Source organism: uncultured Enterococcus sp. (assembly GCF_913775425.1).
GTDB lineage: Bacteria > Bacillota > Bacilli > Lactobacillales > Enterococcaceae > Enterococcus_G.
The window spans coordinates 1-57,671 of record NZ_CAJYIS010000011.1; the positions used below are offsets into that span (position 1 = coordinate 1).

Sequence of the window (57,671 nt, forward strand, 5' to 3'; positions counted from 1 at the left end):
CCTTTTTTTAATGGGGTATAGCCAAGCGGTAAGGCAAGGGACTTTGACTCCCTCATGCGTTGGTTCGAATCCAGCTACCCCAGTTCCTTAATTGGAAACTTAATATGGCGGTATAGCCAAGTGGTAAGGCAGAGGTCTGCAAAACCTTCATCACCGGTTCAAATCCGGTTACCGCCTTAGTACATTATAATTTAATATACTATTTATGCCGGCGTGGCGGAATTGGCAGACGCGCTGGACTCAAAATCCAGTGCCCGTTGAGGGCGTGCCGGTTCGACCCCGGCCGCCGGTATTAACTAAGATGTCTTTCATCTTAGTTTTTTATTTGGGTAATAAGTAATATGGCGATCGTGGCGAAGTGGTTAACGCACCGGATTGTGGCTCCGGCACTCGTGGGTTCGATTCCCATCGTTCGCCCTTTTTTTAATGGGGTATAGCCAAGCGGTAAGGCAAGGGACTTTGACTCCCTCATGCGTTGGTTCGAATCCAGCTACCCCAGTTTATGGGATTGACTTTTGACATGTTTTCAGACATAATACATCCATTAGGGGAGTAGCACACACTATGTGTTATTAGATCAACAGCAAGTCAGAAATGACTGGTCTAATAAATTAAAGGCGAGACCTAAGTATACGTATATCGTATACTTAGGTCTTTTTTTTATTTTTATATTAGGAGGCAGAACATGGAGAAAGCAGTACGAAATAAGCTAAGCTTTGCAGGAGTATTAGTGGCGATGGGGGTCGTATATGGGGATATTGGGACGAGTCCATTATATGTTATGAAAGCAATCGTAGTTGAAAATGGGGGTATCGCATCTTTAAATCGTGAGTTTATTTTAGGAGCAGTTTCGTTGATTTTTTGGACATTAACGATTTTAACAACAATTAAATATGTCTGGTTAGCCTTAAAAGCGGATAACCATGGAGAGGGTGGGATTTTTGCATTATTTTCCTTGGTGCGAACATCAAAAAAATGGTTGATCATCCCTGCTATGATCGGAGGAGCTGCGTTATTAGCAGATGGTGTCTTAACGCCTGCTGTTACCGTCACAACCGCAGTTGAAGGCTTACGTGATCTACCATTATTTATCGATATTTTTGGGCAAAATCAACAAGTCATCATTGGGATTACATTAATCATTTTGCTCGTTTTATTTTCGATTCAACGTTTTGGAACGGATTTTGTAGGAAAAGCTTTTGGCCCAATTATGTTTTTGTGGTTCACTTTTCTTGGCGGAATCGGATTCGTGTACTTTATCCAAGATGTATCTGTCTTACGTGCGTTAAACCCAATCTATGCAGTACGTATCTTATTTAGTGAACAAAATAAATTAGGACTATTTATTTTGGGAAATATTTTTTTAGCAACAACGGGTGCTGAAGCGCTCTATTCTGATATGGGACACGTGGGGAAAAAGAATATTCATATTAGCTGGCCTTACGTAAAAATTTGTTTGCTTTTGAATTATTTTGGACAAGCGGCATTTTTATTAAATTTGATCGATAAGCAAGCATCGGTATCTGAGCACTTCAATCCCTTCTTTGCATTATTGCCAACGAATATTCTTTGGATCGGGATCTTATTTGCTACTATCGCAGCGATTATTGCATCGCAAGCATTATTATCTGGATCATTTACATTAGTGTCTGAGGCAATCAAATTAAAATTATTTCCAAGGTTAAAGTTATATTATCCAGGGAAAAATATTGGTCAAGTATATATTCCCGTTATCAATTTCGTTTTATGGTTGGCATGTTCGTTCGTGGTTATTGGCTTTCAAACATCAACGAAAATGGAAGCAGCATATGGACTGTCGATTACTGTGACGATGCTTACTACGACGATTCTCTTGTATTTTTATTTAATCAAAAGTGCGTATAATCGCTATCTCGCGCTTAGCATTACAGTATTCTTTGGTGTAATTGAATTGATTTTCTTTATTTCAAGTGTCATGAAATTTTTCCATGGCGGATATGTAGCCGTCTTGATGGCCTTGATAATCGTAGGACTGATGGCTATTTGGCAACGTGGAAATACAATTGTTGCACGTGAAAGCGAAGAAATTGCGCTGAAACCTTTTATTCCACAACTTGCAGCTTTACGAGAAGATCAAACCATTGATCTGAGTCAAACGAATATTTTATTTATGGTTCCAAATATGAATCAAGATAAGATTGGTAAAGAGTATTTGTATTCCATCCTTGATAAATCGCCAAAGCGAGCCAAAGTGTATTGGTTTATCAACGTAGAAGTCACTGATGAACCTTATACGAAAGAATATGAAGTAGAATTGTTCGATACGGATTTTATTGTATTTGTCAAATTACATTTAGGTTTTAGAGTTGATCAAGAAATCAATTTGTACATTCGCGAAATCGTACAGCAACTTATGAAAGATGGACGGATCAAGCAACAACCACAACAGTATTCGATTCGACCTAATCGTATCGTAGGTGATTTTCAATTTATTTTGATTCAAGAATCGGTCGCGACACATACTAGTTTAAATAAATGGGATCGTCAAGTGATGCAATTGAAATTATGGATCAAAAAATTTACGGTTGCTCCAGAAAATTGGTTTGGTTTAGAATATAGCGAAGTAAAATATGAAACCGTCCCATTGATTTTAGGACAAAATCGACATGTAGAAATCACCGAACGTAAAAAAACAAGCGAGTAATCTCGCTTGTTTTTTTATATTTCTTTATAAGTACGTATAGTTTTCTCGATCGATTGGATACTGAATAGTTGTGGATCTGAAAATGTTTGATCTTGATCAGGTATTAGTTTATCTGTAAAGAATGTTTCGTATTCAGTTAAACTTAATGCATGTCGATTATCCAAAAAGTCTTCATGGCCTTCTTTATTCAGTTGCTCTTTATAGCCGGATACTAGTCGACCAGAGAAAAATTCCGCTACTGCTCCAGAACCATAGCTGAAAAATCCGATGCGGTCGTTTGCGCTTAAAGCCATACTTTGTTCTAATAATGAAATCACACTGAGGTATAAAGAGCCTGTATATAGATTTCCAATACGTCGACTATATGCAATACTTTCTTCATACCGAGCAAGTAGTCGCTCTTGAGTAACAGCTGTCTCTTTTTCTAGTTCGCTCATGATGGCTTTTTTCCCCATTTTAGTATAGGGAACATGAAACGTGATTGCTGCAAAATCTTCAAAGGACAATTGAGTTCGTTTTTTGTATTCTGTCCAAACTTTTTGGAACGACTCGATATACGTTTGATTGGATAAAGCACCTTCTACTAGTGGATATTCATGGCCTACGGGACGCCAAAAATCATAAATGTCTTGAGTTAAGGCAACTGTATCTTGTTGTAATTCTACAATACGTGGATTAGCTGCAATCAGTATCGCAACTGCACCTGCACCTTGTGTCGGTTCTCCAGCAGAATGTAATCCATAACGTGCATTGTCGCTAGCGATCACTAAAACTTTACTTTTTGGATTTGCTTGCACATGTGATAGTGCCATTTGGACACCTGCTGTTGCCCCGTAGCAAGCTTCTTTGATCTCGAATGAACGAGCAAAAGGTTGAATGTTCAGCATGCGATGTAATACTACAGCAGAGGCTTTTGACTCATCGATACTAGATTCAGTCCCTACAATGATCATGTCGATCGCTGTTTTATCTTCTTTAGATAACATGGGTAAAGCTGCATTCATAGCAAATGTAACAATATCTTGAGTTTTTGGTGCTACAGCCATTTGGCTTTGTCCGATGCCAATCAAAAATTTATTAGGGTCAACATTTCTAGCTTCTGCTAGAGTCGTCATGTCCATGAAATAAGATGGAACAAAAAAATTTAACTTATCTATACCTACGCGCATATCGTTCTCCTTTAAATCGTTATACTATAAAAATAGCATATTTTATGAAAAAAGTGGAACAAATGATAGAAATTTAAAGTTTGTTAAAAAATTAAGAAATCCTGGATATTCACGATTTTGTCAGGTGTTTTTTTTAGCAGAATCATGCTATATTTTTACATGGAGGTGGCGAAGTGGAAAAAATTGTGATTATTGAGGCTTTACGAACGCCAGTAGGAAAATATAAAGGAATGCTAAGTAAGTTTCAAGCAGTGGATTTAGGGGTTGAAGTAACAAAAGCAATCTTAAACAAACAACCATCATTAAAAGATAAAATCGATTACGTCGTCTTTGGGAATGTATTGCAAGCCGGCAATGGACAAAATCCAGCACGCCAAATTGCTTTGCGCGCGGATTTAGATGTTCGTGTACCTGCAGTAACCGTTAATGAAGTGTGTGGATCAGGACTAAAAGCGATCAGTCATGCACGCCAAATGCTGTTATTAAACGAAGCTGAGATCGTACTTGCTGGTGGAGTAGAGAGTATGACGAACGCGCCAACAATCGTGGATTATGATAAACAAACCGACACATATACACATCCCAAACAAGTCATGTTCCAAGATGGGCTAACGGATGCATTTTCAGGAAAAGCAATGGGAATGACTGCAGAAAACGTTTCTGAACGCTTTGCTGTCTCACGAGATGCTCAAGATCAATTTGCGTATCAGTCACAAAAAAAAGCTGCTCTAGCCCAAGAAAACGGTTGGTTTGATCAGGAATTGATTCCCTTAGATCAGGCTATCAAAGATGAAGGTGTTCGAGCACAAACAACACTGGAAAAGTTAGCAGAATTAAAAACCGTCTTTAAATCAGATGGAACTGTCACAGCAGGGAATGCTTCTACAATCAATGACGGTGCGAGCGCATTGTTGTTGTGTACGAAGAGTTATGCTTTAGAGCATGGGATCGAGTACCTTGCTGAGATCGATGATATCGTGGAAGTGGGAATCGAACCTGATATTATGGGGATTTCACCGATTACGGCGATTACCCGTTTACTTGAACGTAATCAAGTCACGATAGCAGATATTGATTTATTTGAAATCAATGAGGCATTTGCGGCTTCGTCGATCGTCGTGCAAGATACGTTGAAATTAGATACGAAAAAAGTCAATATTGCCGGTGGTGGAATTTCTTTAGGTCATCCGATTGGGGCAACTGGTGCGCGAATCGTGACGACTTTAGTACATCAATTAAGACGTACGCATCAACAAGTCGGGATCGCTTCATTATGTGTAGGTGGTGGCTTAGGATTAGCCTTGCTTTTGCATATACCTGAGGAGACTCTAGATGAACAATAAGCCTTTTTATAAATTAACGACAAATGAACGAAGAGCACAGCTAGCACAGTTGAAGGATTTGACTCAAGTAGAACAAAACGAACTTGCCAACCAGAGTTTACCACAAGAACTAGCAAGTCATTTGATTGAAAACCAAGTCAGTGAATTTTCAGTGCCACTTGGAATCGTAAATGGATTGAATGTAGATGGAATCGTGCGTACATTAGCCTTAGCAACCGAAGAGCCTTCAGTCATCGCAGCATGTAATTATGGCGCAAAAATGGCGCAAAAAAGTGGAGTTCAAACAACGATGTCGACAAAATTTGTGCGTGGACAATTGATCTTTCCAGATGTTCAACACGCTGAAGCATTACGTGCATGTTTAGAGGAAAATAAAGAGCAAATGATCGCGTATGCGCATCAAGCGCAACCATCGATCGTTTTACGAGGTGGCGGGATCAAGCAAATTGAGATTCGCCAGTTGTCTGAAAACTATATCTCTTGTGATTTGATTGTCGATCCTAAAGAAGCGATGGGGGCAAATATGGTCAACACGATGCTTGAGGCAGTCAAAGCTTATCTCGTTACGCAAACAAAAGAAGAGATTTTGATGGGCATCTTAAGCAATTACGCAACTGAAGCAATCGTACGTGCGACAGTGACGTTACCGTTTCATGTATTGGCGAAAACGGCTCCCGGAGAACTTGTGGCGAAAAAAATTGTTCAAGCTTCACAAGCAGCACAAATCGATCCGTACCGTGCCGTGACGCATAATAAAGGGATCATGAATGGAATGGAAGCTTTTGTGTTAGCCACAGGAAATGACACGCGGGCTTTTTCAGCTGCTGTACATGCCTTTGCTGCAAAAAGTGGCCAATATAGAGGGTTATCTACTTGGGAAATACAAGAAGAGCAGTTAATTGGTACGATTGAGCTACCGGCATTACTTGGAGCTGTTGGTGGTGCGATCAGTTTATTGCCTAAAGCGAAACTAGTCCATAAGCTAGCTGATTTTCCAACAGCAACTGAATTGGCGTCACTAACAGCAGCAATTGGCTTAGTTCAAAATCTCGCTGCCTTACGCGCATTAGTCAGTGAAGGGATCCAACAAGGTCATATGTCTTTACAAGCTCGTGCGCTTGCGATGAGTGTGGGTGCAGTTGGTGCAGAAATCGATTATGTGACCAATTGTTTAATAAAAGACAAAATGAATCAAGAAACAGCAAATTTTTACCTAAAACAGTACCGTCAAACGAAATGAAAACTTTATTTCATTTCCCCAAGTAGCGAAAAAAAGAAAAATTAGAATAAATTCATTTTTTCAGTAGAAATCGCTTTATTTTTTTGTCAGAATAGCATAAACTAGAAATTGTACCATGATTTTATGAACTGTTGGTTAGGAGGACATACGTTATGACGGAATTTGAAAATAATCAAGTCGAAAATGCTAATGATTCAATGGAAGCTGCATTAAACAATGTAAAAGAAGTTAGTGTAGGCGATATTGTAACAGGTGAAGTATTAGCGATTGAAGACAAACAAGCAATTATTGGTATCGAAGGTGCTGGAGTTGAAGGGGTTGTTCCTGCAAAAGAACTTTCTACTTTACCAGTTGACGATATTCATGAAGTTGTAAAAGTCGGCGATGTGTTGGATCTAGTTGTTATTTCAACAATTGGAAAAGACAAAGAAAATGGTAGTTACTTACTATCAAAACGTCGTCTTGACGCGAAAAAAGTTTGGGCTGATATTGAGCAAGATTTCCAAGCGGGTAAAATTTTAGAAGCTCCAGTAACAAACATCGTTAAAGGTGGATTAGTAGTCGACGTCGGTGTACGTGGGTTCGTTCCTGCCTCAATGGTTGAAGATCATTTTGTAGACGATTTTGAAGAATATAAAGGTAAGACATTAACATTGAAGATCATCGAAATCGAACCTTCAGAAAACCGTTTGATCCTGTCTCATAAGGCAGTAGTTGAACAAGAAAAAGAAGGCAAAAAAGCCGAGTTATTGTCTTCGATCGCAGAAGGTGATCAATTAGAAGGAAAAATTGCGCGCTTAACGAATTTCGGTGCTTTTGTAGACTTAGGTGGAATCGATGGACTAGTCCATGTATCTGAAATCTCACACGCACATGTTGCGAAACCAAGTGACGTATTATCAGTAGGTGATGTAGTGAATGTAGCTGTATTATCTGTTGATCCAGCTTCTGAACGTATTTCGTTATCGATCAAAGATACACTGCCTGGACCTTGGGATACAGTAGCAGAAACAATTGAAACAGGCGCTGTTATTGAAGGAACAGTAAAACGTCTAACAAGCTTTGGTGCTTTTGTAGAAGTGTTACCAGGTGTTGAAGGACTTGTGCATATCTCACAAATTTCACACAAACATATTGCAACTCCACATGAAGTTCTTCATGAAGGTGATCGTGTACAAGTGAAAGTGTTAGAAGTCCACCCAGATGAACATCGTATTGCTCTAAGTATCAAAGCATTAGAAGAAAAACCAGAGCAAGAACAAGAAGTCGTTGAAGAAGAGTCATATGAACTTCCAGAAGAATCAACTGGCTTTACAATGAGCGATTTACTTGGCGATGCGTTAAAAGAAAATGAATAATCTCTGCTAGAATTTTATAAAAGTAGTCCTTGGAAGTCACTTCCATAGGACTACTTTTTTTCGTAAAAAGATCAAAAAAATGGCTATCTTTTCTTTACATCGTTTGTTATTATGGCAATTGGGTCGCTCTTAGCAAAAAAAATCAGAGATCCTTAGCTAAGAGTTTATTAAAGTCCCATTTAGATGGTAAGATAGAGATATAAGAATATATGGAATGAGGAGTTCAAATATGAAGAAAACAAGCTTAATCGTCTTTTCTTTACTCGCGACAGGGTTATTATTAAGCGGCTGCGCGAAATGGATTGACCGAGGGGAATCGATCACAGCCGTTGGATCATCTGCGTTACAACCGTTAGTGGAGTCTGCAGCCGATGAATACCAAACCAACCATCCGGGGGAATTTATTAATGTTCAAGGTGGTGGTAGCGGTACTGGATTAAGCCAAGTCCAATCTGGTGCGGTAGATATCGGAAATTCAGATTTATTCGCTGAGGAAAAATCAGGAATCGATGCTAGTAAATTAGTAGATCATCAAGTTGCTGTAGTTGGGATCACACCGATCGTCAATAAAAAAGTCGGTGTAGAAAGTGTCACAATGGATCAGTTGAAGCAAATCTTTACCGGTGAAATCACGAACTGGAAAGAAGTCGGGGGCGCGGATCAAGCAATTGTATTACTAAACCGTGCTTCAGGTAGTGGAACGCGTGCAACTTTTGAAAAATGGGTCTTAGATGGCGCTTCTGCAAAACAATCACAAGAACAAGATTCAAGCGGAATGGTACGTCAAATCGTATCGGATACACCTGGCGCGATCAGTTATGTGGCGTTTTCTTATGTGAATAAGGATGTTCAAAAATTAAAAATTGATAATATCGAACCAAATGATGATAATGTGAAAACAAACAAATGGATTATTTGGTCATATGAGCATATGTATACGTTAAAAGATCCAACTGAATTGACTACGCAATTTATCGACTATATTTTATCAGATAAAGTCCAAGAAGAAATCGTAGGAAAAATGGGTTATATCCCTGTAACGCAGATGGAAGTGAAACGTGATTGGCAAGGAAATATTATTAAATAGTCTTTACACAAAATTTACAATCTTAACTTGATCTTTACGTAAGCTTTAAAAGAAATTGAAATCAAAAGATTACACTAGTAAAGTGAAAAATAGTTTTGAGGAGGAACCCTCTTGGAAGATATAAAACATGAGTTAACAAAACGATCAAAACGTGCACGAATGGAACAATTTGGAAAAATCATCAGCTTTTTATGTATCGCACTGATTGTCGTAGTGGTACTATCGATTTTCTTTTTTGTTGCGAGTAAAGGGCTTGCGACGTTTTTCGTAGATAAGGTCAATGTGTTTGACTTTCTCTTTGGGACCAAGTGGAATCCTAGCGCTGTAGGTTCAGATGGCAAACCTTTAGTTGGTGCATTACCTATGATATTAGGATCATTTATTGTGACATTTTTATCGGCAATTTTAGCGACACCATTTGCAATTGGTGCAGCCATTTTTATGGTGGAAATCTCACCTAAACAAGGCCAAAAAATCTTACAACCAGTGATTGAGTTGTTAGTTGGAATTCCTTCGGTAGTTTATGGATTTATCGGACTTTCTGTTATCGTACCTGTAATTCGTTCTATTTTTGGAGGAACTGGTTTTGGGATTTTAGCGGGAACGTTTGTATTGTTTGTTATGATTTTACCTACTGTGACGACGATGACAGTCGATGCTTTGAAAGCTGTGCCACGTCATTACCGCGAGGCTTCTCTAGCGTTAGGTGCGACACGTTGGCAAACCATTTACAAAGTTGTTTTACGTGCGGCAGTACCTGGTATTTTAACAGCAGTCGTATTTGGGATGGCACGTGCATTTGGTGAAGCGTTAGCGATTCAAATGGTGATCGGGAACGCTGCATTGCTTCCAACCAGCTTGACTACACCAGCTTCAACGTTGACTTCGATCTTAACAATGGGGATTGGAAATACGATCATGGGAACATTAGAAAATAATGTACTGTGGTCATTAGCATTGATCTTATTGCTAATGTCATTACTCTTCAATATTGTGATTCGTTTAATTGGAAAAAAGGGGGCTATTAAATAATGTCAGCAAAACGTGCCGATAAGATTGCAACAGGGATCCTTTATGCGATTTCTGGCGTGATCGTACTGATTCTAGCTGCCTTGTTACTATATATCTTAGTGCGTGGTGTTCCACACATTTCATGGGAATTCTTAACGCAACCGTCTAAAGCCTATCAAGTAGGTGGTGGGATCGGGATTCAATTGTTTAACTCATTTTACCTATTGTTGATCACGATGATCATCAGCTTTCCGATTTCATTGGGTGCAGGTATTTATTTATCGGAGTACTCAAAGAAAAACTGGGTGACAGATGTCATTCGTACAGCAATTGAGATTTTAAGTTCATTACCTTCTGTAGTTGTAGGGTTATTTGGTTTCTTAGTGTTTGTTATTCAATTTCAATATGGATTTTCGATCTTGTCTGGAGCGTTAGCGTTGACCTTCTTTAACTTACCACTGTTGACGCGTAATGTGGAAGAGTCGTTAAAATCGGTCCACTTTACACAACGTGAAGCGGGATTGGCATTAGGACTTTCACGTTGGGAAACAGTCCTTCGTGTAGTCGTACCAGAAGCTACGCCAGGTATTTTAACTGGAGTGATCTTAAGTTCGGGACGTATCTTTGGTGAAGCTGCGGCGTTGATTTATACAGCCGGACAAAGTGCACCAGCACTTGACTTTACGAACTGGAATCCACTAAGTGTATCTAGTCCATTAAGTATTTTTAGACAAGCAGAAACCTTAGCGGTATATATTTGGAAAATCAATTCTGAAGGAACAAAACCAGATGGAGAGATTATCTCTGCTGGAGCCTCAGCTGTTTTGATCATCGCCGTGTTAGCCTTTAACTTTGGTGCACGCGCGCTTGGAAAACGTCTATATAAGAAAATGACGTCAGCTGCATAAGGAGAACGAGCATGAAACAATACAACTTAGATGATCGTCATATCATCACGTTAGAAGAAGAAAAAAATATTATCCTACAAACACATGATCTTCATGTTTACTATGGGAAAAATGAAGCGATCAAAGGTGTCGATTTGGCATTTGAAAAAAATAAAATTACAGCTTTGATCGGACCATCAGGATGTGGGAAATCGACTTATTTACGTAGTTTGAATCGCATGAATGATGAGATCGCCAATACTAAAATTACAGGTCAAATCATGTATAACGGTGTCGATGTGAATTCAAAAGAAGTCGATGTCTATGAGATGCGCAAACGAATCGGTATGGTATTCCAACGTCCGAATCCATTTAGTAAATCGATCTATGAAAACATCACGTTTGCTTTAAAACGCCATGGTGAGAAAGATAAGAAAAAACTAGATGAAATCGTCGAAACCAGTTTAAAACAAGCAGCATTATGGGATCAAGTCAAGGATTCATTAGACAAAAGTGCGCATGCGTTATCTGGTGGACAGCAACAACGCTTATGTATTGCCCGCGCAATTGCGATGAAACCAGATATTTTGCTATTAGACGAACCTGCTAGTGCACTCGATCCAATTTCAACTGGTACTGTCGAAGAAACGTTAGTCAATCTAAAGGATCAGTATTCGATTGTTATCGTAACGCATAACATGCAACAAGCGGCACGGATCAGTGACTATACTGCTTTCTTCTATTTAGGACATGCCATTGAATACGATAATACGCGTAAAATCTTCACGCGACCAAAAACACAAGCAACTGAAGATTATGTATCAGGACATTTTGGTTAGAAAGTAGAGGAAGCGATTATGGCAGAACCAATTATCACATCAAGAGATTTGCACTTATATTATGGTAAAAAAGAAGCACTTAAAGGAATCGATCTAGAGATTCATGAAAATGAAATTACGGCAATGATTGGACCATCAGGTTGTGGAAAATCAACTTTTTTACGTAGTTTAAATCGCATGAACGATCTCATCCCAAATGTGACGATTACCGGTAGTGTATTATATAACGGACAAGACATCTACAGTCCGAAAACAGATACTGTTGATCTACGTAAAGAAATCGGCATGGTGTTTCAGCAACCGAACCCATTCCCGTTTTCAATTTATGAAAACGTGATTTATGGATTGCGTTTAAAAGGTGTTACGGATAAACAAGAGCTTGATCGTGTTGTAGAAGAAAGTCTTAAAGCGGCTTCTGTATGGGAAGATGTGAAAGATAAATTACACAATAGCGCACTTTCTTTATCTGGTGGACAACAACAGCGGGTATGTATCGCACGGGTATTAGCAGTCGATCCAAAAATCATCTTATTAGATGAACCGACTAGTGCACTAGATCCAGTTTCATCTGGTAAGATCGAGAATACTTTGTTAGAATTAAAAGATAAATATACAATGATCATGGTGACACATAATATGTCCCAAGCTTCTCGAATTTCTGATAAGACAGCCTTTTTCTTAAATGGAGATTTAATCGAGTTTGATCGTACGAAAAAAATCTTTTTGGATCCAGCCAAAAAAGAAACCGATGATTATATTTCTGGAAGATTTGGGTAAAAGGAGGAAATGATATGTTACGTACGCAATTTGAAGAAGATTTATTGAATTTGCACAACCAGTTTTATGAAATGGGGATGCTTGTAAGCAATGCTATCCATAAATCGGTTCGCTCTTATGTCAAACATGATAAAGCATTGGCACAAGAAGTCATCGAACACGATGAAACAATCAATGGGATGGAGATTCGCTTAGAGAAAAAAAGCTTCGAAATGATTGCCCTACAACAACCTGTTACGACTGACCTAAGAATGATCATTACAGTCATGAAAGCAAGCTCTGATTTAGAACGTATGGGAGATCATGCCGTTTCGATCGCAAAATCAACGATCCGCGTAAAAGGTGAGACTCGTATTTTAGATATCGAAAAAGAGATTTCTGAAATGTCTGACTATGTGAAAAAAATGGTTGATAATGTATTAGTGGCTTATGTGAAAACCGATGAGAAAGATGCGCGTATGATTGCGCAAATGGACAAGCGGACCAATGATTACTACCACGATATTTACTATAAAACGATTGCGGCAATGAAAGCAAATCCTGAAACAGTAGTTAGTGGTACGGATTATTTATACGTTGCACAATATTTAGAGCGTATTGGTGATTATGTGACAAATATTTGTGAATGGATCGTATACTTAGCGACCGGAAAAATCAGTGAACTGAGTTCGAATCATCACGAACCAGTTTAAAAAAGCATCCCAATTTGGGATGCTTTTTTTTAACGATTGGCTAGTGGTGTTTTAGCAAATGCTTCAATCACTGGAATCACGTCTAATTTTAATTTGTATTTACGTTCTAACGCTGTTTCGATCGTAAAACTATTTTCCTCTGTTTTTGAGATCGTTGCTAATAAACGCTCTTCCTTAGCTGTCTTTTCTACAACTTCAATTTGTTGTGCAGTTTCTTTAACTGCAAATTTTGGAAAGGCACTAATTTTCTCACTAAAAGTGGCAAAAGCTGCCGCGTCAGTGGATTTATCATCCGTGACTTTAGCTGAAGTGGTTTCAGCTTTTGCTGGAGTAGCTTTTTTCTCAGGAGTTGATACTTGCTTACGTGCCGCATCTGGTGACCAGTAGCTAGCGATTTCTTCTACTAGATTTTCGCTAAAACGATCAAGCAATCCTTTTTCTTCATTTTGGATGCGTTTGACAACTGTTTTAAAATTATCATCTAAAGGTACTTTAATTTGTTGATCACGCTCTGTAGGATCAAGTAATTCAATCATCATATCATTTGGTTGCTTTGGATCGATAAATACGCGGATATTTAATTGGTATAATGCCGCTGCTTTTTCAATCATTGCATCAAATAATTGTTTTCTTGCTCCTTCAAAGGATGGTCTAAATTGTTTTTTTAATTTTGCTAATTGTTTCTTTTTCATAATGAGCCCCTTTCAATACTTATTGATTATAAGAAAAAAATATGCATTTGAACAGTTATTTCTAAAAAAATGATAAAACAATGAGAGTTATCATCCTAGTTCAGCAAAAGTCGCTACTCTAGGGATAATCATAATCGGTTCATCGCTTGTTCCATAGCAGACCAGTTGATGATTGACCGTTGTCGTCTTAACCGATGAATAGTGAGCCAAGATTTCCTTTTTGATTTGTTTGGCGCTCCATTGACGAATTGGGAAATGTTGGATTACGTCTTGATTGATCATAAAAATAAACTCGGGTTTTAACGCACGTTTGATTTCCGGCGTTAATTGGTTGATACGTTCTTCAATTGTCATAGCGTTCACCTCACAATTAGTTTACCAATCCCTTATGAAATGTCAAACATTGCAGTTGATGTTGGCGAAAGGAGTAAAATTTGATACACTGAGCGAGTAGCGATTGGAGGAGAGATATGGATATTTATTTAAAAGAAGCTGTAGTACATATTGTGGACCGTGAAACTGGAGATCCGATTCTTTCTTCACAACCATTAGATTTATCAAAAGAGTACATTCGCGAATATTTAGAAAAAAAAATCAAAAAAGCCAGTTCACCCCAAACCCTTGTGGGCACACTGGAACAAGACTCAAAAATAGGCAGTTTATTGACAAAACGCGCGGAGTATTCGTTTATCGAGCTTAGCCATCATGTTGTTGAAAAATGGTATCAAGCTTATCAAGAAAGCGAAGAAGCGCCAAGTTGCGACATCTTTTTTGTGCGATTTGAAAAAGATGCAAACGAGTATTATGCTTGGTTGAAGGTGGATTTTACAACAGGCTATACTCATTTTATTGATTCTGATGATACGGGATTTATCAATGAATTATTAGTCCATCGTGCGTTGCTTTCTGCGATAACGAAAAAAGCTGAAGAGAGCTTTGTCGTACAAGCAGATACGCTGCAATACGAGTTGTTAGAAAAAAAATATGCCTTCTCTGGTGAGAAGCGTACTTATTTTTCAAACCAAGTTATTGAAACGATTCCGCATTTATCATTTGAACAAAACATCAAAGTAATCCAAAAAACGGCTGAAAAAATCGGTGAAAAATTTGAGACACCTAAAGTAGAATTGGCCGCGACGATCCAAGAAGCTTTAGCGCAAACTTTTGAAGAAAATGAAACAATCGAACTTGATCAAATCGCAACTCAAGTGTTTAAAGAAAATATTACCGCACAACTAGCATTTAAAGAAGAAGTCGAAGAAAAAGGGGTCATTGATCAAGCGCCGATGATCGATGATGTCAAAGAACTCTCTGCGCGTAAATTTAGTAAACAAAAAATCAAACTTTCAAATGGCATTGAATTGATCATTCCAATGGAGATGTATCGCGATCCAGATTATGTTGAATTTATTCAACAAGCAGATGGTAGTTTGACGGTTACGCTAAAAGATATTCAAGAAATCACTGAAACGCACGACATGTAAATAAAGAGGGTGTGACGGACGGAAGTGGGCAGCTCCAAGAAATAAGCTACTTCTAGAACACCTAACCAATAAAAAAGGTTGTGACAATCATTGTCACAACCTTTTTTTTTATTGTTTAGGTGGTGCATTATCAATGATCAATAAGGTGATCATGACATATAAAATCCAGCTGTCGCGAGAGTATAAGGTGTAGCGTGGATGCCAAATCGAAGTAAATTTTGATTTATAATCACGCAGTCCTTGGAATGAATAAAATTCAGAACCAAATTCATAGACTAAAGCGGCGATGCGCTCTTGAATAAAGCTTTGACGGTACTTGCCTACATTGGATAGTGGAGCCATCCCTAAGTTAAAGTACTCGATTCCTTCTTGATTCAAGTAATCAAATAGATGAACAAAGAGAAAATCCATCGTACCAGAAGGTGCTTTTTCTTTATGGTGGCGCATCAAATCAATCGTAGCGGATTCTTTGGTATAAGTTGGGATAATATTGGCAAACGAAACAATCTCACCTTCTGCAGTTTTCACCACGGCAATTGGATTGCGTTGCAGATAAGTTTCATCAAAAAAGCCCAATGAGAAACCTTTTTCTTTACGACCATCTAGCCAACTGTCTGAAATTTCTTTAAACGTGGCCATTTGCTCTGCTGTAAAAGGCGGTTGTAGTACTTCAAACGTCACGCCTTCTTTAGCTAACTTATTCATTAATGAACGGATCCCACGATTTTTTTTACCAGCTAAACTAAACTCTGGTAAGTACACGAGTGCTTCTTCACCCATCTTGATAAAGTCATAACCAAATTCATGAAGAGTCAATACACTTGATTCATCGACTTCATAAAATACCGGTAAGTAGCATAAGCGGTCGCAAGTTTTGACGAAGGCTTCAATAGCAGCAGGAAAATCTTCTTGATTTCCTGAAGGATTTCCCATGACGACACATTTATTATTATACGTGCGCAATTGTAAGAAAACAGTAGGTTCTTCTTCAGGGTATAAAAAGAGTTCTTTATCTCCTAAAAAGACCAATTCACTATCGATATTTCCTCCATATGTCTGAAGAATGGTTTGAGCGACCTCTTTATTTAATGGTTGGCTGACTGATTTTTTTGCTCCTTTTAAGTAGCGCGTAAATAATGAAATAAACGCAACGACGATTAAAATGGCAATAAAACCTGAAAGCCAAATTTTTTCAGACGGAAAGAGTAAGAATTCTACAAATTTTGGACGATGTGGATGAGCATGATGTTTAAAAGCGGGTAAACTATAGACACCCAATACTACATATAATAAAGACAATAAACCAAAAATTACACCGTCGATAGTCATCCATTCCCAAGAATAAACCAGTTGTTCTCGGAATAATTCACTTTTAGAAGCGATAACCATCAATAATAGTAGGACTAGATAGGTTACGGTAACTAAACTAAAATCGGTGGTAAAGGCATAGATCGCCGTCAATACAAGTAAAACGATCGTTGGATAGTAAGCACGCTTCACCCTTGCTGCCATACCACGTCCCATGATGATCAACGAAAAACCTAAAATAATACTTGGAAATTCTGAGATCAAATGAAGTCCAAATGGATTAAACCGTTCAAGCCACTTCGTTTTGTAAAATACTTCTGGTACTGTGACTAGTAAGACCATCAACATCCCTGAAAAATAAAGCAATACAACGACGACTTTATGGAATAATTCTACAGCCAATTGGCGTGGGATTTCGTTGTAGCGACTGTCTAGCTTTAAAAATAAGTGACGTGAAAATAAGAGTAATCCAATAACAAATGGCAACAAATAATACGCGATTCGATAGATGACCAGCCACAAGACCACGATTTCTCTAGGAACACCTAAAGAAGAAAACCCTAAAATCATCATGACATCAAAACTACCCAATCCACCAGGAATCAAGGAAATGATCCCAATAACTGTCGCCGCGATGAATAAAGGAATACTATCTGCGATTGAAACGGGCACGTTTAAAAAATAGCCAATTAATGAAAATGTAACGATCATTCCAGTCCATTCAAAAAACGATGTCCCAACGAGTGCGCATTGTTCTTTAAAAGATAGTCCAGAAAGTAATCCTTCTTTTTTTCGTTGGGATAATAAAAAGACGATTGGGAAATAAATTGCTGCACCGAGCAACCAGATCCAATATTGTTTCACGTAGGCTGATCGATCGAAAAATTCGACTGCGATTAATGAAAGCAAACTATAAATCGATAATCCCGAAAGAACAAAAACAAAGATTTTCGTCAATGAACTGATCACTTTATTATTTCTAGAACCCTTACCATAAAATTCATTGCGTAACCCAATACTGACGATTCCCCCAAATCCAGCAATATTGTTGATGGTATTGATGATCCAACTTGTTTCGAAAATATAAAAGTTCGAGTATTCTAATTTTAATAATTTTTTCAATGTGAAATCATAACCTAACATAGGCGCAACAGATAGGAGTCCGACTAAAGCGATGACGCCTAACTGCCATAAAGGAATACGATCAAACATTTCATTCAATCGTTCCAAAGAAATCGTCTTGCTGATTGACAATAATTCAGCTACGACGATAATCAGTACCGCAAACACAAACAGTAATTTGAAAAATGTAATATGTTGTTTAAACCACCTAATCAATTTTTCCATTTTTTCACCTTATCCTCTCAAAAAATTTAATACTTCATGATTAAACAATGCGGGGGAGGTTCTTGCCAAACGATGTCCGTGATTGGCAACAAGCACAAAGCGGGAGTTTGGAATCGCTGAGGCGATCGCAAACGAATGCTCTACTTTGATGACATCTTTTTTGCCCACAATCACGAGTGTTTTTGCCGTGATATGGGCTAGATCTGTTTTCGTGATCTCTGTATCTTGAATCATGAGCCGAATAATAGGCGTCTTGGCCTTAAAATAAGGGATGAAACGTCCAAGTAGCCAAACACTAAAGTATTCGATATAAGTCAACCACTCGATGACTAAACGCATACCATGAACTTCGATATTGCCAGCATTGAGTACGAGTTTTGCCACACAATCTGGATACTCAGAGGCAAACGCCATGGCAATATTCGCACCATCACTAAAGCCTAATAAGTGGGCGCTTTTTAAGTGTTCTACTTCGAACAAACGTTTGACATCGTGAGCCATTAAACGATAGGAGATATGTTTGGCCACATTTGTTGATGCACCATGACCACGGCTATCAAGCACGATCACTTGGAAATACTTTGCAAAAGTAGGAACTTGACGTTCAAAGTACGCGCCGGTGTTTCCATTTCCATGCAACAAAATCAATGGAAAACCATGACCGTAAATACGATAAGCTAGCGTTGAACCATCTTCAAGAAGGAGTGTTTTTGATTGTTTCAAAGCATCACCTACTTTCCATCCTTACAATATAACAAGCAAATCGAGTGCCGTACACCTTTATTTGCGAACACTATTGTAAGATTAAAGCTTTAATTTTTATTAAAAACACCGATTTTTTTTTTACAACGATAGACAGATAACGCCCTAAAAGGTAGGCTATAAAGAGCGAAAGAAGAGGTTGATACAAATGTTAAAAAAACTGGATACACTTTTCTTTTTGAGCTTACGAATTTTTTGTGTCACGATTGTACTTGCGACTTGTTTTATGGTGTATCGCAATTATCAAATTTTAAAACAAGTTCATCAGTTTGATACTCAAGTTGAACAAGCCCTTGTAGAAAATGGGATCTCAGAATATAAAGATTTGGCATTGAGTATTATTTTTACTGAATCGAAAGGTAAAGGCGAAGATCCAATGCAAAGTTCAGAAAGCTATACGGGCGAGACAGGTCAAATTTCAACACCTACTCAGAGTATAACACAAGGCGTCGCGTTTTTGGCACAAGCGATTCAACGTTCAAAAGAACTCAAAACCGATATTTGGACTGCCGTTCAAGCATACAATTATGGGTTAGATTATATTGATTATGTAGCAAAAAATGGAGGGGAAAATACAGTAGAATTAGCTGAAAGCTATTCTAAAGATATTTTATCACCGCAACTAGGCAACCAAGAACGAGAACAATATCGTTACTATGCTTGGCGATCATTTTTATATAATGGGGGTTATTTGTATCATAATGGTGGGAATATGTTTTACGCAGATCTAGTGAAGACGAATCAATGGAAAATTAAATTGAGTAATTCATTATTTGATACTTAAAAAGGAGATTGAGGATGGAGCAGAAAAAAAGGCGTAATGATTGGGGTTTACGATTTATTAAAGGGATGTTTATTGGATCAGGATTTATTTTACCAGGAGTCAGTGGTGGTGCTTTAGCCGCGATTTTTGGAATCTATGAGCGGATTATTTCGTTTTTGGCGCATTTAACCCGTAACTTTAAAGAGAATGTCCTCTTTTTTATTCCGGTTGGGTTAGGCGGGATTACGGGTGTGTTTTTACTGTCGTTTTTGGTTAGTTTTTTATTAGGTGCATACGAAACGATCATTTTATGGTTTTTTGTTGGTTGTATTATCGGAACATTACCTTCTTTGTTTAAAGAAGCGAAAAAACATGGACGAACTTCGCGGGATTGGTTAGCCTTTGCTATCAGCTTTGTAATCGGCTTTTTATTTTTATGGCAAGGAGCTGCTTTATTTACCGAAGTCGATCAAAATTTGGGGACGTGGACGATTGCTGGAGGATTGATTGGTTTAGGCATGATCGTTCCTGGACTTAGCCCGTCAAACTTTTTAGTCTATATGGGCATGTATAAAGCGATGTCTGATGGGATCAAAACGCTAGACATAGCAGTAGTACTACCGATTGCAATCGGTGGGATTGTCACTGTATTGGTCTTCTCTAAGCTTGTGGATTTTATTTTGTCTCGCTGGTACGCGTTGTTCTTTCATGTGATTTTAGGGATCGTATTAGCATCTACGGTAATGATCATTCCAATCGACTACGCTGGAGTCAGTGCATTAGGCTATGTAAGTTGTGTCATCTTGCTTGGTTTAGGAATCGCATTAGGGGCATTTATGAGTCGTTTAGAAGAGCAATATAAGTAATCAAAACACTTGAAATCTTATGAGTTTATGATACAATAATAAAAGTAGAATACTGTCAAATTGGGAAAATCGCGCTAATGACCATTAGTGCGATTTTTTACCGATGTTTCATGCACCCTTTTAGGAGGTGAAAGCGATGAGTAAAATTCCTTCTGAGGTCATTGATGATATTCGAGAACGGACGAATATCGTGGAAGTTGTAGGACAATATGTCCAACTAAAAAAATCTGGACGTAACTACTCTGGATTATGTCCGTTTCATTCAGAAAAAACACCATCATTCACAGTGGCAGAAGACAAACAGATCTTCCATTGTTTTGGCTGTGGTAAAGGTGGAAATGTGTTTCGTTTTGTGCAAGAAATCGAAGGTCTATCGTTTGCAGAATCCGTCGTAAAAATCGCAGATTTAGAACAAATCGAACTGGACGTTCACTATCGAGATCAAGCACAGACGTCAACGAATACACAACATTCGCCCTTATATGCGTTACATGAAAAGGCGGCACAATTTTATCATCATATTTTAGTCAATACAGCAGTTGGCCAAGAAGCTTTGACTTATTTGTACAATCGCGGTATGACAGATGAATTGATCGAAGAATTTCAAATCGGGTTTGCTCCACCACAACGAGAATTTTTAGAACGAATCTTTGAAAAAGAAGCTTATGATAAAACGACGTATATAGAATCTGGTTTATTCATCGAACGTGATGATGGCTCACTTTTAGATCGGTTTTATCAACGAATCATGTTTCCGATTCGTAACGGCAATAAAAAAACGATTGCGTTTTCTGGACGTTGGTTTGAGTTGTCAGATGAAAAAAGCGAGCAAGCCAAGTATCTCAACTCACCAGAAACTCCAATTTTCAACAAGCGAAATGTGTTGTTTAATTTGGATAAAGCTAAAGCAGAGATTCGTAAACAAGGAACGGTGTATTTATTTGAAGGCTTTATGGATGTCATTGCCGCTTTTCGTGCTGGACTGACTTCTGGTGTAGCCTCGATGGGGACTAGTTTGACCAGCCAACAGATTCAACGATTAGAGCAGTTGGCTACGAATTTAGTTTTTTGTTACGATGGCGATCGCGCGGGTCAAGAAGCGACTGCAAGAGGACTTGATTTATTACAAGAACATAGCCGTTTGCATTTAAGTGTGGTGCAACTAGGCAATGGGATTGATCCAGATGAGTTCATACAACAACATGGCGCCAAAGCGTTTTTGCAATTAGTCGAACATGAGCAACAAACACCGTTCTCATTTACTGCTGATTTTTTGGCCAAACAGTATAATTTAAAAAACGAAAAAGAACGTGTCGCTTATTTAGAAATCGTCTTAAAAGAACTTGCTAAAGTCAATTCCTTGATTGAGCAAGATCAATATTTAACACAATTGGCTGAAAAATTTGATTTACAGCGTGCGACGTTAGAAAAACAAGTGCAGATGTACCAAAAAGAAGTACAGCCAATTCAATTTCAAACAAAACCAGTAAATGTGCCGTTACGACAGCAAAAAAAAACGTTGGCTCAACGAGTACAAGAGTTATTGTTGTACCGAATGATGCACGAAAGCAGTTATCGTACAAAATTTAAACAAACTACTGGAGTATTTTTAAATGAGCAATACCAGACTTTGTATGTATTGCTAGATACGTATTGTGCAACGCAAGAAGAGTTTGAAGTCGCTCGCTTCTTAGATTTTTTACAAGAGGAAGAATTGCGCACGCTTGTGTTGAATATCGTGGCACAAAATGTGTCGCAAGAAGGTTCCGACCTGGAATTTCAAGAGTTGATGAAACAGCTCGAACTAGCGCGTATTACACACGAGATTCAAGAAAAGACACTCGCACAAAAACGTGCGACGCAACTAGGCAATAACGAACAAGAGATAGCATTAGCAATGGAAATTATTGCATTGACGAAACAATTAAAGCAGATACAAGTATCGCACTGAAGGGGGCCTCTTTCATGGCAGAAGAAGCAAAAAAAACATATGAAAAAGCAGTAAACGACTTTATTCGAACAAATAAAGTCAAAGGACAAGTAGTTTATAGCGAATTGACCAATCAATTGGCAACACCGTTTGAATTAGATGCAGATGGCATGGATAAATTAATTCAAAAAGTGGAAGACGCAGGAATCAGTGTAGTAGATGAAAATGGTGAACCTTCTGTTCATGCATTAAAGGCAACTCAAAAACAAGTAAAACAAGAAACAAAGGAAGATCTCTCTGCACCAAACGGCGTTAAGATCAATGATCCTGTTCGGATGTACTTAAAAGAAATCGGCCGTGTACCATTGTTAACAGCAGCTGAAGAAGTCGAGTTAGCGTTAAAAATCGAAGAAGGCGATCAAGAAGCAAAACAACGTCTTGCTGAAGCGAACTTACGTCTCGTTGTAAGTATTGCAAAACGTTACGTTGGTCGTGGTATGCAATTCTTGGATTTAATTCAAGAAGGAAATATGGGTTTGATGAAAGCTGTTGAAAAATTCGATTACCGTAAAGGATTTAAATTTTCAACATATGCAACTTGGTGGATTCGCCAAGCGATCACACGTGCGATTGCTGACCAAGCACGTACCATCCGAATTCCAGTGCACATGGTTGAAACCATCAATAAATTGATTCGTATCCAACGTCAATTACTTCAAGATTTAGGGCGCGAACCAACACCTGAAGAAATTGGAGCGGAAATGGATCTAACAACTGAAAAAGTACGTGAAATCTTAAAAATCGCTCAAGAACCAGTATCATTGGAAACGCCGATCGGTGAGGAAGATGATTCACATCTAGGTGACTTTATTGAAGACCAAGATGCTACAAGTCCTGCTGAACATGCAGCATATGAATTACTAAAAGAACAATTAGAAGATGTGCTAGATACATTGACGGATCGTGAAGAAAATGTATTGCGTTTACGTTTTGGAATCGATGATGGCCGTACTCGTACGCTTGAAGAAGTTGGGAAAGTATTTGGTGTAACGCGTGAACGTATCCGCCAAATCGAAGCAAAAGCATTGAGAAAACTACGCCATCCTTCTCGTTCGAAACAATTAAAAGACTTTTTAGAATAAAGATACTGGCAGTGGCTTTTAGAAGCGTAAGCTTTTGAAAGTCACTGTTTTTCGTTTATAGAGTTTCGTTTACAGTCTTGTAACTTTGCTTTTTTTACGTTTTATTATAGTGTATGATAGAAGTACTGTGAATGAAAGAAAAGGAGTCGAGTGGTACTACATGAAAACTTGTCCAAATTGTGGTTTTGAACCACTTAACGGGGATTTAATTTGTCCCAATTGTAAAGCAGAAATAAAAGAGAATATCGCCAAAAAAATCAGTGAAGATCAAGTCGATCATCCTGAAACAAGTGAAGCGGTCGAAAACGACAATATAGAGTGGGCGGAATTAAAAGAAATTTCTTTAGGGGAAGTCATGGATCAATTTCATCATCTTTATGATGAAACGAGTGTGGAAGAGCCAACTGAAGTTTCAAAAACGGTCGATCGTCCAGAACGCGATTTAGCAGAGACACCTGTAACAGAGTTTGAAGATGATCCGATTTTAGCGGCTTATCTAAAAGCGTACAAAGAAGGACGTCATTTAGAAGCACAAGAAGAAATTAAAGCATTGATCCGCCAAAAAGAAACAGAACAAGCAAGTCAAGAAACGGATCACACCGAGGAACAAACAGATCCGTTACCAAACGATGCTGCGTTTGTTCAACCAGAAAGCGAGCCATCTGAAGATGAAGAAAAGGATACTATAGCAAACATTTCGGAATCTAAAGAACTTATGGAGCCAAAAGAGCCGACGGAAACAGAAGAGATAGCGGAAACAGAAGAAACAGAAGAAACAGAAGAAATAAAAACAGCGAATACTAAGGAAACAAAAGAGATAGCAGAACATGTAGATCTAGAAGCAAAAAGTCTGCCAATTGTAGCTAACGAAGTTATAGATCAAGATATGATTTTAGAAACGAGTGAAGCGTTGATCGATGAAGTCACATCGTCAACACCTACAAGTGAAGCGGAGCAAAAAGTTCAAAAGGCTGTAGATCTTTTAAACCAAGAAACGACTACGAAGGTCATTCCTGAAGCTGCTTCTGAAAGTTTTATCCCAGCTACTGATACCTTGGCGACCAATCATGAGCAAAATCAATCACCAAAAGAAGAACCAAAAGAAGAACCAAAAGAAGAACAGCCTCTAAAAACGAAGCGTGTAAAACGTTCGCGTAAAAAATGGTCGAAGAAACAAAAGCGTATTGTATGGTACACAGTAGCGGTGATCGCTATCATCAGTGTGAGTGGTGGTGTGTATTATGCACATCAACAAGAGCTTGAACGTCAAGCCCAAGCAGCGTTAGTCAAAAAAGAACAAACTGTTGCCACGATTAGCCAAGAGGTAAAAGCATTATCTACTTTGAAGACAGAGCCAATCATTAAAAGTACAACAACGAAACAACAATTACTGGATTATCAAAAACAATTGACAAACTATAAAGGAATCAAAGACGAAAAAGCAACCAATCAATTCTTGACTACACTATTGACACAATATGAACAAGAAACGACATTAAACGAGCAATTCGATTCACCAGTTTTAGTCGACGGTCAAGTAAATGAAAAAGCTTATGTTGTCGATACCCAAACGTTTTTAGCGGTGCCACTTAACGGTGATACGACTTTTGAAAAAGCGTATAATCAAGCCGTAGCGATCGGTCAAAAACAGGTGGAACAAGCGCAAACAGTGAAAGAAGCAGTAGCAAAACTCACTTCTGGACTTAAAGGTGAAGAACTGGCTACAAGTGTCACCAATACGACATATGCAGATACCTTAAAACAAGTCAATGCATTAAAGGATACGGCATTAAAAACCAAGCTTACAAATGAATTAAAACCAGTGAAAACTGCTTTAGATAAACGCGAAGCAGCGGCAAAAGCCGCTAAAGCGCAAGCGGAAAAAGAAAAAGCAGCGCAAGCAGCCGCGGCTGAACAACAAGCAAGTGAAGATGCGATGTTAGCTAAAATTACAGCCAATACGCAATATAGTCAAGCTAGTCAGGTGCTTTCGGCATCCACACCTGTAAATAAAGAAAATCGCCCCATTATTGCATCACGTCAAAGTGATATCGATAATAGTACAAGCGAAGCGTGGCAGTGGGCAGATGGCGTATATGACTCAGTGATCAATCAATGTATTGCAAGAGGGTATATCGTCTCAGGTGGGTTTTATTTGCAACGTGCGCGGATTGAAAATGGGCAAGGATATTATAATCTATATGCGACCACAAATGAATCTCGTTTATTAAGTGGAGTTGGAGAATCAGGGATACCGATGTATATCGCGACGATCAATGACAAAACTGGCTTCTTTAAAGGAAATGGAAATGGAACGAACTAAGATCTCTTAGTTCAAAAGGAGAACAACTATGAATGAATTATTAGCAAGTATCTTTACTGGCTTGATCATTGATGAAAATGATCAGGCGTATTATGTACAAAAAAATGGTGTGACGTTTCGTTTGTTAAAATCAGAAGGAGAACACAAATTAGGTGAAGCAGTAGAAGGATTTGGATATCAAAATCAAAGTCAAGACAATTGTTTTACCACTCAAATTCCTAAAAGTCGTAAAGGACACTTTGCCTTTGCGACGGTTAAAGATGTTCGTCGAGATCTAGGCGTATTTGTAGACATCGGCCTACCGGATAAAGATATCGCCGTATCCCTTGATGAATTGCCTACGATGCGTGAACTGTGGCCTAAAAAAGGGGACCGTTTGATGGTCCAATTAACAGTCGATGCTAAAAATCGTATTTGGGCTTCAATAGCAGAAGAAAAGATTTTTAGAGCATTATCTAAAAATGGAACGCCTGATTTGAAAAACAAAGATATTTCAGGAACTGTTTTTCGTTTGAAATTAATGGGAACGTATCTGTTGACCGACGATTTTTATATTGGATTTATCCATCCATCTGAGCGTTTTAATGAACCTCGTTTGGGTGAAGTCGTCAATGGTCGCGTCATTGGAATCCGTCCTGATGGTGTGTTGAATCTGTCGTTGAAACCACGTGCACATGAAGCTATCAGTGATGACGCTGCTATGATCCTAGCGTATCTGGAGCGGACACCGACACGTACGATGCCGTATACAGATAAATCTGATCCAGAAGCAATCAAGCAAATGTTTGGGATCAGTAAAGGGCAGTTCAAACGTGCAATCGGGCATCTATTAAAAGCGCGTTTGATCAAACAAGCAGATGGACAAACACAATTACTTGCACCAACTCCTCAAGAAGACTTGTCGAAAACTGAAAAGTAAATTATAATGATTCTAGTATAGAATCCTTTACCAATTGTGTAAATGAGAATAATGATAAAGTAGGTGCATGCTCGTGAACACTGTTTCTGCCTTGAAAAAAACGAAGCAGCAACTTCATGATTCCGGATTTAAATTGACTCCTCAACGAGAAGCGACGGTCTTGGTATTATTGGAAAATGAAAAAGAGCATCTTTCTGCTGAAGAAATTTACTTTTTTGTGAAGAAAAAAAGCCCAGAGATCGGCTTGGCTACGGTCTATCGCACATTAGAAATTTTAACAGAATTACATGTCGTCAATAAAGTAAGCTTTAATGATGGCGTTGCGCGTTATGATCTAAGAAAAGAAGGTGCGGAACATTTCCATCACCATCTGCTGTGTTTAGAGTGTGGCAATATTGAAGAAATTGAAGAAGACCTTTTGGGCAGTGTGGAAGAAGTTGTCGAAGATCGCTATCGTTTCATCGTAAAAGATCATCGATTGACGTTTCACGGGATTTGCCATGAGTGTCAAGAAAAGATCAAACAAGCAAAAGAGTAATCTTTTGCTTGTTTTATTTTGGTGAAAATCAGTATCGTTTAGCTAAAAAATTTGTTATGATAGACCAATGAAGATGGGAAGGATGTGAGACTATGAATGAGCAGATCGAAGAATACTTGCATTATTTGACAATCGAGCGAGGCTTGTCAAGTAATACTAGACAAAGTTATGCTCGTGATCTCACCCAATATATGACGTTTTTGACAAAGCGAAACATCAGCGATTGGCAACAAGTCGATCGTTATCTCGTGATCGATTTTTTAGAAACATTGCAACAAGCAGGTAAATCGACCGCGACCGTGACACGGATGATTTCAAGTTTGCGCCGGTTCCATCAATTTTTACGTCAAGAGCGTGTAACAGATCATGATCCAATGCAACATATCGAAACGCCAAAAAAAAAGCAAGCACTGCCAGATACATTGAGTCTTGAAGAAGTTGAGCGATTGATCCAAGCGCCTGATACTCAGACAACTTTAGGTATTCGCGATCGTGCGTTATTAGAAGTGATGTATGCAACTGGACTACGTGTCAGCGAAGTGATCAACTTGCGTCTAAGTGATATCCATTTAAATATGGCGCTACTTCAAACATTAGGTAAAGGTGATAAAGAACGGATCGTCCCTTTAGGTGATTTGGCAATCGAATGGATCGAACGTTATTTAGACGAGTCACGACCACTACTTGTCAAAAAAAATCCAGACGAGACGGTCTTATTCGTCAATCATCATGGCAAACAATTAAGTCGCCAAGGAGTATGGAAAAATCTAAAACAAATCGTACGCGATGCAGGGATTTTTAAAACGGTCACTCCACATACATTACGTCATAGTTTTGCTACACATCTACTTGAAAATGGTGCAGATCTTAGAACAGTTCAAGAATTACTAGGACATGCAGATATTTCGACCACACAGATCTATACACATATCACTAAAAAACGAATGACCGAAGTGTATAAACAATACTTTCCTCGTGCATAGGAGTACATAAAATGGAAGAAATGAAAGTCAAATTAGCAATTTTCGAGGGACCACTCGATTTATTGCTTCATTTATTAAGTGAATTGGAATTAGACATCTATGAGATTCCGATTTCTGAAATCACCGATCAATACTTAACGTATATTCACGCGATGAAACATCTTGAATTAGAAGTTGCAGGTGAATATTTGGTGATGGCAGCGACATTAATGGCGATGAAGAGCCGAATGTTATTGCCAACAGAAGAACTTGAAGAAGAATGGATCGATTTTGAAGAAGAAGATCCTCGAGAACAATTGATTGCGCAGTTGATCGAGTATAAAAAATACAAACAGGCTGCGCAACGACTGTCCTCGTTTGCACTTGAGCGCAGTGCCTTTTTTCATAGCGAACCACTCGAACTAGAAGCGTATCAAGAGATTCCCAGTGAACTTGCTGCAAATCAATTTAATACGATCGACTTGTTCTTAGCTTTTCATCAGTTATTAGAAAAGAAGAAAAAGCGTCAGAAAATCGAAGCTTCGATCGCAAAAGATGAAACGACCGTAGATGAAAAAATCGAATGGATCACCAAGCAATTACAGACTAATTTTGTATTTGGCTGTACGCTGGAGACATTATTAGTCACCGGGACAAAAGAAGAGCTTGTCACTACATTTATGGCGATGCTTGAATTGATGAAGTATCAAAAAATTAAAGTAGACCAACCTTCTCAGTATGAAGAAATCAAGATCTATCCAGGAGAAAACTTACATGAAGTCATATCAAGAGATTGAAGCATTACTCTTTATCGTAGGTCAAGAAGGCATTGGCTTAAATGAGCTAAGTACGATCTTACAACGATCAAAAGCAGTAGTGTATGAACAAATCCAGCAATTAAATCAGCGTTACGAACAAGATCCAGAGTGTGCCTTTTGTATTTTGGAAACAGGACAACAATTTAGTTTAGCGACCAAACCACTACTGGCTCCTTTATTAAAAGAATACGCGCGCTCTCCGCTTGCAGGACGTCTATCCCAAGCGGCATTAGAGACATTGGCGATTATCGCTTATAAACAACCTATCACGAGAGTCGAGATCGAAGCGATCCGCGGGGTTAAGGCCTCTGGATCACTGCAAAAATTAGTAGCACTACAATTAGTAGAAGAAAAAGGTCGCGTGGATGGACCGGGACGTGCGATTATGTACGGGACATCGACTTATTTCATGAATTATTTTGGGTTAAAAGATTTAAGCGAATTACCAGATTTAGATGTCATGACGGCCGATTTAGAAGAACCGATTCAAGATCTTTTTGAGCCGATTATCGATATAGAGGAGAACGAATAATGGAACGAGTACAAAAAGTAATTGCGCAAGCAGGGATTGCTTCACGCAGAAAAGCAGAACAATTGATTTTAGAAGGGCGTGTGGCGATCAACGGACAAGTCATTCGGGAATTAGGAACAAAAGTCAGTAAAAAAGATGAGGTTGCTGTAGACGGTGTGCCGATTAGTAGTGAGCAAGACGTGTACTTTATGTTTTACAAACCTCGAGGGGTTATCTCGGCAGTAAGTGATGATAAAAAACGTAAAGTCGTTACCGATTATTTCAGTGATGTTTCTGAACGTATCTATCCAGTAGGGCGTTTGGATTATGATACATCTGGTTTATTGTTGTTGACAAATGATGGTGATTTTGCGCAACGTTTAACACATCCCAAGCATGAAGTAGAAAAAAAATATGTAGCAAAAGTCAAAGGTGTAGCATTACCACAAGATCTAAAGCCTTTGACACGAGGGATTCGCTACAAGGGTGAAAAATATGCACCTGCTCGCTTTGATATTTTATCTACCGATCATCAAGCAAAGACGAGTATCGTACAATTGACGATTCATGAAGGAAAAAACCATCAAGTCAAGCACATGCTAGAAGCAGTTAAATTGCCTGTCCAAAAATTAAAACGGGAGCAGTATGGACCCTTGACGCTTGGAAATTTACGTCCAGGCGAATTTCGTGAGTTATCGAAAAAAGAGATCAATGCACTTTTAGAAAGTAGTAAATAACAAACGAATTACTTGAGAAGAGAAGCAAAGGCGTGTATAATAACCCTATCAAATAAAATTTAAGGTTCGTCTTCAGGGGCAGGGTGAAATTCCCGACCGGTGGTAATAGTCCACGAACTGCGATACACAACCGTGTGTTGTAGCCGATACGGTGTAATTCCGTTACCGACAGTACAGTCTGGATAAAGAAGATAGGGCGTATTTGTTTTGTCTAAATTAATCAAAACAAGTACCCTATTTTCGTATACGAAAATAGGGTACTTTTTCTTTTAGAAAAGATAAATAAGCTTCTGTGAAGATGTTTCCTAAACTATTAGGAGGATATTTGAATGAAGAACACGAAGGTACAAAAAATGGTGGCTATTTCACTATTTGCAGCAATGGGATTGGTTTTACAGTTTTTCGGATTTCCGGTGATTCCGGCATTTGGATTTATGAAAGTTGACTTTAGTGATATTCCGGTATTGCTGAGCATGTTTTTATATGGACCATTAGCAGGAATTTTAACAGCGTTGATCCGTTCAGCACTTCATCTTTTGATGACAGGGGCAGCCAATCCAACGAATATCGTTGGCGATGTAGCTAGCTTTATGGCAACATCAGCATTTGTATTGCCGATGTATTATTTCTTCCAACATCGTAAACAATTAGTCTTTCACAAAGCGTTTGGTGTGATTACAGGGATCTTAGCGATGACGACATTTATGAGCTTAGCGAATTATTTTGTCATTACACCGATTTATCTATATTTCTTTAATGCAAGTGCGACTAGCTTTTTAGGGATGTCACTGGCAAAATACGTAGCGATTGGTGTGGTACCATTTAATTTGATCAAAGCCTCGCTCGTGAGTATCGTTTTCTTAGCCTTATATGCTAAATTATTGCCATGGTTATCTAAAAAACAAATCGGTACGATCCATTATCGTCAATATTCAAAATAAAAAATAGGCGGTTTGCGAAAAGCAAACCGCCTATTTTTTCGTATCCACATTATTCGATTACAATTGCACGAACCGGGCATTTTTGATAAGCTTTTAAGACAGATGTAGATTCGTCTGTGGGAATGAACTGCTTTTTTGCATGTGGTTCTTCTTTGAACAATACGATCCCTTCTTCATCATAATCAAAGACTTGTGGTGCATAGACAGCGCACAAGCCGCATGCAATACAACGTTCTGGGATCAGTGTACATGTCGTATGAGACATTTTTATTCCTACTTTCTTGAGGTGATCACTTGACTGAATTTATTTTAGCGTTATTACAAAAAAAGAACAAGTTAAAACTGACGACATTATATCAAGTACTGATTGGAAAGAAAACGTCCTCAGTATTAAGTTATGCATTTTTTATGGAGCTACTGCCTTATTTAGGTTGTTTGCCACACCTAACAGAAAAACAATACAAACAAGAAATTGACGTATTAATCAAACAAAAGCAGTTAAGAATACAAGAAGGGGTGCTTTATTTAGAGGAACAAGGCACACTGTCTTTTCTTGAGACAGATGACTACCAACATATCAACTATTTTCGTTTTGGGCGAAAAGATGAGACCGCTTGGCGTTTGATTCAATATTTTATCCAACAGTTGACTCAAACAACCCCAATGCGAGATTTGGAGATGACACCATATTACCTTCATATCATTGAGCGAGCACTTTTAAAAGAAAAGAATCAGAAAAGACACGTTTTTGACGAGTTGCATCTGTTGTTTTCACGATTGCCCACAGAACAAAGTAATTTACTGGTCGGCACGTTATCTGGTGGAACACTCGTTGGCGAAACCTTTTATCAATTATTTCCTGAGGTCAATACGGTAAAAGGACAATTATATCGTGCAAGCGCGTGGCATTTTCTCTATCAAATGATTCTAACACATCCAAATTACATCCTTTATCAAATTGTAAAGCAACCTTTTTTTGAGACCTTGAATCAGAGTGTACTGACGACAAGAAAAATGTTTTTCACAACACCAACGATCGAATCGATTGCAAAAAAACGTGGACTAAAAGCGAGTACGATACGAGATCACTTGATCGAGTGGGCAATATTAGATGAACAGTTTCCCTTTGAGCATTTTGATTTCTCATTATTTGAACAGTCGTTTTTCACCAAAGAACATATATATTTAGTATCGTATAAAGAGGTACAAGAGCGCTTAGGAATTCCTGAGGTTGATTTTTTAACCTATCGCCTCTATCAAATTAAAAGAAAGCGTGAGACACTTGCAAAAATTAGAACAACGACTATATGACCATTTTGGGTTTTCGACCTTTCGTAAAGGACAAAAAGAAACGATTGCATCTTTGTTAAATGGAAACGATACACTGACACAATTGCCTACAGGAACAGGAAAAAGTGTATGTTATCAATTAACGGGGTTATTATTAGAAGGAATCGTCATTATTGTCACACCACTGATTTCCTTAATGGAGGATCAAGTTCAAAAATTACGCCAGCAAAAAATAGCGAATGTGACCTACTTAAACAGTCAATTGACGAAAGAAGAGCGTTATTATATTTTAACGCACTTAGCAGAATACAAATTTTTATTTTTAAGTCCTGAAATGTTGCACCAAGCGCGATTGTTACAAGCTCTAAAGCAATTGCCAATCGCATTATTTGTAGTAGATGAAGCGCATTGTATCTCACAATGGGGAATGGATTTTCGCCCCGAATATCGTCAATTGCAATCGATCAAAGTGACGCTAGGTCATCCACTTACACTAGCCTTGACAGCGAGTGCGACACCTGAAGTTCGCAATGAAATCATCGAGTTGCTTTTTCCTGAAAAATATCAAACGATCGTGTACTCCGTAGATCGCCCGAATATTCAACTGTTTGTACGCCAAACAGAAGACAAATTGACTACCTTAAAAGAGGTGCTCGCTTTAGGAGAAGGTGCGACAATCATTTATTGTGCAACCCGTAAAAAAGTAGAAGAAGTCTATCAATACTTGAATGAATATTATGCTGTCGGATACTATCATGGTGGGTTGACTGCCAATGAACGCAGTAGTTTGCAACAGCAATTTCAAACGAATCAACTTCAAATATTAATTGCGACAAATGCATTTGGAATGGGGATCGATAAATCAGATATCCGCTTTGTGATCCACTATGATCTACCCGATTCGATTGAAAATTATATCCAAGAAATCGGTCGGGCTGGTCGAGATGGTCAAGAAAGTTACGCAATGCTTTTGTACCAATCTTTTGATGAGAAAATCCATCATTTCTTTCAAGAAAAATTGCATGAAGAAATTGATCAGTTGCAGTGGTTATTAAAGCAAAAAGAGCCAGAAAGACTATTACCCAAGCAAGAAACGTTGCAAACAAAATGGTTACGCGAAGCGAAAAAAAATCCTGAATTTGTACCCATGTTAATCAAATACCAAGAAGTCAAACAACAAAAGCTACTAAACATGCAAGCTTATATCAAAGAAGATGAGTGTTATCGACACGTTCTTCTAGCTTATTTTGGTGAAGACGGTTCAAACGTTCATCCTTGTTGTGCCCTAGATGGTGCAACATGGCCTACGACGCCACGCGCTCTTTTTGAAAAAACGGCACAATTACCATGGATGTCTCGCTTGGCTGAAATTTTTAAAGAAGATTAACTTTTCAAAAATTTTCTGCATATTTGAAAATAGCTATGGTATAATGTTTCGAAGAGATTATCAGGAGGGACGAATTGTGAACAAACGAAGTAACCGTTCAGATGAACAAAAAGAACCATGGGAACAACCAATTTACGAAGAAGAGACCCAAGAAAATGCATCACGATCCACACAATACAAACAAAAACGAGGCAATACACTCTTTTTATCTATTGTACTTTTTCTTTTATTTTTATGTGTAGCGATTCCTACTGTTGTTGGAATTTGGGTTCATCAACAAAAAACGGAAGCTGCAAGTTTAGTGAGCAGTAGTAGTTCAGAAGTTGCAAAAGCCTCAAGTAGTACGACGAAAACGACTACAAGTACAACTGTTTCTGAAACATCAGAAACGGTTTCTTCTAGCGAAACGGTAGAAGAATCTCAACCAGAAGAAACCGTGCCTTCTTCTAGTGCAAGTAGTGAGGTAGTCGAAGAAACGACACCTTCTAGTTCTACTGTTTCAGGAGAAACGATTGAAGTATTGTCTGGTGAAGGTCCAAACCAAATTGCTGCACGTGCAGGGATTAGTGTAGAGAAATTATTGCAATTAAATGGTATGACAATGGATAACTTCTTTTTTGCACCAGGACAACAAGTACGAATCAAATAAAAACCGCCTGAGCGGTTTTTTTTATGGGGATTGAGTCTAAACGATAAGGATTGGTAATAACATGAAAAGAATAAAAGTCGCAATCGACGGTCCAGCTTCGTCTGGAAAAAGTACTGTTGCGAAACGATTGGCGAAACAATTTGGCTTTATCTATACGGATACCGGAGCGATGTATCGGGCAGTGACTTATCTGGCTGTAACGCATAAAATTGCATTTTCAGATGCAGCAGGGTTAGTCGATTTATTGCACCGCTATCCGATTACATTTAAACAAGTCGATAAGGAACAACAAGTCTTTGTTGGTACCGAAAATGTGACAGAAGCTATCCGACAGCCTGAAATCACGAATAACGTTTCAGAAGTGGCGATGCATCAACTCGTTCGTGAGGAGCTGGTTAAACAACAGCAAGCTATCGCACAAAATGGTCAAGTGATTATGGATGGCCGTGATATCGGGACCGCTGTATTGCCTGATGCACAAGTTAAAATCTTTTTAGTCGCTAGTGTAACCGAACGGGCGCAAAGAAGATACCAAGAAAATCAAACAAAAGGGATCTTGACGGACTTAGATACATTGACAAAAGAAATCAAACAACGAGATCATCTTGATTCGACAAGAGAAATTTCACCGTTAAAACAGGCTAAAGATGCGGTGTTAGTCGATACTACGGGTAAATCAATCGATGAAGTCGTCGAGATTATTGCCCACTATATTACACAAGCACAATAACGATTCTTCTATTTTTAGAAGGATCTTTTTTTGGTACTTTAGACCTATGTGTTTTATCAAAAAATTTGGCATAATAGTCTTGTAAGCAAGAATGCTTATAAAAAAGTTTAGGAGGCATTTCCATGAATGAAAGAAAACGAATTTTAGACTTGGTGAAAAAAGGTGTCCTTTCAACGGAAGAAGCCTTGGATTTATTAGAGGGCATTGCACAAGATAAAGATGCTTCACAAATCGAAAAGGCAGCAGAACAAGTCAAAGCCAATAAAGCAGAGTCACAACCGTCAGATGAAGCCGATTTTATAGATGAAAAAAAACAAGAACAAGATCTAGAAGCAATTTTAGATGAGTTAGCGAGTAAAACGACTCGTATCTCGGCCGATTTGGATCGAGTACAAGAACAAATCAATTTAGCCACAAAAGAACGTCAGACAATCAAAGATACATTAACTGAATACTATACACACGAAGAATTAGAAGATGCTTCTTTAGAAGAAATTCAAGTACGTGAACGCTTGGAAAAAGAAGTCAAACAACTCGATCTAAAACTCGAAACGTTACATCAAGAACGTAGTGCGTTTGAAGAAGAGATGAAAGCGATCCGTCGTGATCAATGGACGTATTCTAAGGAAAAAATGAGTCAAAAATTTGATATCCCTGAAGATTGGAAAGAACAAGCATCTGAAAAATTAACGACTGCGAGCGAAAAAGTTGTCGAACACGGGACGAAATTGAGCAAAGCACTCTTTAGAACATTGCAAAATGTTTCTGATTCAATTAGTGAAAACGTTGAATGGAAAGATTTTCATATGAAAGTCCCTGGTGTGGCATCGACTAAATTTGATAAAGAATTTAGTTTTGAACCTACGGACGCTACGATCTTAGATGTCAAAATCGCAAATGGTACATTCCGTATCAAACGTTGGGATGAAGCGTTTGTTAAAGTAGATGCTAAAATTAAATTATATGGAAAATTCCATTCTGAAAATCCAGAAGCATTGTTTGCTGAAAGAAGCCAACTTGAAGTGGATCACGAAACGATTCGCTTACATGTGCCAAATAAGCGCGTACGGGCTGATCTTACTGTCTATTTACCTATACGTGTATACGATCATGTGTCGATCAAGATGTTAAATGGCACGATCGAGGTAGAAGAGTTGGAAGCAAAAGACGTCTATATGAAGACGACAAATGGGGATATCGTTCTTCATCATATCGATGCGACTATGCTGGAATTAGAAGGTGTCAATGGATCGATTGGAATCGAAGCAGGAACGATTCGCGATACCGTGATCGAAAACATTAACGGTGCGATCATTTTGACTACAACTCCGGAAACAGCACTGGTATCTTTAGTCAATGGTGACGTTAAATTGACGTTTGAAGAAGAAACGTTACGCAAATTACAAGCTTCTTCTGTCAATGGGGATGTCAAAGTGGCGCTCTCACCTACTTTAGGACTGGCTGGTGTGGCGAAGACGAATATCGGGGCTGTCCAAAGTCGCTTGACCAATTATGAGATCATTCGTGAAAAACGCGAAAAAATGAATCAATTGTTAGAATTCGAACGAATTACAGAAAATATGGCACAAATCGATGTGTCCACCACCACAGGTAGTGTATACTTAAAAGATACACAAGCATAATCGAAAGTGAAAGAATAGAAAGGTGATCATTATGAAAAAAAGATTAACAAAATCTTCAGACAATCGCGTAGTCTCTGGGGTATTAGGGGGGATTGCAGAATATTTTGGATTTGATCCAACCATTGTAAGGCTCATCTATGTCGTTCTTTCATTAATGTCGACGGGCTTTCCAGGGATCTTATTGTATATCGCGTTAGCCATTATTATGCCAAATGGTACTACGCGTCAAACACGCTATGGTCATGATAATCCATATTACCAAAATAACAATCGCTCTACCCGTAAAGAAGCGGAAAAAGTCGAGCCAGATCAAACAAATGATGAGGATTGGAGCGATTTCTAGTGAATTATGTGCAACGACTGATTATGAATATTTTAACGTTCATTTCGCTTTCGGTGTTGTTGCCTCAGATGGTTCATGTCCAAAGTTTGTTTACAGCGTTTCTTGCTAGTGTGATTTTGTCGGTCCTAAATGCGTTTTTACGTCCGATCTTAGTTTTTCTCACGCTTCCTTTAACGTTTTTGACGCTCGGATTGTTTAGTTTTGTTGTCAATGCTGCGATTTTGCAAATAACGTCTAGCTTAGTAGGTGTATCCAAATTTGGTTTTTCATCTTTTGGGGCAGCGTTATTGGTAGCTGTGATCATGTCGTTGATCAATATGATTGTAACGGAACATCGTTTACAAAAAATCGAGTAAAAACAGGTATATCGGTTCACGATATGCCTGTTTTTTTTTACGAAAAATGAAATATCCTAGATAGATGATAGGAATTTCACACATACAATGATAAAATATAACAGTACTCAGCATAGAAAGAGAGGTCTAACTATGACAGAATCAGTGAAGATTCGTGAATTAACTCAAGCACTAAATTTAGAAATCGTAACTGGAAATGAAGTGGCACTCGAAAAAGAAATTTTTACCGGGGATATTTCACGACCTGGCTTAGAATTGACGGGCTATTTTTCGTATTATTCCAACGATCGCTTGCAATTATTTGGCAATAAAGAAATTACGTTTGCTCAACGTATGATGCCAGAGGAGCGTTTAATGATTTTACGTCGCTTGTGTTCAGATGAAACACCGGGATTTATTATTTCAAGAGGTTTAGTGGTCCCAGATGAAATGATCCAAGCATGTGAAGAACATCAGATCCCGATTTTGCGTTCAAAGGTATCGACTTCAAGACTACTTGGTGAAATCTCAAGTTATCTAGAAGAACAGCTTGCAACCCGTACAAGCATCCATGGAGTATTAGTCGACGTGTATGGTTTAGGCGTATTGATCCAAGGAGATAGCGGAATCGGAAAAAGTGAGACAGCATTAGAGCTGATCAAGCGAGGGCATCGATTGATTGCCGATGATCGAGTAGACGTCTTTAAGAAAGATGATTTGACGCTAGTCGGGGAACCTCCAAAAATTTTAGAGCATTTAATTGAAATTCGGGGGATTGGGATCATTGATGTGATGAACTTATTTGGTGCCAGTGCCGTACGTGGTTCCATGCAAGTACAACTAGTCGTATATCTTGAAAATTGGGCGAAAGATAAACAATATGATCGCTTAGGAAGTGCGGATGAATCGATGGATATCAGCTCGGTTCAAATCCCGCAGATCAAAATCCCAGTTAAAACAGGACGAAATGTTGCGATCATCATTGAAGTGGCTGCGATGAACCATCGTGCACGTTCAATGGGATTTGATGCAACAAAATCATTTGAACAACGCTTGAGTCGTTTGATCGAAGAAAATTCAGCGGAATAAAGGAGCGTTATCAATGGTAGGATATGTCAATCGTGTGGCATTTGAGTTATTTGGCTTGCCGATCTACTGGTATGCCGTGATTATTATTTCTGGTGTCGTGATTGCAATGGTGTTAAGTTCCAGAGAAGCAGAGCGTGTCGGGATGAAAGCAGATGATGTAACTGATTTTATGCTCGTTGGCTTACCGTTATCCTTTATTGGAGCACGATTCTATTATATTTTATTTGATCTGCAACCTTATTTAGCAGATCCAATTCAAGTATTTAATATTCGTTCTGGTGGTTTGGCTATCTATGGAGGATTGATTGTTGGGGCAATTTGGTTGTATTATTTTTGCTCACGTCATTTTATTTCGATGTGGACATTTTTAGATATCGCCGCACCAAGTGTAATGATCGCACAATCGATTGGACGATGGGGAAATTTTATGAACCATGAAGCCTTTGGTGGTGAGACGACACGTTCATTTTTAGAGTCGCTTCATTTACCACAATTCATTATTGAAAATATGAATATCGATGGCGCTTATCGCCAACCAACATTTTTATATGAATCCATGTGGACCTTTATTGGGTTCATCGTATTAGTAGGATTACGTCAAAAAACGGGACTGTTGAAACAAGGTGAAGTCGCTTTAAGTTATGTCATTTGGTATAGCTTTGGTCGGATGTTTATCGAAGGGATGCGAACGGATAGTTTGTATTTATTCGGGGATATTCGCGTGTCTCAGTTATTGTCGTTTATTTTACTGATCAGTGCCATTGGGGTATTTATTTGGCGCCGCCGACACAATCAACCATTAAAATCATACGATCGTAGTCATTGGAAAAACCAATGGATCGTCTAAAAGTGAGGAAAATTATGAAACAACAACGGATTGCAGTTTTAGGTGCAGGATCTTGGGGAACCGCGCTTGCTCAAGTACTAGCCGAAAATGGCCATCAGGTCACGCTTTGGGGCAATAATGAAGCGCAGATCAATGAAATCAATCAACAACATACAAACAAACGGTATTTGCCAGAATTAGTGTTGCCAACAAGCATCAAAGCAGAATACGATCTGGCACGAGCGATTGAGCAGACGGATGCGATTTTGTTTGTCGTACCGACGAAAGCGATTCGTTCAGTCGCAAAAAACGTTGCTGCTTTATTAACCCATCAACCACAAATCATCCATGCTTCTAAAGGGTTGGAGCAAGTGACACATACAAGAATCTCACAGATCTTAGAACAAGAGATTCCAACGAATAAACGTCAAGAGATCATTGTATTGTCTGGTCCTAGTCACGCTGAAGAAGTTTCACGCCGTGACATTACGACAATCACAGCAGCTTCTGTGAATGAAGCTGCTGCAACGTACGTTCAAGCGCTATTTATGAACGACTATTTTCGTATTTATACCAATCCAGATGTGATTGGCGTCGAAACTGGTGCAGCATTGAAAAATATTATCGCAATCGGTGCAGGTGCACTAGTAGGATTAGGTTTTGGTGATGATGCCAAAGCGGCGATCATGACACGTGGTTTAGCTGAAATCAGTCGTTTAGGTGTGGCGATGGGAGCAGATCCATTGACCTTTATCGGTCTAAGTGGTGTAGGTGATTTGATTGTAACGTGCACGAGTGTTCACTCAAGAAACTGGCGCGCAGGGCACTTACTGGGTCAAGGACACTCGCTAGATGAAGTGTTAGACAACATGGGGATGGTAGTTGAAGGTGTTTCGACAACCAAAGCCGCAAAAGAGTTGGCAAGTGAACTAGGTGTTGAAATGCCAATCACTGAAACGATTTATGATGTATTGTATGAAGGAAAAGACATCCAAGTGGCGCTAAGAGAGATCATGTTGCGCGATGGCAAAATCGAAAATGAATTTTCTATTGAAGAATAAAGGAGCAATCACATGAAAGTAAGAAAAGCAATTATTCCAGCAGCGGGTTTAGGCACACGTTTTTTACCTGCAACAAAGGCAATGGCCAAAGAAATGTTACCAATTGTCGATAAACCAACGATTCAATTTATCGTAGAAGAAGCGTTAAAATCAGGAATCGAAGATATCTTGATCGTTACAGGAAAAGGGAAGCGTCCAATTGAAGACCATTTTGATGCAAATCTTGAATTAGAAATGAATCTAAAAGAAAAAGGCAAGTCAGAACTCTTAAAATTAGTGGAAGAAACAACCGAAGTCAATTTACACTTCATCCGTCAATCTCATCCATTAGGATTAGGGCATGCTGTATTGCAAGCAAAAGCTTTTGTAGGCAATGAGCCCTTTGTCGTGATGTTAGGTGATGATTTGATGGAAGACGAGGTGCCACTAACGCAACAGTTGATCAATGATTATGAAGTCACACATGCCTCAACGATTGCTGTGATGAACGTTCCTCATGAAGAAACGGTCAAATATGGCATTATCAATCCAGGTGAACAAGTAGAACCAGGTCTATATAATGTTAAAAACTTTGTTGAAAAACCAAGTACTCCAGATGATGCTCCAAGTGATTTAGCGATTATCGGACGTTACCTTTTAACACCAGAGATTTTCCAAGTTCTTGAAACTCAAAAACCTGGAGCTGGAAATGAAATCCAATTAACGGATGCGATCGATGAATTAAATCGGACACAGCGCGTATTTGCACGTGAATTCTTAGGGAAACGTTCGGATGTGGGTGACAAATTTGGATTTATGAAAACAAGTATCGAATATGGTCTAACGCATCCAGAAGTAAAAGAGAATCTGACTCAATTTATCATTGAATTGGGACAAGAATTAAGTGCAAAACAGCCAAAAATCAGTGAAACACCAGAAAATTCGGAAGAAGCATAGTTTATATTTGTCGAAAAATCAGGGAAATGCTATGCTTGTTTTAAATAGTTTAAGGAAGGGAGTGTTGGTATGTCAATCGGACAAATCGCCGCTTTAATTGCAGCGTTAGCGTTTGTGGTCTTAGTGTTCTTTATTATTCGATTGCTTGGTAAAGTTACACAAACCGTCGATAAAGTTCAAAAAACCGTTGATTTAGCTAATGAAACGATTACCATCGTGACAAAAGACGTGGATGTATTGTCACGCGAAGTAGAAGGGTTGCTCGTGAAAAGCAACGAGCTACTAATCGATGTAAATCAAAAAGTAGCAACAATCGATCCTTTATTTACAGCGGTAGCAGATTTAGGAACTTCCGTTTCAGATTTAAATTATTCTAGCCGTAACTTGCTTACACGTGTGAGTTCATTGGGACGTACGACGGCGAAAGCAACAGTTGCTGGTAAAGTAGGGCAAGCAGCATCAAAATATTTTTCAAAAAATAAAGAAACAGCTAAATAAAAGGAGGAATTTTCATGGGTAAAACAAGTGGATTTTTATTAGGTGCAATTATTGGTGGAACAGCAGCAGCGGCAGCAGCGTTATTATTGGCGCCAGAATCAGGTAAAGAAATTCGTGGAAAATTAGCAAAACAAGTTGATGACTTGATGGATGCTGCTGCTGATTACTCTGACGTAGCTAAGGATAAAGGCCTTGATTTAGCCGAAATCGCAAAAGATAAAGCAAGTCAATTGGCACAACAAGCTGACGGTTTAGCAAGCACTTTAAAAGGAAAAGTAACGGATGCAAATGATGAAATGATGGATACGACTTCAGAGTTGACAGATGAAGTCAAAAAACAAACAGATGAATTATCTGATCGTTTCAAAAAAACGGCCAATGAAGTTACCAAACAAAGCAAAGAGCATGCACAAGATATCTTTATTGAAGTCGATGATGCAGCAAAAGATGCAAAAGAAACTGTCCAAGAAGGTAAAGAAGAAGCAAAAGATGTCGCAAAAGATGCAACAGATGATGCAAAAGCGATTACTGAAAAATTACAAGATGAAATCAAAGAAGAAGCAAATAGTTAATTAAAAAACACGCGCCCATATGAGCGCGTGTTTTTTAATTTAAGATCATTAATTCTTTTGGCGTAGTTGTAAATGGCTGACAGCCATCTTTTGTCACATAGACACAATCTTCAATACGAACACCGACTTGATTTGGGATATAGATTCCAGGTTCTAATGAAAAACACATGCCTTCTTCGATAATAAGATCATTGCCTTCAACGAGTGAAGGATATTCGTGTACAGAAGCGCCAATACCATGTCCTAGACGGTGATTAAAATACTCACCATAACCATATCCTGCAATCACGTCACGCGCGATTTTGTCTAGTTCACTTGCCAAAATACCTGGTTTAACAGCTGCTTGAGCAGTTAATTGTGCTTCGAGCACGATTTGATGGATCTTTTGTTGCAAAGCAGTAGGCTCTTTATAGGCTACTGTACGTGTTGCATCCGAGCAATAGCCATTGGCAATCACACCTAAATCGAACAATACGAGTTGATTTGCTTCAATTTGATGTGCGCCAGGTGTGCCATGAGGATTGGCTGCATTTTCGCCAGCCAATACTAATGTATCAAAAGACATGTGCGAGATTCCTTGTTTTTTTAGGTGGTATTCAATTTCGGCTACAATTTCTTGTTCGCTGATCCCTTCTTTGATCGCTTTGAAACCAATTTCAAATGCAACATCAGCCCAAGAACCAGCGGTAAGTAACTTGTCGATTTCTGCAGTTGTTTTGATTAGCTGCATACGTGCAATTTCTGGCGTAAGATCAAATGAAAAGCGTGTCTCTAAAAATGCAGATTGGATGGCTTCAAAGCGATCTAAAGTCAACGCCCCTTTTTCTAAGGCCATCTCTTTTGGAAGACCATAACGCGCAGTGATTTCCGTTTTGATTTTTTCAAACGGGGACTCATTGTCTAAATAGCCTACGACATCATAGGAAAAGCCACTATGTTCGGCTTCTTTGACATCTAAAGCCGGTGTGAATAAAAATGGTGCACCTTCAGCAGGGACAAAGAGCGCTAAAATCCGTTCATGTGGTTCGCTTTCAAATCCTGTGAAATATGCGACAGAAGCAGGATCGCTAATATAGGCTAATGAAATATCATTTCGCTTTAGCCAATTCGTCAATTCGGTTAATTTTACATCGTTCATCTACTTGTTCCTTCTTTCTACATCGATTCAATCCATTTTAACATTGATTTCAAACGGTGACTAGAAAGTAAATTTCATGAAAGTGACAATAAAACGGTTGCATAATGTTTGTTTTTTTGCTATTCTTAATAGGAAATGTAAATAAGATTTTCTGAAAAAATATAAGAACGGAGCACTATCATGGAAAAACAAACGATTACTATTTATGATGTAGCCCGCGAAGCAAATGTTTCGATGGCGACAGTTTCTCGTGTAGTCAATGGGAACCCAAATGTAAAACCAGTGACACGAAAAAAAGTTTTAGAGGTCATTGATCGTCTAGACTATCGTCCTAATGCTGTAGCTAGAGGACTGGCAAGTAAAAAGACGACCACAGTAGGTGTCATCATTCCAAACGTTAGCAACATGTTTTTCTCTTCACTAGCTCGTGGAATCGATGATGTTGCAACTATGTATAAATACAATATTATCTTAACCAACTCAGATGGTGAAAGTGCAAAAGAAGTTTCCGTATTGAATAATCTGTTAGCTAAACAAGTAGATGGGATTATTTTTATGGGACATCACATTACTGATGAAATCAGAGGCGAATTTTCACGTTCGAAAACACCAGTTGTTTTAGCCGGATCGATTGATCCAGATGAACAAGTGGGTAGTGTGAATATTGATTATACTGCAGCGACAAAAGAAGCGGTGACATTGCTTGCTAAAAATGGCAATGAAAAAATCGCATTTATCAGTGGGGCGTTGATTGATCCAATCAATGGTCATAATCGCTTATCAGGTTATAAAGAAGCATTGAAAGAGGCTGATTTAGCCTACAATGAAGGATTGATCTTTGAGACACCTTATAGCTTTAAAGATGGATTAGCTTTAGTGGATCGCTTATTAAATAGTGGTGCTACAGCGGCTTATGTAACAGATGACGAATTAGCGATCGGAATCTTAGATGGATTATTAGATCGTGGAATTAACGTACCAGAAGAGTTTGAGATCATTACAAGCAATAACTCACTCTTAACAGAAGTGGCTCGTCCGCGCTTAACTAGTATTAGCCAACCGCTATATGATTTAGGTGCAGTATCGATGCGTTTATTGACCAAATTAATGAACAAAGAAGAAGTGGAAGAAAAAACGATCACGTTACCTTACCACATCGTTGAAAAAGGATCTTCTAAATAAACAAAAGGATGTGCCGTTTGGCACATCCTTTAAAAATCGAATACAGGGTGTTTCAGAAGTAACGTCTTCGAAAAACAAGCCGCATCATGACCGAAATAGATGAATCTATTATCGGAATGATGCGGCTTATTTTTTAGAGCTGCCCACTTCTGTCACAGCCTCATTTTAGTTATTTGGAATACGTGGAGCAATAGTACGCCAGTAATCGAGGTAGTTGCTATCGGTTCCGCCGATTCCAAATTTAAACGTACTATCTTTTAGACCATCTTTCGCCCAATAAGAGGTAGTTGTTTCTTTTGGAACGGTTACTTTATAGTTGTTAATGGTCACAGTATTAACCAATTTTTCACCAGTGAAAGTCGCAACTTTTTCTTTTTTGACACTATTGTCTAGAGTAAATTTCTCATTGGTATTGATCAATTCAGGATTTGCCTGATAGATTGCATTAGCCAAGTAGGCCATATAGTTGGCTTGGCGTTTGCTTGCCCCTGAATCAGATGGTGTATTGTCATCATGTCCTGTCCAACCACTTAGCGTGATCGAAGGAGTAGAGACAACGAGCCAAGAATCTACATAGTCGTTTGTTGTTCCTGTTTTTCCAACCCAATCAGCGGAAGCTAATGTACCATTGACTGAGCCTAATACATTTTTATATGGTGTGGTAATTTTGCTATCTAATACACTACGCATCAAATCATTCATAATCGAAGCTGTTGCTTTAGAATACACTTGAACTGGTTTTTCATCATATTGATAGACGACTTGACCAGTAGAGTCAGTGATGGTATCGATTAAATGCCCTTTTTGATAAGTTCCACCATTAGCCAAGGTCTGGAAACCGGCTGTTTGTTCTAAGACGGTTAGATCCATTACGCCAAGAGGTGCTGACTTATAGCTCCATTGGTCAAGATCAGGATAGTCCATCTTAGAAAGATACTCATCATAAACAAAACGATCATCTTTGGCATTGTTTAAAGTGGCTTGATAGATTTGATAGGCCGGAATATTATTAGACCAAGAGATGGCATCGCGTACTGTTTGGAAGGTATTCATATTGATTTGCGTCGCATTGACGACCGCATCACCACTATCATCACCTTCGCCACCCCAGTTGGTTTCATAATTGGATACACGTGATTCTGTACCAATCAATCCTTGATCCACAGCAGGGCCGTACACTAAAGCGGGTTTGATTGCTGAACCTGCTTGTCGCTTGGCTACAAACGCATGATCAAACTGATTCGTTGAAAAATCACGACCAGCGACAAAACCTAGGATTTTACCCGTCTTATTGTCCATGAGAATATTCCCAACTTGCGTTTCCACTCCTGTATCGTCATCAAGCAAGTAGCCATTAGCCGCTACAGCATCCTGCATCGCTTGGTAGACTCCTTGGTCGATTGTCGACTTAACAGTGTACCCACCAGATGCAATTTTTTGTTCTGCCAATTCTTCATAAGAATTTTTGATTGCTTCTTTTTGATAATCTTGCGTACTCACTTTGGCTTGTGTAGCTAATTGTTTTGCTAAAACTTCTTTTGCTTGATCAAGAACAGCATAATAAAGATAACTTTGTTCATCTTGATTGGTTTGATCTTGAGGAAGGAAGTCTTTTGCAAGATCATAATTTTTTGCCTCTTCGTATTCTTCTTTGGTGATCGCTTTTGTTCGATACATGCTAAATAAGACAAAATCTTTACGTTTTAATCCAAGCGAGTCATCTTCTTTCAAAGAACCGTCGGCATTGTAAGGGCTATAGCTGATTGGACTTTGTGGCAATCCAGCAAGAAAGGCCGCTTGTGCTAGATTTAGCTCACTAGGTTGAACTCCAAAGATCCCTTCAGCGGCTTCTTGGACACCTGCGATATTTTGACCTTTGTTATTGCGTCCAAAAGGAGATACATTTAAATACATCGTTACGATTTCATCTTTTGAAAAAACATCGTCTACTTGACGCGCAAGAATGATTTCGTTGGCTTTGCGTTTAAAGGTCGTTTCGTTAGTTAACATTTGCTGCTTGACTAATTGTTGGGTCAAAGTAGATCCACCACTACTGCCAATACCGGTTACTTCAGAAATCAAAGCCCGAAGTACGGCTTTAGGGACAAATCCATTGTGTTCATAGAAATTTTCGTCTTCCGTTGCGACGATTGCTTTTTTAACTAAATCAGAAATTTGATCTGATTTGACGGTCGTTCGCTGTAAATCAGAATTTACGGTAGCGATCATCGCGTTATTGGCATACGTCAAGGTTGATGTTTGCGAGATGTTGCCAAGTTCTTGTTGGAGCGTTTGTTTGTTTGGTAGTTTCGTGTCTTCTACTAAATAGGCAAAATATCCTACGCCAATTCCTAAACCGAGTGAGCCAGCAAAAATCCCGATACAAATGACGAATAAAACAAGGGACTGAATCACGCGCATTGCGACATTAAAATAAAATAAGCCACCAGAAGAACGAGGTGTTTGTCTTGATTTTTTTGTTGCTCGTTTTTGTGCCAAAAGGGTCACCTCAATTTTCATATTATTCTGTATGATTATATCAAAAAATAGATTAGAAGGATAGGTGGACGATTAGATGGAAAATCGAAGAATTTGCACTTGATACTTTTCTTTCTTAAAAATATCAGTTAATATGGAGAATGACTACGCCGTAAGGGGGAAAAAAAATGAGTTCTGACTTTTTTCAAGAACTAAAAGATCGTGGCTTGGTATTTCAAACAACCGATGAAGCCGCATTAGAAAAACAACTGAATGAGGAATCTGTAAAATTATATGTTGGGTTTGATCCAACTGCCGATAGCTTGCATATTGGACATTTGTTACCTGTACTAATGTTACGCCGTTTCCAACAAAATGGACACGTTCCAATCGCTCTAGTTGGTGGTGGGACAGGAATGATCGGTGATCCTTCATTTAAAGATCAAGAACGCCAATTGAATACATTAGATATCGTGCAACAATGGTCCAATCAAATTAAAGGTCAATTGTCGCGCTTTATTGACTTTGAAAGCGAAACAGCTCCGGCAATTATTGCCAATAATTATGATTGGTTAGGCGAAATTTCGATGATCGATTTTTTACGCGATGTTGGGAAAAACTTTACCATCAATTATATGATGAGTAAAGAAAGTGTCAAACGTCGTATCGAAAGCGGGATCTCATATACAGAATTTGCTTATCAATTACTACAAGCATATGATTTTCTAAAATTATACGAAACACACGGTTGTCTATTGCAATTAGGTGGTAGTGATCAATGGGGAAATATTACTTCAGGGATCGAATTACTACGCCGTGAAAAAGAAGTTCAAGGATTTGGACTTACAATGCCGTTGATCACTAAAGCTGATGGAACAAAATTTGGGAAGACAGAAGGTAACGCGGTTTGGTTAGATGCAGAAAAAACAACACCGTACGAATTCTACCAATTTTGGATCAACACGGATGATCGTGATGTGATCAAGTTCTTAAAATACTTTACTTTCTTACCTTTAGCAGAAATCGCTGAAATCGAAAAAGCATTTTTAGCAGCACCAGAAAGTCGAGTGGCACAAAAAGCGTTGGCTAAAGAAGTAACGACACTTGTCCACGGTCAAGAACGCTATGAACAAGCAGTTCGTATCTCGAATGCCTTGTTTAATGGTGAGATCAAACAACTGACTGGTGAAGAAATCGAACAAGGGTTTAAAGATGTCCCAACGTATCATGTGACATCAGAAGATTCGGATCAATTACTTGAGCTATTGATTGCAGCAAATATCGCTTCATCCAAACGTCAAGCACGTGAAGATTTACAAAATGGTGCGATCTATGTCAATGGTGAACGCGTTCAAAGCGTGGATTACGTTTTACAAGCTAGCGATAAACTATCAGATCGTTTTGTTGTGATTCGACGAGGAAAGAAAAAATACTTTTTACTAACATTTTAAAAAAAGGTGTGTGGTCAAACACACGCCTTTTTTGATTAAAGGAGAATTTAATGAGAATTGGCTCACATGTTTCCATGAGTGGAAAAGAGATGTTACTCGCTTCAGCAAAAGAAGCGGCAAGTTACGATGCAACAACGTTTATGATTTATACTGGGGCACCGCAAAATACTCGTCGTAAACCGATTGAGGAATTAAATATTGAAGCTGGACAAGCATTTATGGAATCACACGGCTTAGGAGATATCGTCGTGCATGCCCCATATATCATTAATTTAGGCAATACGATCAAACCGCAAAATTTTGGATTTGCGATTGAATTTTTACGTGAAGAAATTCGACGTGCCCAAGCATTAGGCGCTACTCAAATTACCTTGCACCCTGGTGCACATGTAGGCGAAGGGGCGGATGCTGGTATTAAGCAGATCATCAAAGGATTGAATGAAGTCTTAGATAAAGATCAGATTCCTCAGATCGCCTTAGAAACGATGGCTGGAAAAGGAACAGAGATTGGGCGAACATTTGAAGAATTAGCACAGATCATTGAGGGCGTTACCTTGAATGAAAAACTGTCGGTTACACTAGACACGTGTCATACTAATGATGCAGGCTACAATATAAAAGAAGATTTTGATGGTGTCTTAAACGAATTTGATCATATTATTGGGTTAGATCGCTTGAAAGTATTACACGTTAATGATTCGAAAAATCCTCAAGGGTCACATAAAGACCGTCATGCCAATATCGGCTTTGGTACAATCGGTTTTGATGCATTGAATCACGTTGTACACCATCCCCAATTGCTAACGTTACCTAAAATTTTAGAAACACCTTATGTCGGTGAGGATAAAAAGACAAAACGTGCACCATATAAACGCGAGATCGAGATGTTTCAAACGCAAACCTTTGATCCGCAGATGATCGAAAAAATCCAAACTGAAATTTTAGAGAGATAACTTTTTATTTTTGGATTGTTTTTATTTTATTTTCTAGTAAAATAGAAAATTGAGAGTGCATTCAAGAAAGGAGTGTTTGCTAAATGTGGTATGTAGTAGTGGCAATTGTTGCATTAGCTTTAGGAGCTGTAGGTGGCTTTTTCTTAGCGCGTAAATATATGCAAGATTACTTGAAAAAAAATCCTCCAATCAACGAGGATATGTTGCGTTCAATGATGATGTCGATGGGGCAAAAACCATCTGAGAAAAAAATTCGTCAAATGATGCAACAAATGAAAAATCAAAAATAATTGATTTTAACGCGGGCTGATATTCCAGTTCGCGTTTTTCTGACGCTAAAAGGAGTGAAGTAAGGTGTCGATATTTAAAAAATTAGGTTGGTTTTTTAAAGCTGAAAAGAAACATTATATTGTTGGAATTATCGCATTGATTGTAGTCGCTATCGTTCAATTAATTCCACCAAAAATTATTGGTGTAATCATTGATGAAATCGATGGTCGTTTGTTAACGAGTTCACGTCTAGTAATGTGGATCAGTATTTTAGTAGTCGCCGCTAGTTTACAATATGTGTTTCGTTTTATTTGGCGGACGAATATTTGGGGAAGTGCCGCGCGTTTAGAACGAAGCTTACGCGAACGATTGTTTCGACACTTTACGAAAATGGATCACGAATTCTATCAACAACATCGTACTGGTGATTTGATGGCACATGCGACAAATGATGTTAGTGCGGTCCAAAACGTTGCTGGAGCAGGAATCTTAACATTTGCCGATTCGTTGATCACAGGGATTTCGACGATTGTCGCGATGGTGTTATTTGTAGACTGGCGTTTGACGATCTTAGCGATGATTCCATTACCACTATTAGCCGTAACGTCTCGAGTTTTAGGATCAAAAATCCATGCGGCATTTCGTGAATCACAAGCGGCCTTTTCCACGATCAATGATAAAGCACAAGAAAGTATTACTGGAATGAAGGTTATCAAAACATTTGGTCAAGAAGAAGAAGATATCGCCGATTTTGAAACGAAGATCGAACAGGCGATTGTGAAAAATCAGCGGGTCAATCGCTTAGATGCGTTATTTGATCCTGCAATTACCTTGATTATTGGCCTTTCTTATGTGCTGACGATTATCATTGGTGGACGCTATGTCATGAACGAAACGATTACGATCGGACAATTGGTGTCTTTTGTAAGCTATATCGGGATGTTAGTATGGCCGATGTTTGCGATTGGGCGCTTGTTTAATGTCATCGAACGAGGAAATGCGAGTTATGATCGAATCGAAGCACTATTGGCACATCAAACGCATATCATCGAAGAAAAGCATGGCATCAAAACCAAGGCTCAAGGGGATGTAATGATTGCAATTAATGAATTTCATTATCCAAAACAAAACGCAATCGCATTACAAGATATTCAAATTACCATAAAAGAAGGACAAACATTAGGACTAGTTGGGAAAACTGGAGCGGGAAAAACAACGCTGCTAAAATTATTGTTACGCGAATACGATCATTTTAACGGTAAGATTTTATTTGGCCAACACGGGTTGAGTCAATATACTTTAGATGCATTGTTGCAATCGATTGGGTATGTACCACAAGATCACTTTTTATTTTCTATGACGATCTTAGACAATATTCGCTTTGCTAATCCGACTTTACCTAAAGAACAAGTGTATCAAGCTGCGAAGATGGCTGCAATCCACGAAGATATCTTACAATTGCCACAAGGATATGACACGATGGTCGGAGAGAGAGGGGTATCGTTGTCTGGTGGTCAAAAGCAACGGTTGTCGATTGCCAGAGCTTTAGTTGTAAGACCGGAGTTGTTGATTTTAGATGATGCCTTATCGGCAGTTGATGCAAAAACGGAAGAAAAAATCTTGACTCAATTACGCACGGAACACCATCGACAAACGACAATCATTGCCGCGCATCGTTTAAGTAGTGTGATGCACGCCGATGAGATCGTAGTGTTTGATGAAGGAAAGATTACCGAACGCGGGACACATCATGAGTTATTAGCTTATGATGGTTGGTATCGTAAAATGTGGGAAAAACAACAACTTGAAGCAAAAATTGAAGGAGGAGAAGCCTAATGGAAAAACAATCAGAATGGTCCAAATCCTTGCCTTTGAAAGAACAGCTAACAATCATTAAACGAATGCTCAAATTTACCAAAGCGTACCGTAAGACATATGTGATTGCGATTGGCTTTTCTTTAGCCTTAGCGATCGTCAATATTTTGATGCCAAAGGTCTTGCAATATTTGATTGACAATTATTTGACGACTAAATCAGCGACCACGCAAATTATTCTCTTTTTTGGTGTGTTGTATCTTTTCGGAACACTTTTAAAAGCCATTATTTGGTTTTTTCAAAGTTATTTGTATTCGATGGCCTCGTTAAAAACGTTACAACATGTACGTCTCACACTATTTAAAAAGTTACACACACTTGGTATGCGGTACTTTGATCAAACACCGGCGGGATCGATTGTATCGCGAGTATCAAACGATACAGAATCGCTTAATGAATTTTGGTACGTCTTTTTAACGGTCATTACGGGCGTATTTGCCGTCGTGTCCTCATTCATCGCGATGTTCCAGATCAATGCTAAAATTGCGTGTATCAATTTATTATTTTTGCCGATCTTATTATTTGTCATTTGGTATTACCAAAAATACAGCTCGAAGATCTATCGCCAAATGCGTGAACGCTTGAGTCAGTTAAATACCAAGTTGAATGAATCGATCTCTGGGATGAGTATTATCCAACAATTTCGACAAGAAGAACGTTTGAATCGTGAATTTGAAGCGACAAATAACGATTATTTGGCTACCCGTTTTGCGATGATTCGCACAAATTCTTTGCTTTTGGCGCCAATTATTAATTTATTATATGCTCTAGCAGTAGCAGTTTCTTTAAGTTTATTTGGGATCGACGCGATGCACTCACCGATTGAAGTTGGCCTGATCTATGCCTTTACTACGTACGTATCGAGCTTTTTTAATCCGATGACGCAAATGATGGACTCCTTAAGTGTCTTTACAGATGGAATCGTAGCGAGTAGTCGGATTTTGACGATATTGGATCATGAAGAAGCAACACCACAACCTTATGCACAAGCCGATGCTACCGTGACACAAGGGAAAATCGAATTTCGCCACGTGACGTTTTCTTATGACGGGCAACATCCAGTACTAAAAGATATTTCGTTTATTGCTTATCCAGGACAAACGGTAGCCTTAGTCGGGCATACTGGTAGCGGAAAAAGTTCGATCATTAATGTATTGATGCGTTTTTATGAATTTGGTGAAGGACAAGTCTTGATCGATGACCGTGATATTCGAGAATTTCCGTTAGCTGAGCTGCGTGAAAAATTAGGATTAGTACTTCAAGACGCTTTTCTATTTTATGGGGATATTAGTGACAATATTCGTCTGATGAATCCAAATATCACGCAATTTGAAGTCGAAGAAGCAGCTCGATTTGTTCAAGCGGATGCGTTTATCCAAAAATTACCAGGCGGATATCATGCTAAAGTAATTGAACGCGGTGCGGGATATTCTAGCGGGCAACGCCAATTGATTTCATTTGCACGTACGATTGTAACGCAACCGAAAATTTTGATTTTAGATGAGGCAACCGCTAATATCGATACCGAAACAGAAGGATTTATTCAGGAAGGCTTGCAAAATATGCGCCGTGGTCGTACAACGATTGCAATCGCCCATCGGTTGTCGACCATCAAAGATGCGGATTTAATTCTTGTATTGGATCATGGAAACATTGTAGAACGTGGAACACATGAACAATTGATCGAACAAATGGGGCTTTATGCTGACATGTATGCTTTACAAAGTGCAGAAGTCTAAAAAGAGGTGCTGATAGAAGTTTACAGCTTAAAAAAATAAGCCGAAACATTCCGATAATAGCTTCAACTATATCGGTAATGATTTAGCTTATTTTTGAAGGAATCACTTCTGGAGTAGTATTTGTTTAGTGCAAAATGGGGTGTGACAGACATTTGTCACACCCCATTTTTTTTATAAAATTGCTTCGATATCAGTAGTTGCATCTAATGGGGATGTTTTTGGACCATAGCGTTTAATGACATGTCCTTCTTTATCGACTAAAAATTTTGTAAAATTCCATTTGATGGCATCAGACAGCAAACCACCTTGAGCCTCTTTTAAATACGTAAATAAAGGATGGGCTTCTTTTCCATTTACGGCGATGATTTCATGCATTGGAAAACTTACTCCATAAGAAAGACGACAGCTTTCAGCAGCCTTTTGTCCATCACTGACTTCTTGATGGAATTGATTTGAAGGAAAGCCGAGAACGACAAATCCTTGGTCTTGGTATTTTTTATAAAGTGCTTCAAGATCAGAAAATTGTCCTCTTAAGCCGCATTTTGTTGCTGTATTGACGATCATCATCGCTTGTCCTTTATAGCGTTCAAGCGTGTAAGCATTACCCGATTCATCTACTACTTCAATATCATAAATTGTTGTCATATTATACCCTCCAATATGAAATCAGTACAACTTTAGTATACACAAAAAGCGAACAAATACCCACGAATTAAGCCAGTTCGACTTCTTCTTTTTGATCTAGTACCGCTTTAGAACGCCACACTCCAGAGCGCCAACGATAGATCATCAATAGGCTACGTAATAATTCATCGATCGCATAGGCAATCCATACGCCAACAAGACCCCAACCGATAGGGATAGCTAACAGATAAGAAAACGGCAGGCTGATGATCCATAAGACGATTAAACTACACACTAGTGGATATTTGACATCACCGCTTGCATTTAAGGATCCAACTAAGATCATATTGACCGAACGAACAGCTTCTAATAAGATTTCAACTAAAAAGACTTGCTTGGCAATCGCAATGACGGTTTCATCTGTGGTAAAGATCCCCATGATAGGCTCGATAAAAATGTAAGTCAGAATACAAATCAATACACTTGCACTCACACCAAGAATCATGGAGCGCATGCCTCTAGTATACGCACGATCAAATTCTTTTGCCCCTACATGACGACCGATCATAATCTGATTTCCTTGACTTAAAGCTGCAGCAATCAAATAGACGAATTGTGAAATGGCCGTAATATATGATTTGGCGATCAGTACACTTGCCCCTAAAGAAGCCACGATCATAGTTACGACGACTTGAGCCCCTTGATACGATAATGATTCGCCTGAAGAAGGAAGACCATAAGTTAAGATTTGTTTCATACGCTTAAAGGAGAAGCGTTTAAGGGACAATTCCGTCAACGAATAATAAATATGTTTCTTCAATAATACAACAGCAATGATCAACCCGATACCATTACCAAAAACACTAGACCACGCTAATCCTGCTACGCCAAAACTTGGTAGACCAAAGGGACCATAAAGAGCAAAGTAATTGCCAATAACGGCCAAGATACTGGCTGTCATAGGGATTAAAAGAGCTGGTTTGGTATAGCCATGTGTACGTAAAATCGCGATAATCACAGCTGACAACGCTGAAATCACTAAACTACCTCCAAAAATCTGCAAATAACTTTTTCCAATGGCAATCAGATCAGGTGTGAGGTTCATGATGTGCAGTAACGGACTAGAAAGACTGATAAACGTTACACTGATTATCAGACCGATCAAAAAGGCACTAAATAAACTTGTATTGATGACTTCTTTAATTTCATGGTTACGTCTAGCACCAAGAAGCTGTGCAATAATGATTTGGGTACCCACTGTAACAAAACCATAAATAAAAATCGATAAATTCAACAATTGATTGGCAGCACCAATCGAGGCAACAGCGGGTTCAGAATAATGTGAGATCATCCAAACATTGACATTTCCAATGACCACACGTAAGAAAAATTCAATAAAAATCGGCCAACTTAAAAACAATAATTCAGAATCAGATGGGGTAAGGCGAAATAATTTGGTCACAATAGGTTCCTTTCTTTTGAACACGACTTAGCAACAACTTCTTGAAAAGTTTACTCCACCAAATTAGAAAGTCAAGTTCTATGAAGAAACTCCAATAAAAAAAGAACACTTGCTTTTTTTTAAAATTCAAAGCAAAATAGTCGACAGAGTGTCTAGAAAAAAGTAAAGTTTAGACAGTGAGAAAACGGAGGGAAAAATTATGTATGATGTAGTAATAATCGGAGCAGGACCTGCAGGGATGACCGCAGCGCTTTACGCTTCTAGAGCAAATTTAAATGTCGTAATGATCGAGCGTGGAGCCCCTGGTGGTCAAATGAACAATACGGCCGAAGTCGAAAACTATCCAGGATTTGATTCTATTCAAGGACCAGATTTAGCAAATAAAATGTATGAAAATACGGAGCGCTTTGGAACTAAAAATGCGTATGGCATCGTTAAAGGAATCAAAGATCAAGGCGATTACAAAGAAGTGATCACAGATGATGAAACTTATCAGGCAAAAACTGTGATTATTGCGACAGGCTGTGATCATCGTAAATTAGGTGTTCTGGGTGAAGACGAGTATGCAGGCCGTGGGGTATCGTATTGTGCTGTCTGTGATGGTGCATTTTTCCGCAACAAAAAATTAGTGGTTGTTGGTGGCGGCGATTCAGCAGTCGAAGAAGCGATCTATTTGACACGTTTTGCTAAGGAAGTTGTCATTATCCACCGTCGTGATGAACTACGTGCCCAACAAATCATTCAAGAACGCGCATTTGCGAATGAAAAAATCTCATTTATTTGGGATACTGTCGTAGAAGAGATCACAGGAAACGATATGGTCGTGCAAAGCGTGAAAACACGTAACGTGAAGACTGATGAAGTCAAAGAAGAAGCAGCAGATGGTGTGTTTATCTATGTCGGACTAGATCCTCTGACAGAGCCATTCCAAAATACTGGGATTTTAAATGAAGAAGGTTGGATCGTAACAGATAATAACATGCAAACGAAAGTTCCAGGCGTCTTTGCAGTCGGGGATGCGCGTGAAAAAGAATTGCGTCAAATCACAACAGCAGTCGGTGAAGGAAGTATCGCAGGCCAAAACGTATATAATTATATCGAATCATTGTAAAAGATGCGCTTAGGCGCATCTTTTTTTTCTAGGCGTCCTATGTAATTAATGATATACTTAAAATGAATGAATGATGAAAGGGTGTTCTTTATGTCTTGGAAAGAAGTTTTTGAGCAATGGAAAAAAGAAGAAACATTGGATTCTTCTTTAAAATCAGAATTAGAAAAATTGGAGCAAGATCCTGCCGCACTAGAAGATGCTTTTTATACGCAATTAGAGTTTGGAACAGCAGGAATGCGCGGTTTATTAGGTCCTGGGATTAACCGAATGAACATCTATACCGTACGTCAAGCAACTGAAGGATTGGCACGATTTATGGATACACAAGATCCTGAAACTAAAAAACGTGGTGTGGCGATTGCATATGACTCACGTCATTTTTCAGAAACATTCGCGATGGAAGCTGCACGTACATTAGCTAAACACGATATTCCTTCATTTGTATTTGAAGGGTTGCGTCCAACGCCAGAATTATCATTTGCTGTACGTCATTTACATGCTTTTACTGGAATCATGATTACCGCTTCGCATAATCCAGCAGCATACAATGGCTATAAGGTCTACGGTGAAGACGGTGGTCAAATGCCACCAGCAGATGCAGATGCATTGACTGGATTCGTACGTGAGATTGAAAATCCACTAGAGATCCCCGTATTATCTGAAGCTGAGATTCATACAAGTGGCTTGATCTCAATTATTGGTGAAGAAGTCGATCATGCGTATTTAGAGCGTATTAAAGAAGTGACGATCAATCATGCACTAGTTGAAGAAATGGGTAAAGAATTAAAATTAGTCTATACGCCATTACACGGGACAGGTCGTATGCTAGGTGAGCGTGCGTTGAAACAAGCAGGATTTGAAAAATTTGTGATCGAACCAAATCAAGGGATTCCTGATCCA

52 protein-coding genes, 5 tRNA genes, 1 pseudogene and 1 riboswitch (1 of these 59 running past the window's edge) are annotated in these 57,671 nt (G+C 38.7%); of the genes and pseudogenes, 48 read left to right on the forward strand and 10 right to left on the reverse strand.

Features of this window, described 5'->3' with window-relative positions:
* Window positions 1-11 precede the first annotated feature (11 nt).
* The 6 genes from QZ413_RS00790 to QZ413_RS00815 all read left to right on the forward strand — a co-directional run bounded on the left by QZ413_RS00790 (window position 12) and on the right by QZ413_RS00815 (window position 2,683).
* Window positions 12-83: transfer RNA gene (locus QZ413_RS00790), tRNA-Gln, on the forward strand.
* A gap of 23 nt (window positions 84-106) precedes the next feature.
* Window positions 107-177, forward strand: a tRNA-Cys gene (locus QZ413_RS00795).
* A gap of 30 nt (window positions 178-207) precedes the next feature.
* Window positions 208-292: transfer RNA gene (locus QZ413_RS00800), tRNA-Leu, on the forward strand.
* A 52-nt stretch (window positions 293-344) separates the two neighbouring features.
* A tRNA-His gene (locus QZ413_RS00805) sits at window positions 345-417 on the forward strand.
* 10 nt (window positions 418-427) lie between these two features.
* Window positions 428-499: transfer RNA gene (locus QZ413_RS00810), tRNA-Gln, on the forward strand.
* 186 nt (window positions 500-685) lie between these two features.
* Window positions 686-2,683, forward strand: coding sequence for a KUP/HAK/KT family potassium transporter (locus tag QZ413_RS00815; protein ID WP_297074592.1), 1,998 nt, complete (start codon window positions 686-688; stop codon window positions 2,681-2,683).
* 14 nt (window positions 2,684-2,697) lie between these two features.
* On the opposite strand, the gene QZ413_RS00820 is transcribed toward QZ413_RS00815, so the two are convergent.
* Window positions 2,698-3,852, reverse strand: a complete 1,155-nt coding sequence (locus tag QZ413_RS00820) for a hydroxymethylglutaryl-CoA synthase (protein ID WP_297074593.1) — start codon at window positions 3,850-3,852, stop codon at window positions 2,698-2,700.
* Between the two features lie 173 nt (window positions 3,853-4,025).
* On the opposite strand from QZ413_RS00820, the pseudogene QZ413_RS00825 reads away from it, so the two are divergent.
* From QZ413_RS00825 to phoU, 8 genes and pseudogenes are all read left to right on the forward strand, one after another.
* Window positions 4,026-6,435 (forward strand): annotated as a pseudogene (locus QZ413_RS00825) (hydroxymethylglutaryl-CoA reductase, degradative).
* 152 nt (window positions 6,436-6,587) lie between these two features.
* Window positions 6,588-7,793 carry a 30S ribosomal protein S1 gene (gene rpsA / locus QZ413_RS00830; protein ID WP_297074595.1) on the forward strand — a complete coding sequence of 402 codons (1,206 nt, stop codon included), beginning with the start codon at window positions 6,588-6,590 and terminating at the stop codon, window positions 7,791-7,793.
* 229 nt (window positions 7,794-8,022) lie between these two features.
* Window positions 8,023-8,880, forward strand: a complete 858-nt coding sequence (locus tag QZ413_RS00835; protein WP_297074598.1) for a phosphate ABC transporter substrate-binding protein PstS — start codon at window positions 8,023-8,025, stop codon at window positions 8,878-8,880.
* A 111-nt stretch (window positions 8,881-8,991) separates the two neighbouring features.
* Entirely contained in the window at window positions 8,992-9,912 is a 921-nt protein-coding gene (gene pstC / locus QZ413_RS00840) for a phosphate ABC transporter permease subunit PstC (RefSeq protein WP_297074599.1), read from the forward strand.
* Entirely contained in the window at window positions 9,912-10,799 is an 888-nt protein-coding gene (gene pstA, locus QZ413_RS00845; RefSeq protein ID WP_297074600.1) for a phosphate ABC transporter permease PstA, read from the forward strand. The genes pstC and pstA overlap by 1 nt, the downstream gene beginning before the upstream one ends.
* Window positions 10,800-10,810: 11 nt before the next feature.
* A complete protein-coding gene (pstB, locus tag QZ413_RS00850; RefSeq protein WP_016185233.1) occupies window positions 10,811-11,617 on the forward strand; it encodes a phosphate ABC transporter ATP-binding protein PstB in 807 nt (268 codons plus the stop codon).
* 18 nt (window positions 11,618-11,635) lie between these two features.
* A complete protein-coding gene (pstB, locus tag QZ413_RS00855) occupies window positions 11,636-12,394 on the forward strand; it encodes a phosphate ABC transporter ATP-binding protein PstB (protein ID WP_297074602.1) in 759 nt (252 codons plus the stop codon).
* Between the two features lie 14 nt (window positions 12,395-12,408).
* Window positions 12,409-13,086: a phosphate signaling complex protein PhoU gene (gene phoU / locus QZ413_RS00860; protein ID WP_297074604.1), complete on the forward strand. Its 678-nt coding sequence runs from the start codon at window positions 12,409-12,411 to the stop codon at window positions 13,084-13,086.
* 29 nt (window positions 13,087-13,115) lie between these two features.
* On the opposite strand, the gene QZ413_RS00865 is transcribed toward phoU, so the two are convergent.
* Both QZ413_RS00865 and QZ413_RS00870 read right to left on the reverse strand, forming a co-directional pair.
* Entirely contained in the window at window positions 13,116-13,778 is a 663-nt protein-coding gene (locus QZ413_RS00865) for a hypothetical protein (protein ID WP_297074605.1), read from the reverse strand.
* Window positions 13,779-13,868: 90 nt separating this feature from the next.
* Window positions 13,869-14,132 (reverse strand): hypothetical protein, encoded by a 264-nt coding sequence (locus tag QZ413_RS00870; RefSeq protein ID WP_297074606.1) that lies wholly within the window; start codon window positions 14,130-14,132, stop codon window positions 13,869-13,871.
* A gap of 116 nt (window positions 14,133-14,248) precedes the next feature.
* On the opposite strand from QZ413_RS00870, the gene QZ413_RS00875 reads away from it, so the two are divergent.
* Window positions 14,249-15,262: a nucleoid-associated protein gene (locus QZ413_RS00875; RefSeq protein WP_297074607.1), complete on the forward strand. Its 1,014-nt coding sequence runs from the start codon at window positions 14,249-14,251 to the stop codon at window positions 15,260-15,262.
* A gap of 108 nt (window positions 15,263-15,370) precedes the next feature.
* On the opposite strand, the gene mprF is transcribed toward QZ413_RS00875, so the two are convergent.
* Both mprF and QZ413_RS00885 read right to left on the reverse strand, forming a co-directional pair.
* The gene (gene mprF, locus QZ413_RS00880; protein ID WP_297074608.1) at window positions 15,371-17,917 is read right to left on the reverse strand and encodes a bifunctional lysylphosphatidylglycerol flippase/synthetase MprF; all 2,547 of its coding nucleotides are present in this window, start codon (window positions 17,915-17,917) and stop codon (window positions 15,371-15,373) included.
* 9 nt (window positions 17,918-17,926) lie between these two features.
* Window positions 17,927-18,640, reverse strand: coding sequence for an alpha/beta fold hydrolase (locus tag QZ413_RS00885; RefSeq protein WP_297074609.1), 714 nt, complete (start codon window positions 18,638-18,640; stop codon window positions 17,927-17,929).
* A gap of 187 nt (window positions 18,641-18,827) precedes the next feature.
* Here QZ413_RS00885 and QZ413_RS00890 point away from each other — a divergent pair, with 187 nt between their 5' ends.
* The 12 genes from QZ413_RS00890 (at window position 18,828) to QZ413_RS00945 (ending at window position 31,129) form a co-directional block, all read left to right on the forward strand.
* Window positions 18,828-19,463, forward strand: coding sequence for a lysozyme family protein (locus tag QZ413_RS00890; protein ID WP_297074611.1), 636 nt, complete (start codon window positions 18,828-18,830; stop codon window positions 19,461-19,463).
* Window positions 19,464-19,477: 14 nt separating this feature from the next.
* The gene (locus QZ413_RS00895; protein ID WP_297074612.1) at window positions 19,478-20,308 is read left to right on the forward strand and encodes a DUF368 domain-containing protein; all 831 of its coding nucleotides are present in this window, start codon (window positions 19,478-19,480) and stop codon (window positions 20,306-20,308) included.
* 136 nt (window positions 20,309-20,444) lie between these two features.
* Window positions 20,445-22,259, forward strand: a complete 1,815-nt coding sequence (gene dnaG / locus QZ413_RS00900) for a DNA primase (RefSeq protein WP_297074613.1) — start codon at window positions 20,445-20,447, stop codon at window positions 22,257-22,259.
* Window positions 22,260-22,273: 14 nt separating this feature from the next.
* Window positions 22,274-23,380 carry an RNA polymerase sigma factor RpoD gene (rpoD, locus tag QZ413_RS00905; RefSeq protein WP_297074615.1) on the forward strand — a complete coding sequence of 369 codons (1,107 nt, stop codon included), beginning with the start codon at window positions 22,274-22,276 and terminating at the stop codon, window positions 23,378-23,380.
* A 160-nt stretch (window positions 23,381-23,540) separates the two neighbouring features.
* Window positions 23,541-25,703 (forward strand): cell division site-positioning protein MapZ family protein, encoded by a 2,163-nt coding sequence (locus QZ413_RS00910; RefSeq protein WP_297074616.1) that lies wholly within the window; start codon window positions 23,541-23,543, stop codon window positions 25,701-25,703.
* A 28-nt stretch (window positions 25,704-25,731) separates the two neighbouring features.
* On the forward strand, window positions 25,732-26,622 hold the full coding sequence (locus QZ413_RS00915) for a S1 RNA-binding domain-containing protein (RefSeq protein ID WP_297074617.1): 891 nt from the start codon (window positions 25,732-25,734) through the stop codon (window positions 26,620-26,622).
* Between the two features lie 73 nt (window positions 26,623-26,695).
* Window positions 26,696-27,160, forward strand: a complete 465-nt coding sequence (locus QZ413_RS00920) for a Fur family transcriptional regulator (protein WP_297074618.1) — start codon at window positions 26,696-26,698, stop codon at window positions 27,158-27,160.
* A 92-nt stretch (window positions 27,161-27,252) separates the two neighbouring features.
* On the forward strand, window positions 27,253-28,143 hold the full coding sequence (xerD, locus tag QZ413_RS00925) for a site-specific tyrosine recombinase XerD (protein ID WP_297074619.1): 891 nt from the start codon (window positions 27,253-27,255) through the stop codon (window positions 28,141-28,143).
* Between the two features lie 11 nt (window positions 28,144-28,154).
* Entirely contained in the window at window positions 28,155-28,919 is a 765-nt protein-coding gene (locus tag QZ413_RS00930; protein ID WP_297074620.1) for a segregation/condensation protein A, read from the forward strand.
* The gene (scpB, locus tag QZ413_RS00935) at window positions 28,897-29,472 is read left to right on the forward strand and encodes an SMC-Scp complex subunit ScpB (RefSeq protein ID WP_297074621.1); all 576 of its coding nucleotides are present in this window, start codon (window positions 28,897-28,899) and stop codon (window positions 29,470-29,472) included. Before QZ413_RS00930 ends, scpB begins: the two co-directional genes overlap by 23 nt.
* Complete coding sequence (locus QZ413_RS00940; protein WP_297074623.1) at window positions 29,472-30,188, forward strand: pseudouridine synthase; 717 nt, start codon at window positions 29,472-29,474, stop codon at window positions 30,186-30,188. The genes scpB and QZ413_RS00940 overlap by 1 nt, the downstream gene beginning before the upstream one ends.
* A gap of 64 nt (window positions 30,189-30,252) precedes the next feature.
* Window positions 30,253-30,385: riboswitch (FMN riboswitch) on the forward strand.
* A 132-nt stretch (window positions 30,386-30,517) separates the two neighbouring features.
* Window positions 30,518-31,129, forward strand: coding sequence for an ECF transporter S component (locus tag QZ413_RS00945; protein ID WP_297074624.1), 612 nt, complete (start codon window positions 30,518-30,520; stop codon window positions 31,127-31,129).
* 49 nt (window positions 31,130-31,178) lie between these two features.
* On the opposite strand, the gene QZ413_RS00950 is transcribed toward QZ413_RS00945, so the two are convergent.
* A complete protein-coding gene (locus QZ413_RS00950) occupies window positions 31,179-31,394 on the reverse strand; it encodes a ferredoxin (protein ID WP_297074625.1) in 216 nt (71 codons plus the stop codon).
* A gap of 29 nt (window positions 31,395-31,423) precedes the next feature.
* Here QZ413_RS00950 and QZ413_RS00955 point away from each other — a divergent pair, with 29 nt between their 5' ends.
* The 13 genes from QZ413_RS00955 (at window position 31,424) to QZ413_RS01015 (ending at window position 42,488) form a co-directional block, all read left to right on the forward strand.
* Window positions 31,424-32,440: a helix-turn-helix domain-containing protein gene (locus QZ413_RS00955; protein WP_297074627.1), complete on the forward strand. Its 1,017-nt coding sequence runs from the start codon at window positions 31,424-31,426 to the stop codon at window positions 32,438-32,440.
* Window positions 32,403-33,806: an ATP-dependent DNA helicase RecQ gene (locus QZ413_RS00960; protein ID WP_297074628.1), complete on the forward strand. Its 1,404-nt coding sequence runs from the start codon at window positions 32,403-32,405 to the stop codon at window positions 33,804-33,806. Before QZ413_RS00955 ends, QZ413_RS00960 begins: the two co-directional genes overlap by 38 nt.
* Before the next feature lie 43 nt (window positions 33,807-33,849).
* Window positions 33,850-34,455: an SAG1386/EF1546 family surface-associated protein gene (locus QZ413_RS00965; RefSeq protein WP_297074629.1), complete on the forward strand. Its 606-nt coding sequence runs from the start codon at window positions 33,850-33,852 to the stop codon at window positions 34,453-34,455.
* Between the two features lie 61 nt (window positions 34,456-34,516).
* Window positions 34,517-35,185 carry a (d)CMP kinase gene (gene cmk / locus QZ413_RS00970; protein WP_297074630.1) on the forward strand — a complete coding sequence of 223 codons (669 nt, stop codon included), beginning with the start codon at window positions 34,517-34,519 and terminating at the stop codon, window positions 35,183-35,185.
* Window positions 35,186-35,307: 122 nt separating this feature from the next.
* The gene (liaX, locus tag QZ413_RS00975) at window positions 35,308-36,828 is read left to right on the forward strand and encodes a daptomycin-sensing surface protein LiaX (RefSeq protein ID WP_297074631.1); all 1,521 of its coding nucleotides are present in this window, start codon (window positions 35,308-35,310) and stop codon (window positions 36,826-36,828) included.
* A 31-nt stretch (window positions 36,829-36,859) separates the two neighbouring features.
* A complete protein-coding gene (locus QZ413_RS00980) occupies window positions 36,860-37,171 on the forward strand; it encodes a PspC domain-containing protein (protein ID WP_297074632.1) in 312 nt (103 codons plus the stop codon).
* Complete coding sequence (locus QZ413_RS00985; protein ID WP_297074634.1) at window positions 37,171-37,527, forward strand: phage holin family protein; 357 nt, start codon at window positions 37,171-37,173, stop codon at window positions 37,525-37,527. The genes QZ413_RS00980 and QZ413_RS00985 overlap by 1 nt, the downstream gene beginning before the upstream one ends.
* A gap of 132 nt (window positions 37,528-37,659) precedes the next feature.
* Window positions 37,660-38,595: an HPr(Ser) kinase/phosphatase gene (gene hprK / locus QZ413_RS00990; protein WP_297074635.1), complete on the forward strand. Its 936-nt coding sequence runs from the start codon at window positions 37,660-37,662 to the stop codon at window positions 38,593-38,595.
* Window positions 38,596-38,608: 13 nt separating this feature from the next.
* A complete protein-coding gene (gene lgt, locus QZ413_RS00995; protein WP_297074636.1) occupies window positions 38,609-39,442 on the forward strand; it encodes a prolipoprotein diacylglyceryl transferase in 834 nt (277 codons plus the stop codon).
* Window positions 39,443-39,456: 14 nt separating this feature from the next.
* On the forward strand, window positions 39,457-40,482 hold the full coding sequence (locus QZ413_RS01000; protein WP_297074637.1) for an NAD(P)H-dependent glycerol-3-phosphate dehydrogenase: 1,026 nt from the start codon (window positions 39,457-39,459) through the stop codon (window positions 40,480-40,482).
* 12 nt (window positions 40,483-40,494) lie between these two features.
* Window positions 40,495-41,418, forward strand: a complete 924-nt coding sequence (gene galU, locus QZ413_RS01005; RefSeq protein WP_297074638.1) for a UTP--glucose-1-phosphate uridylyltransferase GalU — start codon at window positions 40,495-40,497, stop codon at window positions 41,416-41,418.
* 69 nt (window positions 41,419-41,487) lie between these two features.
* The gene (locus tag QZ413_RS01010; protein ID WP_297074639.1) at window positions 41,488-41,916 is read left to right on the forward strand and encodes a DUF948 domain-containing protein; all 429 of its coding nucleotides are present in this window, start codon (window positions 41,488-41,490) and stop codon (window positions 41,914-41,916) included.
* A gap of 14 nt (window positions 41,917-41,930) precedes the next feature.
* The gene (locus QZ413_RS01015) at window positions 41,931-42,488 is read left to right on the forward strand and encodes a YtxH domain-containing protein (protein ID WP_297074640.1); all 558 of its coding nucleotides are present in this window, start codon (window positions 41,931-41,933) and stop codon (window positions 42,486-42,488) included.
* A gap of 34 nt (window positions 42,489-42,522) precedes the next feature.
* Here the strand turns inward: QZ413_RS01015 and QZ413_RS01020 are convergent, their stop codons facing one another.
* Window positions 42,523-43,626 carry a Xaa-Pro peptidase family protein gene (locus QZ413_RS01020; protein ID WP_297074641.1) on the reverse strand — a complete coding sequence of 368 codons (1,104 nt, stop codon included), beginning with the start codon at window positions 43,624-43,626 and terminating at the stop codon, window positions 42,523-42,525.
* A 180-nt stretch (window positions 43,627-43,806) separates the two neighbouring features.
* Here QZ413_RS01020 and ccpA point away from each other — a divergent pair, with 180 nt between their 5' ends.
* A complete protein-coding gene (gene ccpA / locus QZ413_RS01025; RefSeq protein WP_297074642.1) occupies window positions 43,807-44,808 on the forward strand; it encodes a catabolite control protein A in 1,002 nt (333 codons plus the stop codon).
* Window positions 44,809-44,973: 165 nt separating this feature from the next.
* On the opposite strand, the gene QZ413_RS01030 is transcribed toward ccpA, so the two are convergent.
* Window positions 44,974-47,307: a transglycosylase domain-containing protein gene (locus tag QZ413_RS01030; RefSeq protein ID WP_297074643.1), complete on the reverse strand. Its 2,334-nt coding sequence runs from the start codon at window positions 47,305-47,307 to the stop codon at window positions 44,974-44,976.
* Between the two features lie 167 nt (window positions 47,308-47,474).
* Between QZ413_RS01030 and tyrS the strand changes: the two genes are divergently transcribed.
* From tyrS to QZ413_RS01055, 5 genes are all read left to right on the forward strand, one after another.
* The gene (tyrS, locus tag QZ413_RS01035) at window positions 47,475-48,737 is read left to right on the forward strand and encodes a tyrosine--tRNA ligase (protein ID WP_297074645.1); all 1,263 of its coding nucleotides are present in this window, start codon (window positions 47,475-47,477) and stop codon (window positions 48,735-48,737) included.
* Window positions 48,738-48,787: 50 nt separating this feature from the next.
* The gene (locus tag QZ413_RS01040) at window positions 48,788-49,690 is read left to right on the forward strand and encodes a deoxyribonuclease IV (protein ID WP_297074646.1); all 903 of its coding nucleotides are present in this window, start codon (window positions 48,788-48,790) and stop codon (window positions 49,688-49,690) included.
* 83 nt (window positions 49,691-49,773) lie between these two features.
* Complete coding sequence (locus QZ413_RS01045; RefSeq protein ID WP_297074647.1) at window positions 49,774-49,980, forward strand: YneF family protein; 207 nt, start codon at window positions 49,774-49,776, stop codon at window positions 49,978-49,980.
* A 64-nt stretch (window positions 49,981-50,044) separates the two neighbouring features.
* Entirely contained in the window at window positions 50,045-51,796 is a 1,752-nt protein-coding gene (locus tag QZ413_RS01050) for an ABC transporter ATP-binding protein (protein ID WP_297074648.1), read from the forward strand.
* Window positions 51,796-53,574 (forward strand): ABC transporter ATP-binding protein, encoded by a 1,779-nt coding sequence (locus QZ413_RS01055; protein ID WP_297074649.1) that lies wholly within the window; start codon window positions 51,796-51,798, stop codon window positions 53,572-53,574. The genes QZ413_RS01050 and QZ413_RS01055 overlap by 1 nt, the downstream gene beginning before the upstream one ends.
* A gap of 171 nt (window positions 53,575-53,745) precedes the next feature.
* Here QZ413_RS01055 and QZ413_RS01060 read toward each other — a convergent pair whose 3' ends face one another.
* Window positions 53,746-54,219: a glutathione peroxidase gene (locus QZ413_RS01060; protein ID WP_297074650.1), complete on the reverse strand. Its 474-nt coding sequence runs from the start codon at window positions 54,217-54,219 to the stop codon at window positions 53,746-53,748.
* A gap of 67 nt (window positions 54,220-54,286) precedes the next feature.
* A complete protein-coding gene (locus QZ413_RS01065) occupies window positions 54,287-55,660 on the reverse strand; it encodes an MATE family efflux transporter (RefSeq protein ID WP_297074651.1) in 1,374 nt (457 codons plus the stop codon).
* A gap of 199 nt (window positions 55,661-55,859) precedes the next feature.
* Between QZ413_RS01065 and trxB the strand changes: the two genes are divergently transcribed.
* Complete coding sequence (trxB, locus tag QZ413_RS01070; RefSeq protein WP_297074653.1) at window positions 55,860-56,771, forward strand: thioredoxin-disulfide reductase; 912 nt, start codon at window positions 55,860-55,862, stop codon at window positions 56,769-56,771.
* Between the two features lie 90 nt (window positions 56,772-56,861).
* A protein-coding gene (locus QZ413_RS01075; RefSeq protein ID WP_297074654.1) for a phospho-sugar mutase crosses the window boundary here: on the forward strand, window positions 56,862-57,671 show its 5' end (the start). The gene runs 915 nt beyond the window's last position; the window shows 810 of its 1,725 coding nt (coding positions 1-810); it begins with the start codon at window positions 56,862-56,864; the stop codon falls past the right edge of the window.

Coding starts and splice junctions, on each gene's coding strand:
- QZ413_RS00815 (WP_297074592.1), top strand. CDS start 686: ATGGAGAAAGCAGTACGAAATAAGCTAAGCTTTGCAGGAGTATTAGTG.
- QZ413_RS00820 (WP_297074593.1), bottom strand. CDS start 3,852: ATGCGCGTAGGTATAGATAAGTTAAATTTTTTTGTTCCATCTTATTTC.
- rpsA (WP_297074595.1), top strand. CDS start 6,588: ATGACGGAATTTGAAAATAATCAAGTCGAAAATGCTAATGATTCAATG.
- QZ413_RS00835 (WP_297074598.1), top strand. CDS start 8,023: ATGAAGAAAACAAGCTTAATCGTCTTTTCTTTACTCGCGACAGGGTTA.
- pstA (WP_297074600.1), top strand. CDS start 9,912: ATGTCAGCAAAACGTGCCGATAAGATTGCAACAGGGATCCTTTATGCG.
- pstB (WP_016185233.1), top strand. CDS start 10,811: ATGAAACAATACAACTTAGATGATCGTCATATCATCACGTTAGAAGAA.
- pstB (WP_297074602.1), top strand. CDS start 11,636: ATGGCAGAACCAATTATCACATCAAGAGATTTGCACTTATATTATGGT.
- phoU (WP_297074604.1), top strand. CDS start 12,409: ATGTTACGTACGCAATTTGAAGAAGATTTATTGAATTTGCACAACCAG.
- QZ413_RS00865 (WP_297074605.1), bottom strand. CDS start 13,778: ATGAAAAAGAAACAATTAGCAAAATTAAAAAAACAATTTAGACCATCC.
- QZ413_RS00870 (WP_297074606.1), bottom strand. CDS start 14,132: ATGACAATTGAAGAACGTATCAACCAATTAACGCCGGAAATCAAACGT.
- QZ413_RS00875 (WP_297074607.1), top strand. CDS start 14,249: ATGGATATTTATTTAAAAGAAGCTGTAGTACATATTGTGGACCGTGAA.
- mprF (WP_297074608.1), bottom strand. CDS start 17,917: ATGGAAAAATTGATTAGGTGGTTTAAACAACATATTACATTTTTCAAA.
- QZ413_RS00890 (WP_297074611.1), top strand. CDS start 18,828: ATGTTAAAAAAACTGGATACACTTTTCTTTTTGAGCTTACGAATTTTT.
- QZ413_RS00895 (WP_297074612.1), top strand. CDS start 19,478: ATGGAGCAGAAAAAAAGGCGTAATGATTGGGGTTTACGATTTATTAAA.
- dnaG (WP_297074613.1), top strand. CDS start 20,445: ATGAGTAAAATTCCTTCTGAGGTCATTGATGATATTCGAGAACGGACG.
- rpoD (WP_297074615.1), top strand. CDS start 22,274: ATGGCAGAAGAAGCAAAAAAAACATATGAAAAAGCAGTAAACGACTTT.
- QZ413_RS00910 (WP_297074616.1), top strand. CDS start 23,541: ATGAAAACTTGTCCAAATTGTGGTTTTGAACCACTTAACGGGGATTTA.
- QZ413_RS00915 (WP_297074617.1), top strand. CDS start 25,732: ATGAATGAATTATTAGCAAGTATCTTTACTGGCTTGATCATTGATGAA.
- xerD (WP_297074619.1), top strand. CDS start 27,253: ATGAATGAGCAGATCGAAGAATACTTGCATTATTTGACAATCGAGCGA.
- QZ413_RS00930 (WP_297074620.1), top strand. CDS start 28,155: ATGGAAGAAATGAAAGTCAAATTAGCAATTTTCGAGGGACCACTCGAT.
- scpB (WP_297074621.1), top strand. CDS start 28,897: ATGAAGTCATATCAAGAGATTGAAGCATTACTCTTTATCGTAGGTCAA.
- QZ413_RS00940 (WP_297074623.1), top strand. CDS start 29,472: ATGGAACGAGTACAAAAAGTAATTGCGCAAGCAGGGATTGCTTCACGC.
- QZ413_RS00945 (WP_297074624.1), top strand. CDS start 30,518: ATGAAGAACACGAAGGTACAAAAAATGGTGGCTATTTCACTATTTGCA.
- QZ413_RS00950 (WP_297074625.1), bottom strand. CDS start 31,394: ATGTCTCATACGACATGTACACTGATCCCAGAACGTTGTATTGCATGC.
- QZ413_RS00965 (WP_297074629.1), top strand. CDS start 33,850: ATGTTTCGAAGAGATTATCAGGAGGGACGAATTGTGAACAAACGAAGT.
- cmk (WP_297074630.1), top strand. CDS start 34,517: ATGAAAAGAATAAAAGTCGCAATCGACGGTCCAGCTTCGTCTGGAAAA.
- liaX (WP_297074631.1), top strand. CDS start 35,308: ATGAATGAAAGAAAACGAATTTTAGACTTGGTGAAAAAAGGTGTCCTT.
- QZ413_RS00980 (WP_297074632.1), top strand. CDS start 36,860: ATGAAAAAAAGATTAACAAAATCTTCAGACAATCGCGTAGTCTCTGGG.
- hprK (WP_297074635.1), top strand. CDS start 37,660: ATGACAGAATCAGTGAAGATTCGTGAATTAACTCAAGCACTAAATTTA.
- lgt (WP_297074636.1), top strand. CDS start 38,609: ATGGTAGGATATGTCAATCGTGTGGCATTTGAGTTATTTGGCTTGCCG.
- QZ413_RS01000 (WP_297074637.1), top strand. CDS start 39,457: ATGAAACAACAACGGATTGCAGTTTTAGGTGCAGGATCTTGGGGAACC.
- galU (WP_297074638.1), top strand. CDS start 40,495: ATGAAAGTAAGAAAAGCAATTATTCCAGCAGCGGGTTTAGGCACACGT.
- QZ413_RS01010 (WP_297074639.1), top strand. CDS start 41,488: ATGTCAATCGGACAAATCGCCGCTTTAATTGCAGCGTTAGCGTTTGTG.
- QZ413_RS01015 (WP_297074640.1), top strand. CDS start 41,931: ATGGGTAAAACAAGTGGATTTTTATTAGGTGCAATTATTGGTGGAACA.
- QZ413_RS01020 (WP_297074641.1), bottom strand. CDS start 43,626: ATGAACGATGTAAAATTAACCGAATTGACGAATTGGCTAAAGCGAAAT.
- ccpA (WP_297074642.1), top strand. CDS start 43,807: ATGGAAAAACAAACGATTACTATTTATGATGTAGCCCGCGAAGCAAAT.
- tyrS (WP_297074645.1), top strand. CDS start 47,475: ATGAGTTCTGACTTTTTTCAAGAACTAAAAGATCGTGGCTTGGTATTT.
- QZ413_RS01040 (WP_297074646.1), top strand. CDS start 48,788: ATGAGAATTGGCTCACATGTTTCCATGAGTGGAAAAGAGATGTTACTC.
- QZ413_RS01045 (WP_297074647.1), top strand. CDS start 49,774: ATGTGGTATGTAGTAGTGGCAATTGTTGCATTAGCTTTAGGAGCTGTA.
- QZ413_RS01055 (WP_297074649.1), top strand. CDS start 51,796: ATGGAAAAACAATCAGAATGGTCCAAATCCTTGCCTTTGAAAGAACAG.
- QZ413_RS01060 (WP_297074650.1), bottom strand. CDS start 54,219: ATGACAACAATTTATGATATTGAAGTAGTAGATGAATCGGGTAATGCT.
- trxB (WP_297074653.1), top strand. CDS start 55,860: ATGTATGATGTAGTAATAATCGGAGCAGGACCTGCAGGGATGACCGCA.